The 57,671-nt window shown below is 36.5% G+C and carries 51 protein-coding genes and 1 tRNA gene (2 of these 52 cut by a window edge); 37 read left to right on the top strand and 15 right to left on the bottom strand.

The features are described from left to right. Positions 1-504 carry the 5' portion of an MFS transporter gene (locus ACK4HO_RS01400; RefSeq protein WP_409661506.1) on the bottom strand. The gene continues 702 nt to the left of window position 1, outside the view, so only the first 504 of its 1,206 coding nucleotides appear in the window; it begins with the start codon at positions 502-504; the stop codon falls past the left edge of the window. 108 nt (positions 505-612) lie between these two features. Between ACK4HO_RS01400 and ACK4HO_RS01395 the strand changes: the two genes are divergently transcribed. The 5 genes from ACK4HO_RS01395 to ACK4HO_RS01375 all read left to right on the top strand — a co-directional run bounded on the left by ACK4HO_RS01395 (position 613) and on the right by ACK4HO_RS01375 (position 9,852). Next, on the top strand, positions 613-1,131 hold the full coding sequence (locus ACK4HO_RS01395; RefSeq protein WP_409661503.1) for a GNAT family N-acetyltransferase: 519 nt from the start codon (positions 613-615) through the stop codon (positions 1,129-1,131). Continuing rightward, complete coding sequence (locus tag ACK4HO_RS01390; protein WP_409661500.1) at positions 1,131-4,283, top strand: UvrD-helicase domain-containing protein; 3,153 nt, start codon at positions 1,131-1,133, stop codon at positions 4,281-4,283. The genes ACK4HO_RS01395 and ACK4HO_RS01390 overlap by 1 nt, the downstream gene beginning before the upstream one ends. Before the next feature lie 29 nt (positions 4,284-4,312). Beyond that, on the top strand, positions 4,313-5,503 hold the full coding sequence (gene kbl, locus ACK4HO_RS01385) for a glycine C-acetyltransferase (protein ID WP_409661497.1): 1,191 nt from the start codon (positions 4,313-4,315) through the stop codon (positions 5,501-5,503). Positions 5,504-5,634: 131 nt separating this feature from the next. Further along, positions 5,635-7,029 carry an OmpA family protein gene (locus ACK4HO_RS01380; RefSeq protein WP_409661494.1) on the top strand — a complete coding sequence of 465 codons (1,395 nt, stop codon included), beginning with the start codon at positions 5,635-5,637 and terminating at the stop codon, positions 7,027-7,029. Between the two features lie 63 nt (positions 7,030-7,092). Continuing rightward, positions 7,093-9,852 carry a PD-(D/E)XK nuclease family protein gene (locus ACK4HO_RS01375; RefSeq protein ID WP_409661491.1) on the top strand — a complete coding sequence of 920 codons (2,760 nt, stop codon included), beginning with the start codon at positions 7,093-7,095 and terminating at the stop codon, positions 9,850-9,852. On the opposite strand, the gene ACK4HO_RS01370 is transcribed toward ACK4HO_RS01375, so the two are convergent. From ACK4HO_RS01370 to ACK4HO_RS01360, 3 genes are all read right to left on the bottom strand, one after another. After that, entirely contained in the window at positions 9,849-10,640 is a 792-nt protein-coding gene (locus tag ACK4HO_RS01370) for an alpha/beta fold hydrolase (protein WP_409661488.1), read from the bottom strand. The genes ACK4HO_RS01375 and ACK4HO_RS01370 overlap by 4 nt on opposite strands. 315 nt (positions 10,641-10,955) lie before the next feature. Next, positions 10,956-12,248: an aminopeptidase P family protein gene (locus tag ACK4HO_RS01365; protein WP_409661485.1), complete on the bottom strand. Its 1,293-nt coding sequence runs from the start codon at positions 12,246-12,248 to the stop codon at positions 10,956-10,958. A gap of 116 nt (positions 12,249-12,364) precedes the next feature. Continuing rightward, entirely contained in the window at positions 12,365-12,961 is a 597-nt protein-coding gene (locus ACK4HO_RS01360; RefSeq protein ID WP_409661482.1) for a Crp/Fnr family transcriptional regulator, read from the bottom strand. 87 nt (positions 12,962-13,048) lie between these two features. Here ACK4HO_RS01360 and ACK4HO_RS01355 point away from each other — a divergent pair, with 87 nt between their 5' ends. The 8 genes from ACK4HO_RS01355 to ACK4HO_RS01320 all read left to right on the top strand — a co-directional run bounded on the left by ACK4HO_RS01355 (position 13,049) and on the right by ACK4HO_RS01320 (position 23,310). Then, positions 13,049-13,900 carry a ChaN family lipoprotein gene (locus ACK4HO_RS01355; protein ID WP_409661479.1) on the top strand — a complete coding sequence of 284 codons (852 nt, stop codon included), beginning with the start codon at positions 13,049-13,051 and terminating at the stop codon, positions 13,898-13,900. 85 nt (positions 13,901-13,985) lie between these two features. Next, a complete protein-coding gene (locus tag ACK4HO_RS01350; RefSeq protein ID WP_409661476.1) occupies positions 13,986-14,861 on the top strand; it encodes a hypothetical protein in 876 nt (291 codons plus the stop codon). A gap of 161 nt (positions 14,862-15,022) precedes the next feature. After that, a complete protein-coding gene (locus ACK4HO_RS01345; protein WP_409661473.1) occupies positions 15,023-15,862 on the top strand; it encodes a succinate dehydrogenase cytochrome b subunit in 840 nt (279 codons plus the stop codon). 18 nt (positions 15,863-15,880) lie between these two features. After that, positions 15,881-17,890 (top strand): fumarate reductase/succinate dehydrogenase flavoprotein subunit, encoded by a 2,010-nt coding sequence (locus tag ACK4HO_RS01340; RefSeq protein WP_409661470.1) that lies wholly within the window; start codon positions 15,881-15,883, stop codon positions 17,888-17,890. Positions 17,891-17,897: 7 nt separating this feature from the next. After that, positions 17,898-18,659 carry a succinate dehydrogenase/fumarate reductase iron-sulfur subunit gene (locus tag ACK4HO_RS01335; protein ID WP_409661467.1) on the top strand — a complete coding sequence of 254 codons (762 nt, stop codon included), beginning with the start codon at positions 17,898-17,900 and terminating at the stop codon, positions 18,657-18,659. Positions 18,660-18,826: 167 nt separating this feature from the next. Beyond that, entirely contained in the window at positions 18,827-19,666 is an 840-nt protein-coding gene (locus ACK4HO_RS01330; RefSeq protein WP_409661464.1) for an endonuclease/exonuclease/phosphatase family protein, read from the top strand. A 39-nt stretch (positions 19,667-19,705) separates the two neighbouring features. Continuing rightward, positions 19,706-22,540, top strand: a complete 2,835-nt coding sequence (locus tag ACK4HO_RS01325; RefSeq protein ID WP_409661461.1) for a GH92 family glycosyl hydrolase — start codon at positions 19,706-19,708, stop codon at positions 22,538-22,540. Positions 22,541-22,542: 2 nt separating this feature from the next. Next, on the top strand, positions 22,543-23,310 hold the full coding sequence (locus ACK4HO_RS01320) for a nitrilase family protein (RefSeq protein WP_409661458.1): 768 nt from the start codon (positions 22,543-22,545) through the stop codon (positions 23,308-23,310). 3 nt (positions 23,311-23,313) lie between these two features. Here the strand turns inward: ACK4HO_RS01320 and ACK4HO_RS01315 are convergent, their stop codons facing one another. From ACK4HO_RS01315 to ACK4HO_RS01305, 3 genes are all read right to left on the bottom strand, one after another. Further along, on the bottom strand, positions 23,314-24,912 hold the full coding sequence (locus tag ACK4HO_RS01315; RefSeq protein ID WP_409661455.1) for an Ig-like domain-containing protein: 1,599 nt from the start codon (positions 24,910-24,912) through the stop codon (positions 23,314-23,316). Positions 24,913-25,029: 117 nt separating this feature from the next. Beyond that, on the bottom strand, positions 25,030-25,353 hold the full coding sequence (locus tag ACK4HO_RS01310) for a hypothetical protein (protein WP_409661452.1): 324 nt from the start codon (positions 25,351-25,353) through the stop codon (positions 25,030-25,032). Between the two features lie 70 nt (positions 25,354-25,423). Beyond that, a complete protein-coding gene (locus ACK4HO_RS01305) occupies positions 25,424-26,107 on the bottom strand; it encodes a ComF family protein (RefSeq protein ID WP_409661449.1) in 684 nt (227 codons plus the stop codon). Positions 26,108-26,201: 94 nt separating this feature from the next. Here ACK4HO_RS01305 and ACK4HO_RS01300 point away from each other — a divergent pair, with 94 nt between their 5' ends. From ACK4HO_RS01300 to ACK4HO_RS01245, 12 genes are all read left to right on the top strand, one after another. Further along, positions 26,202-26,384 (top strand): hypothetical protein, encoded by a 183-nt coding sequence (locus tag ACK4HO_RS01300; RefSeq protein ID WP_409661446.1) that lies wholly within the window; start codon positions 26,202-26,204, stop codon positions 26,382-26,384. Between the two features lie 131 nt (positions 26,385-26,515). After that, a complete protein-coding gene (locus ACK4HO_RS01295; RefSeq protein WP_409661443.1) occupies positions 26,516-28,084 on the top strand; it encodes a hypothetical protein in 1,569 nt (522 codons plus the stop codon). Beyond that, on the top strand, positions 28,063-28,521 hold the full coding sequence (locus ACK4HO_RS01290) for a hypothetical protein (RefSeq protein WP_409661440.1): 459 nt from the start codon (positions 28,063-28,065) through the stop codon (positions 28,519-28,521). The genes ACK4HO_RS01295 and ACK4HO_RS01290 overlap by 22 nt, the downstream gene beginning before the upstream one ends. 29 nt (positions 28,522-28,550) lie before the next feature. Continuing rightward, positions 28,551-29,138 (top strand): hypothetical protein, encoded by a 588-nt coding sequence (locus ACK4HO_RS01285; RefSeq protein WP_409661437.1) that lies wholly within the window; start codon positions 28,551-28,553, stop codon positions 29,136-29,138. Positions 29,139-29,334: 196 nt separating this feature from the next. Beyond that, positions 29,335-30,876: a glycine--tRNA ligase gene (locus ACK4HO_RS01280; RefSeq protein ID WP_409661434.1), complete on the top strand. Its 1,542-nt coding sequence runs from the start codon at positions 29,335-29,337 to the stop codon at positions 30,874-30,876. A 312-nt stretch (positions 30,877-31,188) separates the two neighbouring features. Next, positions 31,189-32,073, top strand: a complete 885-nt coding sequence (locus ACK4HO_RS01275) for a LytR/AlgR family response regulator transcription factor (protein WP_409661431.1) — start codon at positions 31,189-31,191, stop codon at positions 32,071-32,073. A gap of 32 nt (positions 32,074-32,105) precedes the next feature. Next, positions 32,106-32,762: a response regulator gene (locus ACK4HO_RS01270; RefSeq protein WP_409661428.1), complete on the top strand. Its 657-nt coding sequence runs from the start codon at positions 32,106-32,108 to the stop codon at positions 32,760-32,762. Positions 32,763-33,072: 310 nt separating this feature from the next. Continuing rightward, positions 33,073-33,435 carry a hypothetical protein gene (locus ACK4HO_RS01265; RefSeq protein WP_409661425.1) on the top strand — a complete coding sequence of 121 codons (363 nt, stop codon included), beginning with the start codon at positions 33,073-33,075 and terminating at the stop codon, positions 33,433-33,435. A gap of 54 nt (positions 33,436-33,489) precedes the next feature. Beyond that, on the top strand, positions 33,490-35,523 hold the full coding sequence (locus ACK4HO_RS01260) for a tetratricopeptide repeat protein (RefSeq protein ID WP_409661422.1): 2,034 nt from the start codon (positions 33,490-33,492) through the stop codon (positions 35,521-35,523). A gap of 335 nt (positions 35,524-35,858) precedes the next feature. Further along, positions 35,859-36,101: a hypothetical protein gene (locus tag ACK4HO_RS01255; RefSeq protein ID WP_409661419.1), complete on the top strand. Its 243-nt coding sequence runs from the start codon at positions 35,859-35,861 to the stop codon at positions 36,099-36,101. 127 nt (positions 36,102-36,228) lie between these two features. Next, positions 36,229-38,277 (top strand): tetratricopeptide repeat protein, encoded by a 2,049-nt coding sequence (locus ACK4HO_RS01250; RefSeq protein ID WP_409661417.1) that lies wholly within the window; start codon positions 36,229-36,231, stop codon positions 38,275-38,277. Further along, entirely contained in the window at positions 38,274-38,939 is a 666-nt protein-coding gene (locus ACK4HO_RS01245) for a response regulator (RefSeq protein ID WP_409661414.1), read from the top strand. Before ACK4HO_RS01250 ends, ACK4HO_RS01245 begins: the two co-directional genes overlap by 4 nt. A 186-nt stretch (positions 38,940-39,125) precedes the next feature. Here the strand turns inward: ACK4HO_RS01245 and thiL are convergent, their stop codons facing one another. Next, entirely contained in the window at positions 39,126-40,172 is a 1,047-nt protein-coding gene (gene thiL, locus ACK4HO_RS01240; protein WP_409661411.1) for a thiamine-phosphate kinase, read from the bottom strand. Between the two features lie 100 nt (positions 40,173-40,272). Here thiL and ACK4HO_RS01235 point away from each other — a divergent pair, with 100 nt between their 5' ends. Continuing rightward, positions 40,273-41,199 carry a 1-phosphofructokinase family hexose kinase gene (locus tag ACK4HO_RS01235; protein WP_409661408.1) on the top strand — a complete coding sequence of 309 codons (927 nt, stop codon included), beginning with the start codon at positions 40,273-40,275 and terminating at the stop codon, positions 41,197-41,199. A gap of 88 nt (positions 41,200-41,287) precedes the next feature. Here the strand turns inward: ACK4HO_RS01235 and lepA are convergent, their stop codons facing one another. Continuing rightward, positions 41,288-43,084, bottom strand: a complete 1,797-nt coding sequence (gene lepA, locus ACK4HO_RS01230; RefSeq protein WP_409661405.1) for a translation elongation factor 4 — start codon at positions 43,082-43,084, stop codon at positions 41,288-41,290. 136 nt (positions 43,085-43,220) lie between these two features. Beyond that, the gene (locus tag ACK4HO_RS01225; protein WP_409661402.1) at positions 43,221-44,378 is read right to left on the bottom strand and encodes a hypothetical protein; all 1,158 of its coding nucleotides are present in this window, start codon (positions 44,376-44,378) and stop codon (positions 43,221-43,223) included. A 171-nt stretch (positions 44,379-44,549) separates the two neighbouring features. Between ACK4HO_RS01225 and dusB the strand changes: the two genes are divergently transcribed. Then, positions 44,550-45,542, top strand: a complete 993-nt coding sequence (gene dusB, locus ACK4HO_RS01220; protein ID WP_187659060.1) for a tRNA dihydrouridine synthase DusB — start codon at positions 44,550-44,552, stop codon at positions 45,540-45,542. Here the strand turns inward: dusB and ACK4HO_RS01215 are convergent. Together ACK4HO_RS01215 and rbfA are read right to left on the bottom strand one after the other, a co-directional pair. Next, on the bottom strand, positions 45,539-46,738 hold the full coding sequence (locus ACK4HO_RS01215; protein ID WP_409661399.1) for an ABC transporter permease: 1,200 nt from the start codon (positions 46,736-46,738) through the stop codon (positions 45,539-45,541). The two genes, dusB and ACK4HO_RS01215, sit on opposite strands and share 4 nt — an antisense overlap. Position 46,739: 1 nt before the next feature. Beyond that, positions 46,740-47,132: a 30S ribosome-binding factor RbfA gene (rbfA, locus tag ACK4HO_RS01210; RefSeq protein WP_171221360.1), complete on the bottom strand. Its 393-nt coding sequence runs from the start codon at positions 47,130-47,132 to the stop codon at positions 46,740-46,742. Positions 47,133-47,347: 215 nt separating this feature from the next. Here rbfA and mce point away from each other — a divergent pair, with 215 nt between their 5' ends. Further along, positions 47,348-47,749, top strand: a complete 402-nt coding sequence (mce, locus tag ACK4HO_RS01205) for a methylmalonyl-CoA epimerase (RefSeq protein ID WP_409661395.1) — start codon at positions 47,348-47,350, stop codon at positions 47,747-47,749. A gap of 51 nt (positions 47,750-47,800) precedes the next feature. Continuing rightward, positions 47,801-47,874, top strand: a tRNA-Ile gene (locus ACK4HO_RS01200). A gap of 192 nt (positions 47,875-48,066) precedes the next feature. Here ACK4HO_RS01200 and ACK4HO_RS01195 read toward each other — a convergent pair. After that, positions 48,067-48,249: a hypothetical protein gene (locus ACK4HO_RS01195; RefSeq protein ID WP_409661392.1), complete on the bottom strand. Its 183-nt coding sequence runs from the start codon at positions 48,247-48,249 to the stop codon at positions 48,067-48,069. A gap of 100 nt (positions 48,250-48,349) precedes the next feature. Further along, positions 48,350-48,940: a riboflavin synthase gene (locus ACK4HO_RS01190; RefSeq protein ID WP_409661389.1), complete on the bottom strand. Its 591-nt coding sequence runs from the start codon at positions 48,938-48,940 to the stop codon at positions 48,350-48,352. Positions 48,941-49,000: 60 nt separating this feature from the next. On the opposite strand from ACK4HO_RS01190, the gene pdxA reads away from it, so the two are divergent. The 6 genes from pdxA (at position 49,001) to accC (ending at position 53,980) form a co-directional block, all read left to right on the top strand. Next, entirely contained in the window at positions 49,001-50,047 is a 1,047-nt protein-coding gene (pdxA, locus tag ACK4HO_RS01185) for a 4-hydroxythreonine-4-phosphate dehydrogenase PdxA (RefSeq protein ID WP_409661387.1), read from the top strand. Positions 50,048-50,132: 85 nt separating this feature from the next. Continuing rightward, positions 50,133-50,672, top strand: coding sequence for a YceD family protein (locus ACK4HO_RS01180; protein WP_409661384.1), 540 nt, complete (start codon positions 50,133-50,135; stop codon positions 50,670-50,672). Positions 50,673-50,681: 9 nt separating this feature from the next. Beyond that, complete coding sequence (gene rpmF / locus ACK4HO_RS01175) at positions 50,682-50,876, top strand: 50S ribosomal protein L32 (protein WP_121312109.1); 195 nt, start codon at positions 50,682-50,684, stop codon at positions 50,874-50,876. 158 nt (positions 50,877-51,034) lie between these two features. Then, the gene (locus ACK4HO_RS01170) at positions 51,035-52,036 is read left to right on the top strand and encodes a beta-ketoacyl-ACP synthase III (RefSeq protein ID WP_409661381.1); all 1,002 of its coding nucleotides are present in this window, start codon (positions 51,035-51,037) and stop codon (positions 52,034-52,036) included. A 24-nt stretch (positions 52,037-52,060) separates the two neighbouring features. Continuing rightward, positions 52,061-52,537 carry an acetyl-CoA carboxylase biotin carboxyl carrier protein gene (accB, locus tag ACK4HO_RS01165; protein ID WP_409661378.1) on the top strand — a complete coding sequence of 159 codons (477 nt, stop codon included), beginning with the start codon at positions 52,061-52,063 and terminating at the stop codon, positions 52,535-52,537. A 96-nt stretch (positions 52,538-52,633) separates the two neighbouring features. Continuing rightward, positions 52,634-53,980 carry an acetyl-CoA carboxylase biotin carboxylase subunit gene (gene accC / locus ACK4HO_RS01160; protein WP_409661376.1) on the top strand — a complete coding sequence of 449 codons (1,347 nt, stop codon included), beginning with the start codon at positions 52,634-52,636 and terminating at the stop codon, positions 53,978-53,980. A gap of 123 nt (positions 53,981-54,103) precedes the next feature. Here the strand turns inward: accC and ACK4HO_RS01155 are convergent, their stop codons facing one another. Beyond that, the gene (locus ACK4HO_RS01155; protein ID WP_409661373.1) at positions 54,104-54,460 is read right to left on the bottom strand and encodes a helix-turn-helix domain-containing protein; all 357 of its coding nucleotides are present in this window, start codon (positions 54,458-54,460) and stop codon (positions 54,104-54,106) included. 443 nt (positions 54,461-54,903) lie between these two features. Between ACK4HO_RS01155 and ACK4HO_RS01150 the strand changes: the two genes are divergently transcribed. Next, entirely contained in the window at positions 54,904-56,433 is a 1,530-nt protein-coding gene (locus ACK4HO_RS01150) for a hypothetical protein (protein WP_409661370.1), read from the top strand. 4 nt (positions 56,434-56,437) lie between these two features. Continuing rightward, positions 56,438-57,671: the 5' portion of a T9SS type A sorting domain-containing protein gene (locus tag ACK4HO_RS01145; protein ID WP_409661367.1), read on the top strand. The gene runs 374 nt beyond the window's last position; the window shows 1,234 of its 1,608 coding nt (coding positions 1-1,234); the start codon lies at positions 56,438-56,440; its stop codon lies off the right edge, out of view.

The following is a 57,671-nucleotide window of genomic DNA, read 5'->3' as shown; positions in this document are numbered from 1 at the left end:
AGCAACTACTAAAAACGGATAATACCAATCATATTTATTGGCCAAAAACAATCCAAAAGGAACACCAATTACCGAAGCCAAAGCAAATCCGCCCATCAACATGCCCATCGCTCTGCCACGTCTTTCATACGGAATAACATCAGCAATAATACTTAATATTTGTGCGCTGATTAATCCGCCGAACAATCCGGTGAAAGTCCTGGCTAAAATCATCGAATAAGTTCCAAACGCAAAGGCACAAGCAAAAGTTCCGATTAAAAATCCGGAATAGCCAAAGAGTAATAATTTCTTGCGGTCGAATTTATCGGCAAAGAAAATGGCAAAAAAGCTACTCACAAATGCCGCCAAAGAGTAACTCGACACAATAATGGAAAACTCAGAAGTGGTCAAATTCCATTTGGGCATCAAAATATTCCCCAAAGGCATCATGATCATAAAATCGAGTATGTGGGTGAAATTGAGCAACGCCATCAGTGCTACCAAAATAACTTCGTTTCTTTTCAAAGCAGTAAAATTTAATTGTGTCGCAAAATTACGCATTGCTAAATTCCTTTTTCTTAATAAAGAATTAATTAATTACATTAGTAGCATAAATAAAAACTATAGTTCTCTATGTTTAATTGGCAACCCAATACCTTAAAAAATGAGCTTATTAAACTGATTCCGTTGCAAGAAACAGATTTTGAGGAATTGTATGCCGTAGCTTCAGATCCGTTGGTTTGGGAACAACATCCGAACAAATTAAGATACCAAAGAGAAGTTTTTCAAAATTATTTTGAAGGCGCAATGCTTTCCAAAGGCGCTTTTTTAATTCGCGATACGAAGACCAATGAAGTTGTTGGCTGTAGTCGGTTTTATGATTATGATGAAAACGAGAATTCGGTATTAATCGGCTATACTTTTATCGGACGGAAATTTTGGGGCAATGGTTACAACAAAGCCTTGAAAAAAATCATGCTCTATTATGCGTTTCAGCATGTAAATAAAGTGTATTTTCATATTGGTGCGTTTAATCTTCGCTCTCAAAAGGCTATTGAAAAAATCGGCGCCATGAAAGTGGATGAATTTGAAGTCGAATATTATGGCGAAGAGTCTAAGTTGAATTTTGTTTATTTAATCCGAAAAAACTAATGCAAAAAACCGCTTTCTCTATATACGACGCATCCGCCGGCTCGGGCAAAACTTATACTTTGGTTAGAGAGTATTTGAAAATTATTCTATTATCAAAAAAACCCGATGCGTATCGCAATATTTTAGCGATTACGTTTACTAACAAAGCCGTACACGAAATGAAAAGCCGCGTCGTGGAAAGTTTATCGGAGTTTGCCAAAGAAAAACCATCCGACAAAGCCTTGCAATTGATGCAAGATATTCAAACGGAAACCGGATTATCCTTGGCCACGATTACCGAAAAAGCCAAAAGCATCATCAAAAACCTGATTCACAATTATGCTTCATTCGATATTTCAACAATTGACAAATTTACCCACAAAGTCATTCGAGCATTTGCCCACGATTTGAATTTGCCGATTACGTTTGAAGTTTCGCTTGATACCGAAAATTTGCTGACCGAAGCCGTTGATGCGATTATAGCCGAGGCAGGAAACGATGAAATCTTAACCAACTTGTTGGTCGATTTTACGATGGAAAAAACCGATGACGACAAATCTTGGGACATTTCACGGGAAATCATGGACACCGGAAAATTGATTCTCAACGAAAACAACCGAGAAGAAATCACCCATTTCCAAAACAAAACCATTGCGGAGTTTATCGAAATCAAAAACAAACTGACCGAACTTTGTGCTCAAATAGAAACCGAAACGATTGAATTAGCAACCGAAGCTTTATTGCTGATAGAAAAAAACGGAATTGATGTTAAATCATTTTCAAGAGAAACTTTTCCAAACCACATAAAAAGTATTGTCGAAAAAAGATTCAATCCTGTGAATAAGAGATATTATCAATTTGAAGACATTTCTATAAACAAAACCGCTGCAGACCGAGCAATCATCGAAAGCATCATTCCCGATTTACTCGAAATATTGGCTTCGATTTATAAAAAATTCGAAAAGGAAAATTTCTACGAAGCGTTTTTGAAAAATATCACACCACTGTCATTGCTAAATACCGTGAGTAATGAATTGGGCAAAATACAAAAAGAGCAAAATATCCTTTCGATTGCGGAATTTAACAAGTTAATCAACGAACAAATTCAAAACCAACCGGCGCCTTTTATTTACGAGCGTTTGGGAGAAAAATACAGGAATTTCTTCATCGATGAGTTTCAAGATACGTCGGAAATGCAATGGCAAAATTTAATTCCGCTGATTGACAACGCATTGTCGAGCGAAGATTTGAACGGAGAACAAGGTTCATTGATGATTGTAGGCGATCCGAAACAGTCGATTTACCGTTGGCGCGGCGGAAAAGCCGAACAGTTTATCGAACTCAGCAAAGACAAAAATCCGTTCGTCAATCCTGACAAGCAATTGTTTTCATTGGGAATCAATTGGAGAAGTTATTCCGAAATCATTGACTTCAACAACAAACTCTTTGGCTTTCTATCGAATGAATTTGCCCATGAAGATTACAAAGATTTGTACCAAAACCACAGCCATCAGCAATTCAATACCAAAACGGGTGGATATGTCAATATTTCTTTTGTGCCAAAAGTCGAAAAAGCAGACTTGGATGAAGAAGAAAATTTAGCCAAAAATGAACTCTATTTACAAGCCACTTTAGCCACGATAGAAAAAGTAAAACAAAACGGTTTCCGCTACAAAGACATCGTAATTTTAACTCGAAAAAAATCACACGGAACCGAAGTTGCTAATTATTTAACCGAAAACGGGATTCCGATTTTGTCTTCGGAAAGTTTGTTGCTCGGCGCTTCGTCGGAGGTGCAAGGCGTAATTCACATTTTACGTTATTTGAAAAACAGCAACGATTTACAAGCGAAAGCGAATTTCCTCTATTATTTGGCATTGCAACAAGATAAATTAGCCATACACGATTTCATTGCGCAAGGCATGGAACAAAAGTCGGAAACTGAATTCCAACAATGGTTGACTACTTTTCAAATTGATTTTTCTTTCCAAAATATCCGTAAAAAATCGCTTTACGAAGCCACGGAAATCATCATTGCCAAAGTCATCCCGATGGATAAACGCATTGCTTATATTCAGTTTTTCTTAGATTTGATTTTGGAACACGATTTAAAAAAGCAAGCCGGCATTTCGGATTTTCTTTCTTATTGGGACAACAATTCCGAGAAATTAAGTATTCCGTCGCCCGAAGGAAACGATGCGGTTCGCATTATGACCATTCACAAATCGAAAGGCTTGGAGTTTCCGGTGGTGATATTTCCTTTTGCCGAAGAAGATTACAGCAAAGGACCACGAGAAAAAATGTGGCTCAACGCCGATGAAGAAATTACAGGTTTGCCGAAAGCATTAGTGGATAAAAGCAGCAAAGTAGAAGGCTATGGCGAAGAAGCCAATGTGATTTACCAACAAAAAAAACAGGAAGAATTGCTCGACAATATTAATGTGTTGTATGTCGCATTAACGCGTGCCGAAGAACAGTTATATATCATTTCGGGCATGCAAAGCCGAAGTAAAACTTCGGGTGAATACCCAAATAATATGGCGACGTTTTTTATCAAATTCTTAGAAGATAAAGGGTTTGACGAAAGTAAATTCGACTATTCATTCGGCGAATCCAAAAAACTATCCGAAACCAAAGATACTTTAGACGAAACCGAAACCATTCCGCAATTGGCAGCGACTTTGAACCCAAAAAACATCAAAATTGCCCAAAAAGAAAGTCTGATGTGGAACACGCAACAACAAAAGGCAATCGAGTTTGGGAACATTTTACACGAAATTTTATCCTTCGTCAAAACCAAAGACGACATTGATTTGGCCCTAACCAAAGCCATCGAAAACGGATTGATTGTTGCTTCACAAAAAGATGATGTCGAGCAAACGATTCAGCAAGTCGTTAACCATTCTGATTTGCAATCCTATTTCGCCATCGGCAACAAAATACTAAACGAAAAAACCATCATTCAAAAAGAAGGCAATCTCGTAAAGCCGGACAGAATGGTCCTCAACACCAACCAAGAAATTTATTTACTCGACTACAAAACCGGCGCACACCAAGCCAAATACTCCACGCAATTGGAAAACTATCAGAACGCCATTGAAAAAATGGGTTTTAAAGTGACTAAAAAAGCGCTGGTTTATATTGGGGAAAGGTTGGAAATAGTAAATTTGTAACCACAAACGATAAACTACAAACTAAACACATGTACGGGAAAATTCAACAACACTTACAAAACGAACTAAATACCATTGAACAAAACGGTATTTTCAAAAGAGAACGCATCATTACTTCACCTCAAGGCGCGGAAATTACTGTAAATGGCAAAACGGTTTTGAACTTTTGTGCGAATAACTATTTGGGGTTGTCATCGCATCCGGAAGTAATTCAGGCGGCAAAAGACGCTTTAGATTCTCATGGTTTCGGAATGTCATCCGTGCGATTCATTTGCGGAACTCAGGACATTCATAAAACTTTAGAGAAAAAGATAGCCGATTTCTATGGCACAGAAGATACTATTCTATATGCGGCCGCTTTTGATGCTAATGGTGGCGTTTTTGAACCATTATTAGGAGAAGAAGATTGTATTATTTCCGATAGTTTGAATCACGCTTCTATCATTGACGGAGTGCGTTTGTGCAAAGCAGCTCGCTACCGTTATGAAAATTCCAATATGGAAGATTTAGAAAACCAATTGAAAAAAGCGGTAGAAGCCGGACATCGTTTCAAGTTAATCGTAACTGATGGTGTTTTCTCTATGGACGGTTTAGTAGCGCCATTAGATAAAATCTGTGACTTGGCTGATAAATATGATGCTCTGGTTATGGTTGACGAATGTCACGCCGCCGGTTTTATCGGTGTGACCGGAAAAGGAACGATGGAAGCCAAAGGCGTAATGGGCAGAGTGGATATCATCACCGGCACTTTAGGAAAAGCTCTTGGTGGTGCAATGGGCGGTTATACTACAGCCAAAAAAGAAGTGATTGAAATTTTACGCCAGCGTTCGCGTCCGTATTTGTTCTCCAATTCATTGGCACCCGCTATTGTTGGTGCTTCTATCAAAGTTTTTGAATTATTAGAAAAAGATACTACGCTTCGAGATAAATTAGAATGGAATACCAACTATTTCAAAGAAGGCATGAAAAAAGCGGGCTTGGATATCATCGACGGTGATTCGGCTATCGTTCCCGTTATGTTATACGATGCAAAACTTTCTCAAGTCATGGCCGACGAATTGCTAAAGAAAGGAATTTATGTAATTGGCTTCTTTTTCCCCGTTGTTCCTCGAGACAAAGCAAGAATTAGAGTTCAGTTGTCGGCAGCACATACCAAAGAGCATCTAGATCAAGCCATCAAAGCCTTTGAGGAAGTAGGAAAGATGTTAAATGTTATTTAATTTACGTCTCGATTCCAAAATTTTTCCAAATCCTTACATAATTTCCACATTTTAACAATAAGATTTTGATATTATGTTAATAGGTATTACTTTTGTTTTATTATAATCTTTATAATCTAATCAAATTAAGTATGAAACATCTTAACAAATTATTCGTTGCTATGCTAATGTTAGCTGGCTTAAGCTCTCAAGCTCAAGACGGCAACAATCCTTGGGCAGTATCGTTTGGGGTTAACGCAGTAGATACCAGAGTAAGTGCTGCATCAAAATTAGAAGATCAATTTTCTCAGTATTTCAATGCTACAGACAACTGGAATATTCTTCCTACTGTATCATTTGTAAACGTATCAAAACACATTGGCGGTAATTTCACATTTGGAGTTACAGGTTCGATGAACAAAATTACTAAGTTCGTATTACCAAGAGTTAATAACGGACCTTACGAAGTAATCAATCCTGGTGATTTAAATTATTATGCTGTTGATGGTGTTATTACCTACAGTTTAATGAATTTAATTAATTCTAAAAAACTTGACCCATCTATCAATTTTGGTGGAGGTTACACTTGGCTAGGTGACGAATCTAGTGCAGGTACTTTAAACGGTGGTTTAGGGTTAACTTATTGGTTTACTGAAAATGTTGGTTTATCGTACCGTACAACATACAAACACTCTTTTGAAGATTCACGTGCAGATATGCCTTCTCACTCGCAACACTTTGCAGGTCTTACTTTCAAATTTGGAGGTTCTGATAAAGACGGCGACGGTATCTATGACAAAGATGATGCTTGTCCGGATGAAGCAGGTTTAAAACAATTTAACGGTTGTCCTGATACTGATAGTGACGGAATCGAAAACAGTAAAGATGCTTGTCCGGAAATTGCTGGTCCTGCTGAATATAACGGATGTCCTGATACAGACGGTGATAAAATCGCTGACAATGTTGATGCTTGTCCTGAAGTTGCCGGTTTAGCTGCTTTCGGTGGTTGTCCTGATACTGACGGTGACGGAGTTCAAGACAAAGAAGACAAATGTAAAGACGTTAAAGGTCCTAAAGAAAATGGCGGATGTCCTTGGCCAGATAGAGATGGTGACAATGTATTAGACAAAGATGACAGATGTCCAGATGTTAAAGGTACTGTGGCTAACAATGGTTGTCCTGAGGTTACTGAGGAAGCTATCAAAAGATTGAACGACTATGCTAAAACTATCTTATTCGATAGCGGTAAAGCTTCATTCCAACAACAAACTTACCCAGTATTACAAGCCATTGTAGCTATCTTGAAAGAGTATCCAAACTCTAACTTCTCAATCGAAGGTCACACTGATAGCGATGGTAAAGATGCTGCTAACCAAACATTATCTGAAAACAGAGCTGCTGCCGTGAAAAACTACTTAGTAGAAAACGGTATTGCAACTTCAAGATTGTCTTCAGCTGGTTTCGGTGAGTCTAATCCAATTGATACCAACAAAACTAAAGCTGGTAAAGCTAATAACAGAAGAGTTGAAGTGAAATTAGTAAAATAATTTCTTCTCAAAATATTTCTAAAAAACGCTCCGAAATTCGGGGCGTTTTTTTATTTTTATAGAATGTCAAAACCCACATTTCTTTACCAACTCGCTCAGGAAATTCTAAAAACCCATTCCGATTCTCTGTTGGATTTGGTAGTGATTTTGCCCAACAAAAGAGCCAAAGTTTTTTTATTGGAGGAATTAAAGAAATCCGTTCCCAATAATGTCTTTGCACCCGAAATCATCAGCATAGAAGATTTTATACAAGATGTGGCCGGGATTCGGTCAATCGATAGTGTTGAATTGCTTTTTGAATTCTATGATGTCTATCTTTCGGTTACCGACAAAGACAAACAAGAATCTTTCGAAACCTTTGCCAATTGGGCCAAAACACTACTGCAGGATTTCAACGAAATCGACCGCTATTTGCTCGAACCGAACAAAGTTTTAAAATATCTTGAAAATATAAAAGAAATAGAACATTGGGCTGTCGATATTGAAAAGCGAACCGAACTCATAGAAAACTATCTAATCTTTTGGAAAAAACTTCCTGAATATTACCAATCACTTTATGATTATTTGCTCAACAAAGGCATCGGCTACCAAGGGTTGATTTATCGCGAAGCGGTGAGAAATCTGGATCATTTTTCTGAAAACAATACTAACCAATTTATATTCGCAGGTTTCAACGCATTAAACCAAGCCGAAGAAAAAATCATCCAACATTTATTGGCCCTAGACAAAGCCAAAATCTATTGGGACATTGATGAAACCTTGCTTCACGACACTTTTCACGATGCGGGTTTGTTCCAAAGAAAATTCAAATCAGAATGGATTTACTATAAAACACATCCATACGAATGGATTGTTAACGACTTTACTGAAGCCAAAAACATCCACGTCATTGCGACATCCAAATCCATCGGTCAAGCCAAAATCACCGGAAGTATTATTGAAAAACACATCGCTGAAAACGACTCCAATCTGCAAAATGTGGCTGTTGTTTTAGGAGAAGAGAATCTGTTATTACCTATTTTACATTCGTTACCCAATAGCGTAAATGCTTTAAATGTCACGATGGGATTCTCGAGTAAAAACAATCCTGCGCAATTGCTGATTGCCAAATTGTTCAAATTGCATTCCAACGCGTTATCCAGAAATCCGAGCAGTTATGTGATGTATTATAAAGATGTTCTCGACATTTTAACGCATCCGTTGATTGAACCTTATGTTTATGCAAGTGAATTGGTCAACCGAATCAACAAAAATAATTACACTTTCATCACGCATAAAAAACTTGAAGAATTATATACTCAGGAAAATGATCTGTTCCAAATGTTATTCCGAAAATGGGATACGACTTCTGTTTCAGTCTTAGAAAACCTATCTCAGATTTTACTCCAAATCAAAGCCAACCTGAGTTACGACAACGAAGAAGAAAAAATAACGAATGCCTTTGTCTATTCGGTATTTAAAGTGATTAACAAAATGACTTCTTATTTTGGCGAACACCAAAACATAGACGACATCAAAACGCTGCACGCCATTTACAAACAAGTTATTGATGTAGCCGAAGTTTCCTTTGAAGGCGAACCTTTAGACGGTTTGCAGATTATGGGTGTTTTAGAAAGTCGTGTCCTCGATTTTGAAACCGTAATCATAACTTCGGTTAATGAAGGTAAATTTCCTGCGGGAAAAAGCACCAATTCCTTTATTCCGTATGATGTGAAGCGAGAATTAGAGTTGCCCACTTACAAAGAAAAAGATGCTATTTATACGTATCACTTCTATCATTTATTGCAACGTGCCAAAAACATTTACCTCATCTACAATGCCGACAGCGATGGTTTTGATGCCGGAGAAAAAAGCCGTTTCATCACGCAATTGGAAGTCGAAAAACAACCCAATCACAACTTAACGTTTCAATATTACAATCCCGATGTGCCGAATATTGCACACCAACCGATAGTGGTTCCAAAAACAGAAAGTGTTTTAACACGCTTGCGCGAAATTGCCGAAAAAGGTTTTTCACCTTCGTCATTAACGACTTATATTCGGAATCCGATTCAATTTTATTTTCAACGTGTTTTAAGAATTTCGGAAACCGATGAAGTAGAAGAAAATATAGCTGTCAATACTTTGGGAACGATTATTCACGGCGCTTTGGAAGCGTTATACAAACCTTTTGTCGGAAGAATTTTGACCCAAGCAGATATCGAAAGTTGCTTCCAAAAAATAGATGATGAAGTATTGACCCAATTCAAAGAAGTGTACAAAGAAGGCGAAATCAAGAAAGGCCGAAACCTATTGGCTTTTGAAGTCGCGAAACGGAATGTGTTCAACTTCCTTAAACTCGAATTGGAAGCTTTGGAAAACGGTGATGAAGTGCAAATCATCGCTTTGGAACAAACCTTTGAAAGGACTTTAGAAAATGTGCGTTTGCCTTTTCCTGTACTGATTAAAGGAAATGTGGACCGAATTGAAATCCGCAACGGCAAAGTCAGAATCATCGATTACAAAACAGGTAAAGTGGAGCAAAAAAGTGTCACTTTAAAAGATTGGAACGGTTTAACCGAAGACATCAAGAACGATAAAATCATTCAGATTTTGGCGTATGCGTTTATGTTTGAAGAACAAGCAAAAGGCCGTGAAATAGAAGCCGGAATCATTTCGTTTAAGAATTTAAAGTCAGGGTTTTTACCGTTTAATTTTAAGCAAGACAAAGAAGTAACCGAAGTAATTTCAACTGAAATTATGGAAGCTTATCTGGAACAGATTGTGGTTTTACTTCAGGAAATTTTTGATATGGAAATGCCTTTTGAGGAGAAAACTAATTAAACCTTCTTCAAGAAGTTGGTTAACACTTTTAGCAACTCCTTTTCGTTTTCAATGTGGCTCATGTGACCATCGGGGAAAGTGGTGAGTTCGACTTTGGTGCCTTCTATTTGTTCTAAACTGTCTTCGTAAATGAGTACGCCGTCTTTTTGGCCTAGAACCAACTGCATCGGATAAGGCGCAAAATGCAAAATAACTTCGCGGTCTTTTCTGATTTTCATGCCTTCTAAAGCGGCTACGATTCCTTGTAAAGGTGTTTTTAGTGCTTGCTCTTTTACTTTTTCAATCACGCCAGCTAAGCGTTCACGGTTGTCTTCGGCAAATAAATTGGCTATCGACATGCTGACAAAAGCGCCATAATTCTGTTTGACACAAACTACTGCTCTATCTCGATTGGTTTTGCGTTCGTCACTATCGGCACGCGAAGTTGAATTCATTAAGAACAAACCTTTCATGTGATCGGGATACAATTCGGCGAAAGCCAAAGCCACATAACCGCCCATCGAATGCCCAACGAGAACTACTTTCCGGATTTTTAAATGCAATAGCAAAGCGAATAACATATCGGCTTGGTCTTCCATGGCGTGAACGTAACCGAGACATTCGGTTTCGCCATGACCTAATAAATCAATGGTAATGATGCGATGCTTCTTAGCCAATACGGGTACAAAGGCGTTCCACATGGTTTTGTTTTCGAGAAAACCGTGCAGTAATACTATAGCTGTGCCTTTACCTTCGTCGGTAAAAGAGATTTTGGTGTTTTTGTAAGTAATGTGTTTAGTCGCAGTCACAATCGAAGTTTACAGTTCAAAAATAGTGTTTAGCCACCAATACACGAATGTTTGTTGATAAATTATGGGGTAAAGTACCTGTTGGTATGGGACTAGGTCAAGTTATAGTAGACGTATATACGCTATAAACACGCTATAAACACGCTATATATACGCTATATATACGCTATATATAGGTCGTATCTATGACGAAAGTATTGTGTAAAGATGAAGAGAAGAACGGTCATCTCACATAATGATTCAAAGAAAAACGACCCACTTTCGTGAGCCGTCTTTATAATATTGATGAGATTCCTCCTTTGTCGGAATGACAAATTAGTTGCTCATCAAACTCTCAATCTCGTCAACTTCAATCGGGATATTTCTCATCAAGTTAAACGGTTCTCCTGTTGACTGAATCACTACATCGTCTTCCAAACGGATGCCGAATCCTTCTGCCGGAATGTAGATTCCCGGTTCTACGGTGAATACCATATTGGCTTGCATTGGTTCGTGTAATAGTCCGTAATCGTGGGTGTCTAATCCCATGTGGTGTGAAGTTCCATGCATGAAATATTTTTTATACGCCGGCCAATCGGGGTTTTCGTTTTGGACATCGGCTTTGTCAATCAGGCCTAAACCAAGCAATTCTGAAGTCATGATTTTCCCAACTTCAACGTGGTATTGTTTCCAATAATTGCCGGTTACTAACATTTTGGTTGCTTCGTTTTTGACTCTTAAAACGGCGTTATATACTTCTTTTTGTCTGTCGGTAAAACGGCCTGAAACCGGCACCATTCGGGTCATGTCGCTGGAATAGTTAGCGTATTCGGCGCCGACATCCAGTAAAATCAAATCACCGGCTTTGCATTGTTGGTTGTTTTCGATATAGTGCAACACATTCGCATTATTTCCTGAGGCGATGATTGGCGTATAGGCGAACCCTTTGGAACGGTTGATTAGGAATTCGTGGGCGAATTCGGCTTCGATTTCGTATTCCATTACGTTCGGTTTGGTAAAGTTCAGCACTCTGCGGAATCCTTTTTCAGTAATGTCACACGCTTTTTGGATTAAATCCAATTCTTCACTTTCTTTTACCGAACGCAATCTTTGTAGAATTGGGTTTGATTTTTCGACTTTATGCGCCGGATAATTTTCTTTCCACCATTTGACAAAACGCGCTTCACGGGTTTCAGTTTCGATGGTCGCACGGTAATGCTCATTGGTGTTGATGTACATCGTTTCGGCATACGTCATCACTTCTTTCAATGTCTTGTGGAAATCCTGTAACCAAATTACCGATTTGATGCCTGATACTTCGAATGCTCTGTCTTTAGTAAGCTTCTCGCCTTCCCAAATGGCGATGTGTTCGTTGGTTTCTTTTAAGAATAAAATTTGTTTCAAATGCTCATAAGGCGCATCCGGAAAAAGCAATAAAATGCTTTCTTCCTGGTCAACACCCGATAAGTAAAAAATATCTCGGTGCTGCGCAAACGGCAAAGTACTGTCGGCAGAAACCGGATAAATATCATTAGAATTGAAAACCGCTACACTGTTTGGTTTCATTTGTGCGGTGAACTTGGCTCTGTTTTTTACGAATAAATCGCGGTCTATAGGATGGTATTTCATCTTCTTGAGTGATTAGTGAATAGTAATTAGTGATTAGCGAAAAGGAATTCCTTGATGCTGATACAAAGCTAAGGAAAGTGGAAAATCAAACACATGCCAAATGGCGTTATTTTTTATTAACCAATGCTTTTTCGGATGCGGCTCATGTGTCGATTGGAGATGCCGAGGAAGGACGCCAAGTAATGAAGCGGAACTTCTTGTAAAAGTTTGGGTTCGGTGGCTAATAGTTTTTTATAGCGCTCTTCGGGAGTTAGTGTTAGTAAATCAATGCGATAATCGTCGATTAGCATGATTTGCCTTTCGATTAAATTGTGGTAAAACTGTTGGAACGCTTCATTATTTGATTGTAAATCCTTGAAAGTTTCTAAATCGGCTACCCAAAGTTGGCAATCGACTAAGGCTTTGATGCTTTTTCGGGACGGAATTTTATTCAGGAAACTGTTTAGCGACGACGTAACCGAATTGCGCAAGGCTAAATAAGTGGTTTTTTCTTCGGCCTCGACTAAAATGGCATGTTGCAAAATGCCGCTTTCGACATAACAGAAATAGGGACAGACTTGGTTTTCATCGACTAAAAGTTGGTTCCTTTTTAAAGTCAACACCATGAAACGATTGGCGATTTCGGAAAGTTGTGTTTCCAAATGTATATCTGAATCATTGATAAAATGACGTAAATAATTTAAAAAGGCCGTATTGTCGTTTGGTGTTTTCATGGGTAAAGTGAAGCACAAAAATATTCTTTTTTGGGACATGTTTTTTTATTCGGTCATTAATGAATAATTTTAAGCAAAATTCAGCACATGAAAAAGGTTTCATTATTCCTCGCATTATTGGTTTGTTTTGGTGTTTCGGCTCAAGACAAAAAAGCTTACCAACTTTTTGATAAAAAAGGCAAAAAAGTAACCTACGGTAAACTGCTCAAAGCCGCTGAAAAAGCGCAAGTCGTTTTGTTTGGTGAATACCATAACAATCCGGTAGTGCATTGGTTACAATTGGAACTAACGAAAGATTTAGCTGCGAAAAAACCATTAGTTCTTGGCGCCGAAATGCTTGAAGCGGATAATCAAAAACAACTAGACCAATACCTGAAAGGCGAAATCAATCAGAAGCAATTGGACACGACAGCGCGCCTTTGGCCCAATTACAAAACCGATTACAAACCTTTGGTTGATTTTGCTAAAGAAAATAAGTTGCCGTTTATTGCTACGAATATTCCCAGAAGATATGCTTCTATGGTTTCCAAAAAAGGATTTGAAGCTTTAGAAACTTTGACATCAGAAGAAAAATCATGGATTGCTCCATTGCCTATTGCTTATGACGAAAATTTGCCGGGTTATGTCAATATGATCAAAATGATGGGGGATCATGCGAGTCCGAATATGCCTAAAGCGCAGGCGAGTAAAGACGCTACGATGGCTTATTTTATTCAAAAAAATTTAAAAGACAATTCGATTTTCATTCATTACAACGGCACTTATCATTCTGACCACTTTGAAGGGATTAATTGGTATTTGAAAAGAAATACACCAAATCTGCAAATAATCACCATTGCAACAATTGAGCAAAAAGATTTGGAAAAAATAATGCCTGAAGAATACAATAAAGCAGACTATATTCTCGTTATAGATGAAGATGTAACAAAAACGCATTAACAACGTCTTAACATTATCAATCAAAATCAATCACCCAATACGTTACCGAAATTTTTGGAACGCATTGGAAAAATCAAATAATCCAATGAAAAAAGTTTATATTCTTCTACTCTTCCTTATCGCTGCGATACCGTTTTTTTCGTGTAGTAGCGATGGTTCACCGGAAGAACCAATGTTGATCATCAAGTTTCAGTTTGATGAAAATCAAGTGCGTTTGAATAACTTAGGACAACCTACTGCCGTTGCGCCAGGCAATGCTGCACAATCACCTGTTTTCAATACGATTTCCTCACATTATATTGAATTGGCGCCTAATGCCAATACGCTATTGGGTAACGGAACAGTTATTTATCACGCTCCGGAAACCAATCTTGGCGGAGCAACTGCCATCGATTTTAGCCAATCCAAAATTGTAGCCGAAGGAGAAACTTTTCTAAAAATTCCTTTAAGTGAAGTAACTGCCGGAAGTTATGAATGGATGCGGGTTTCCTTGTCTTATCAGAATTACCAAATCAATATTCGCCATCAAAATGTGGATTACAGTGGAACTTTAGCCAGTTTTGTGGGCTTCAATACTTATATATCGGAGTTTAATATTGGCAATAATATTTTTCAAGTGAATGAGAACAGAGCTCAGGGATATTGGGCCTTTGGGCTGAACAACCAACCTTATTCTTCCTCCGGACAAGCGCCGGCCGGAACGACCACTGTGCCTAATCCTATTGAGGCGACATCTCCCATTCCTAGAAATTTAAACACTTGTGTTGTGACCGGAAGATTTGCTTCCAATTTGGTTGTTAATGGTAACGAAACCGATGATATTGTGATTACCCTTTCGCTTTCCATCAACAACAGCTTTGAGTGGCAAGAAGTTACTGCTGACGGCAAATTTGAACCTTCTGTTGGAGAAAATGTAGTTGATATGGGATTAAGAGGTTTAATTCCGAGCTACGTTAGGTAATTTTGTTTAATATTTTTGGCCAAAAAAAGCCATTTAAACAGTTGAAAATCAACAACTGTTAATCTCACTTTAAATTCATTATAAATTACAGCGAAAAGGTTGTAGTTAATGCCAAATAGGTGTATTTTTGTCTGATTTTTTTAAACAAATTATACACAATTATGGCAAAATCTGCACTTTTAAAGTCATCCTTAGCGAAAAAGTATTGGATGGCTCTTACAGGTTTATTTTTATGCTTGTTTTTAGCGGGTCACTTAGCAGGAAATCTTCAATTAATTTTTAGCGATGCATCAGCGTTCAATAAGTATGCGTTGTTCATGACCTCTAATCCGGCAGTAAAACTTCTTTCTTATCTAACTTACATCTCAATTCTTTTCCACGCAGTCGATGGATTTTTGTTGACGTATCAAAACGTAAAAGCAAGGCCAATTGGTTATGCTAAAAACAATCCTTCCAAAAACAGTAGTTTTTCTTCGAGAAACATGGCGGTTTTGGGGACTTTGATTTTGGTATTTATTGTAACCCATATGGTTAACTTTTGGGCCGTAATGCATTTTGATGAAAAAATGCCATTGCAAACCATAACGGTGGATCAATTGGGTCAAAAGATGGAGTATTACATCACCACCGATAACGGAAAATTTTTCCCGGTTGATAATGCTCAGTTACAACAAATGGGATTAGAAATTAGAAACAGAACCGAGTTTTATAACAAAGTGGCCAATGTAAAAATGGGCGACGGTTATAAAGACTTGCACAAAATCACGGTGGCCTTTTTTAAAGACCCTAAAACCGGTTTGATTGCCACCATTGCCTATGTAATTGCTATGTTTGTCTTGGCTTTCCACTTACTTCACGGTTTCCAAAGTGCTTTCCAGTCACTTGGTTTAAACAACACTAAGTATACGCCGGCCATCAAAGGCTTCGGAAAAGCATTTGCTATTGTAGTGCCACTATTATTTGCGGCAATTCCGGTTTACATTCACTTTTTTCTAAAATAATCAACATCAGTATACATCATGAAGTTAGATTCTAAAATACCAGAAGGTTCTATTTCAGAGAAATGGACTAATCATAAAAATCATTTAAAATTAGTTGCCCCAAATAACCGTCCGAAAATCGATGTAATCGTTGTTGGAACAGGTTTAGCCGGTGCTTCAGCTGCTGCTTCTTTAGGAGAAATGGGATACAATGTAAAAGCATTTTGTTTCCAAGATTCGCCAAGAAGAGCGCACTCAATTGCTGCGCAAGGTGGAATTAACGCTGCCAAAAATTACCAAAACGACGGCGACAGTACTTACCGATTGTTTTACGACACCATTAAAGGTGGTGATTATAGAGCACGCGAAGCTAACGTTCACCGTTTGGCAGAAGTTTCTTCGAATATCATTGACCAATGTGTGGCGCAAGGCGTTCCTTTTGCCCGTGATTACGGCGGAATGCTAGACAACCGTTCTTTTGGTGGAACACAAGTGCAACGTACCTTTTACGCTGCCGGACAAACCGGACAACAATTGTTATTAGGTGCTTATTCGGCATTATCCAGACAAATTGGGGTTGGAAACGTTCAAATGTTCAACCGTCACGAAATGCTGGATTTAGTAAAAGTAGATGGAAAAGCACGTGGAATTATCGCCCGTAACTTAGTTACCGGAGAATTAGAAAGACATTCGGCTCATGCCGTAATTATAGCTTCAGGTGGTTATGGAAATGTATATTTCTTGTCAACCAATGCCATGGGAAGTAACGTTACTGCCGGTTGGAAAGTTCACAAAAGAGGCGCATTATTCGCGAATCCTTGTTTTGTGCAAATTCACCCAACTTGTATTCCGGTTCATGGGACCAATCAAGCCAAATTGACACTGATGTCAGAGTCTTTAAGAAATTCCGGTCGTATTTGGGTGCCGAAAAAGAAAGAAGATGCTGAAGCCATTCGCGCCGGAAAATTAAACCCAACACAATTAAAAGAAGAAGACAGAGATTATTTCTTAGAAAGACGTTATCCTGCTTTTGGAAACTTAGTGCCAAGAGACGTAGCCTCAAGAGCCGCTAAAGAAATGTGCGACCAAGGTCACGGAATCGAAGCCAATGATACTAACGAAGGCGTTTATTTAGATTTCTCTACCGAAATTCAAACCAAAGGTCGCCAAACGGCTTATTCTCAAGGAAACCACAATCCGTCAGCGGAAGAAGTGACTAAATTGGGTAAAAAATGGTTGGAAGAAAAATACGGAAACCTTTTCGCGATGTATGAAAAAATCACCGACGAGAATCCATACGAAACGCCGATGAAAATTTATCCTGCGGTTCACTACACTATGGGTGGCGTTTGGGTAGATTATAATTTACAATCCACAATCCCTGGTTGTTTCGTTGCCGGAGAAGCGAATTTCTCTGACCACGGAGCTAACAGATTGGGAGCTTCAGCTTTGATGCAAGGTTTGGCCGATGGTTATTTTGTATTGCCATACACAGTTTCTAACTATTTGGCAGACGAAATCAGAACCGGAAAAATTTCAACCGATTCTCCTGAATTCGCCGAAGCGGAAAATAGTGTAAAAGAAGCCATCGATAAATTCTTAAGCAATAACGGAACGAAATCGGTTGACCACTTCCACAAACGTTTAGGTTTGATTATGTGGAATAAGGTTGGTATGGCTCGTAACGAAAAAGGGTTAAAAGAAGCCATCGAAGAAATCGCGGCTTTAAAAGAAGAATTCTACAAAGACGTTTACGTTCCGGGAAGTTCTGACGAGTTGAATCCAGAATTAGAGAAAGCACTACGCGTAGCCGACTTTATCGATTTAGGACAGTTAATGGCGATGGATGCACTTCAAAGAAAAGAATCTTGTGGTGGTCACTTCCGTGAAGAATACCAAGATTCAGAAGGAGAAACGCTTCGTGATGATGAAAACTTTGCCTTCGTTGGCGCCTGGGAATACATGGGCTACGACATCAGCAAAGAAGTGCTGAACAAAGAAGAATTGAAATACGAGTTTATCAAAATAGCCGCTAGAAACTATAAATAATTAAATTATGTCTGCAGCAAAAAACATCAATATAACCCTTAAAATTTGGCGTCAAAAAAATGCCAAAGCCAAAGGTCAAATAGAAACTTATAAATTAGATAACGTTTCTACTGCGAGTTCATTTTTGGAAATGTTAGACCAATTGAACGAGCAATTAATCAACAGCAAGAACGAACCGGTAGCTTTTGACCACGATTGTCGCGAAGGAATTTGTGGTATGTGTTCGCTATACATTAATGGTAGAGCACACGGACCGGATACCGGAACAACGACTTGTCAGTTGCACATGCGTAAATTCAACGACGGAGATACTATTTACATCGAACCTTGGAGAAGCAAAGCTTTCCCGGTGGTAAAAGATTTAGTGGTGGATAGAAGTGCTTTTGACAGAATCCAACAAGCCGGTGGTTTTGTATCGGTAAATACTTCCGGAAGAACGATTGATGCAAATGCCACTCCGGTGCCAAAACACGACGCTGACAGAGCTTTTGAAGCGGCTGCTTGTATCGGTTGCGGAGCTTGTGTAGCGACTTGTAAAAACGGTTCGGCTATGTTGTTTGTAGGTGCTAAAGTATCTCAATATGCTTTATTACCACAAGGAAAAGTAGAAGCAACCCAACGTGTCCTAAACATGGTCCGCCAAATGGACGAAGAAGGATTCGGAAACTGTACCAATACCGGCGCTTGCGAAGTTGAATGTCCGAAAGGTATCTCTTTAGAAAACATCGCTCGTATGAACAGAGAATATCTAAAAGCAAGTATAATCTAGGCATTAGCCAAAAGGCATTAAGCATAAAAACGCATTCATTCATTTGGATGCGTTTTTTTTATGGCGTTTCCCTTCGGGTCAGGCTGTCCGCAGTACAAGGTACTTGCTCCCATCCTTAACGCAAACTCTGCTGAAAATATGTATATTTGATACAAACAACATCCACCATGAAAACTTATTTCACCGGCTTGCTTTTGCTGATTGTTTTTACCAACACAATTTCAGCACAAAAACTCAGGCTAATGACTTATAACATCCGATTAGACATCGCTTCTGATGGAGAAAACGCTTGGCCAAATCGCAAAAACTATTGGGCTTCACAAGTAACTTTTCACGAACCGGATATTTTCGGAATCCAAGAAGCTTTACCGAATCAAGTAACAGATATTGCGACAATGTTTCCGGATTATAGTTATGTTGGAATCGGCAGAGACGGCATAGGAAAAGGCGAATCCTCCAATATATTTTATAAAAAAGACCGATTTAAACAATTGCTGGAAAACACCTTTTGGCTTTCTGAAACACCTGATATAATCTCCAAAGGTTGGGATGCCGCGCTCAATCGCGTTTGCACTTATGCTTTGTTCAAAGATCGTAAAACCAAACAAATATTCTGGGTTTTCAATACGCATTTAGATCACATGGGCGAATTGGCACGAACGAATTCCATTCTTTTAATTCTGTCCAAAATCAAAGCACTCAATACCAAAAACTATCCGGTTTTTTTCATGGGTGATTTCAATTCGGAACCAACTCAAGAGCGGATTATCAATCTGAAAAAAGAAATGTACGACAGCCAAGATATTTCAGCAGAAAAACCTTTTGGTCCAAGCGGTACTTTTAATGGATTCAAACACAACGAACCCGTTACAAAACGCATCGATTATATCTTTTTATCCAAACACAATCCGTTTAAAGTCATGAAATACGGAATTTTGAGCGATTCCAAAGACTTAAAATATCCTTCGGATCATTTACCTGTTTTTATCGAACTCCAATTTAATTAAAAGCATTTTTTATCTTTAGCATTGCAAAACAACAACAACATGAAACTTCAATTCTCCAACTTACTTCTACTGATTTCGTTTTCCATTTTTGGTCAAAATCTACACCAACACGTCAATCCAATGATTGGAACCGGTGGTCACGGACACACTTATCCTGGTGCCACTGTGCCATTCGGAATGGTACAATTATCTCCCGATACCCGAATTGACGGCAGTTGGGACGGTTGTTCAGGTTATCATTATGACGACACTACCATTTATGGCTTTTCACACACACACTTAAACGGAACCGGTTGCACCGATTATGGCGATATTATGTTGATGCCGACTATGGGCAATCCAATGTTAAGTCCAAAAGATTACAGCTCTACCTTTTCACATGCTAATGAAAAAGCAACCGCCGGATTTTACAGTGTAAAACTCGACAAACACAATATTGATGTGGCTTTAACTTCTTCAACTCGTGTTGGTTTTCACCAATATACTTTCAATAGTTCAGGTCAAGCCAATATTATTTTGGATTTAAACCACCGCGATAAATTATTGCAAGGCGAAGTGCGAATCATTAATAGCAAAACCATTGAAATCCTCAGAAGAAGCGAAGCCTGGGCGAAAGACCAATACGTTTTTGCGCGAATTGAGTTCAGCCAACCGATGCAAATCAATAAAATCAGAAATAATTCGGCTAAAGCTTCTCTAACCAACAAGGTGTTTTCAGGAACGGAATTGGCTTTAAGTTTTTCTAAAAAAGTGGCTAAAGGCGATAGAATTTGGGTGAAAGTAGCTTTGTCACCAACGGGTTACGAAGGCGCGAAACTAAACATGAGCGAAATTCCGGGTTGGGATTTTAGTAAAGTTCAAAAAGCAGCCGAGCAACTTTGGGACCAACAATTAGCCAAAATAGAAATCACCGAAACCAATAAAGACAAGCTGTCTATTTTCTACACCGCTTTATATCACACGATGGCGCAACCTAATATCGCCCAAGATATCGACGGTAAGTATCGCGGTCGTGACAACAAAATCCACAAAGCCGAAGGTTTTGATTATTATTCAGTGTTCTCGCTTTGGGATACGTTCCGAGGCGCACATCCTTTGTATACTTTAATCGAAAAGAAACGCACGGTCGATTTTATCAATACTTTTTTAAAACAATACGAACAAGGCGGAAGATTACCCGTTTGGGAATTAGCATCGAATGAAACTGATTGTATGATTGGTTACCACTCGGTTTCGGTGATGGCTGATGCGATGGCGAAAGGCTTGACCGGTTTTGACTACGAACTGGCTTTTAAGGCGGCAAAACATTCTGCTATGTTGGATCATTTAGGGTTGGAATCCTATAAAAGACAAGGATTTATATCGATGGATGACGAGCACGAAAGCGTTTCCAAAACCTTGGAATATGCTTATGACGATTGGTGTATTGCGCAAATGGCCATGATTTTAAACAAAAAAGACGAATACGATTACTTCATGAAACGTTCCCAAAGTTGGAAAAATGTCTTCGATTGGAATACCGGTTTTATGCGACCAAAGAAAAACGGCGGTTGGGACAAACCTTTTGACCCACGCGAAATCAACAATAATTTTACCGAAGGCAACAGTTGGCAATATTCGTTCTTTGTACCACAAGATATTCCGGGAATGATTGAAGCTTACGGCGGCAATGAAGAATTTGAAGCTAAACTGGACGAAATGTTCAACAGTGAAAGCAAAACTACCGGTCGCGAACAAGCCGATGTTACCGGATTAATTGGGCAATACGCGCACGGGAACGAACCAAGTCATCACATGGCGTATTTGTACAATTACATTGGCAAACCCGAGAAAACAAAAGCCAAAGTACAGTACATTTTAAACGAATTCTACAAAAACACACCCGATGGTTTGATTGGGAATGAAGATTGTGGCCAAATGAGCGCTTGGTATGTATTGAGTTCTATGGGAATTTATGCCGCAACACCAGGAAAATCGGAATGGAGTGTCTCACAATCTTATTTTGAAAATATTAAAGTAAATTTTGAAGACAACACATTCAAAAACATTACAAAAACAATGCTTGTGGACGAAATGAAATATTTCGGAATAAAAAACAACAGCTTAACGGTAGCTGATGGTTTTTCTTTTAAAGATATTGTTCCCGTTCCGGTTATTATTGCTGAGAGCAAATCGTTTAAGGAATCTTTAGTAATTGACTTTGATCATCCGCATCCGGATCATCTTGGTGCTTATTCTTATAGAATTGTTTATAATGATGAAAAAGGCGTGCCTTTTAAACAATACCAAGGAGAAAAAATTATTTTGAAAGAAACTGCAAAAATAGACGTAAGATATGCCGAAATGATTGACAATCAACCTTTTAGAAGCCAAATCATTTCGGGAAATTTCTTCAAAAAACCCAACAATTACACCATCAACATTAAATCAACTTACAATCCACAATACCATGCCGGCGGTCCGGAAGGTTTATTAGATGGCATTAATGGAACAACTAACTGGCGCAAAGGCGATTGGCAAGGTTATCAAAGTCAGGATTTTGAAGCTACAATAGACTTGCAATCGGAAAAAACAATCACAGAATGCAATGGAACATTTTTACAAGATTCGCGTTCCTGGATTTTGATGCCGACTAAAGTCGAGTATTATGTATCAACAGATAATGTGAATTTTACACTTGTCGGCACCATTGACAATACCCTTGACGCCAAAGAAACTGAAAATACGGTGACCAATTTTGGCCTCAAATTAAACTCAGCCACCAAAGCCAAATATGTAAAAGTTAAAGCTTACAATTATGGCAAATTACCTGAATGGCATCAAGGTGCCGGCGGTGATGCTTTTATTTTTGTAGATGAAATAACGGTAAAATAGTCATGAAAGTAGCCTTAATCCAATCGTCATTAACTTGGGAAAACCCAACGGAAAACCGCAGCCATTTGGCCCAAAAAATAACAGGTTTTATGGAAGATGTCGATTTGATTGTGCTTCCTGAAATGTTTTCTTCCGGCTTTACGATGAATCCGAAAGCTGTAGCGGAAACCATGCAAGGCGAAACGATTTCTTGGCTCCAACATTTGGCGAAAGCCAAAAACTGCGCGATTACCGGAAGTTTGGTAATAACAGAAAACGGTAATTTTTACAATCGATTGGTGTTTGTATTTCCGAATGGTAACCTCCAAACTTATGACAAAAGACATTTATTTACTTTGGCCGGAGAAGACAAAGTGTATACTGCCGGAACCGAAAAATTAATTATCGACTATAAAGGATTTAAGATTTGTCCGCTAATATGTTACGATTTGCGTTTCCCTGTTTTTGCCCGCAATGTGGAGAATTATGACTTATTAATTTATGTTGCTAATTGGCCTAAACCGCGCATCAATGCTTGGGATATTTTGCTAAAAGCGCGCGCTGTAGAAAATATGAGTTATGCGATTGGCGTGAATAGAATTGGAACCGATAATAATAATTTAGAATACGTTGGTCACTCGCAAGCCGTTGATTTTCTTGGCAACTACATCTTGGAACCACAAGAAACTGAGGGTGTTTTTATATTGGAACTCGACAAAGAAAAACTATTGGAAACACGAAATAAGCTGGCTTTTTTAAATGATAGGGACGATTTCAGGATAACTTTGTAAATCTTACTTCGTACTTCGTAAATCGAACGGCTGTTCCACATCCCAATTGGCGCGAACATCAATTTCTTTCGGAAAGTAAATGACTTCTTCGGTTTGGCGTTTTTCGAGATAGCTTCCGGTGTCCCAAACTTTGTTTTTGTTATCGTCATAGATGATTCGCAAAGTGTATAAAGCCGGTTCTATGGCATCAAAATTAATGACGGCGGTTTCCGTAAACTCAGAATATTTTACTTTTCCGTCTTTATCGGTGAGTTCAACGATTATCGGAAATTTTTTGGCGTTTTCCAAAATGACTCTCAAGTTACCGTAATCAGAAAGATTTTTGGTGTTTACTTTATACGACAACGTATCATTTTGCATGTCATAGAAATCAATCAAAGCGCTGGGCATGGCTTCAATGGTGTACCTTTCCAAAGGTTCTTTTTTGAAATCTAAGTAGAGTTTTTGGTTGAAATCGTCATATTCGGTAGTGAAATCGACTGCTACAGAATCTTTATTGGTGATGCGTATTTTTGTTTTGTCAAATTTGACTAAAGGGATTGAACTGCTAATCGAAAATCGTTCGCGCATAGGTATACTACCTGCAAAATCGGAACTAATATTCAGCGTATCCGGTTTGGCAGCATTTATTTTAACGATAAAATCTTCTTTAAAACTGTCTTTTTCAACATTAACTTGAAGCGAATCTACTTTTATGGGTTTGAACCAAATTTGAAGTGAATCCTTTTTGGGCATTTGGGTAACCAAAGTCGGAATGATTTCAGATCCGTTTTTAACCGTTACTTTGGCATTTTTCGGTTGACCTTCGTACCCCATTAACAATCTGCTTTTGGCCGCTTGTGAAGGTTTAAGTGCTTTAAACGGTAGGATTTCTTTAAACAATTCGATTTCAAAAATCGTGTCATTCGGAATCGAGATGTATTGTTTTTGAAACCCAATTTTGTCCGATTTCGGATTGTATTTATTATTGCCGTTGTCTTTCATTGCGACCAAAAGATACTTTCCGGCTTTTAAGTTTTCCAATTTAACCACTTCCAAACTGTCAAGAGTGTTGGTGATGTATCTCGGCGTTTCCTTATAAATCGTGGAATCGTTAAATTGCTCGTTGATTTCATACAACATCACCGAAACAAAGTTGTCTGTCTTCTTTTCCAAAGCGTCTTTTATCCTAACATTCAACGCCAAAGAATCGATATAACTTCCGGTAGAAAAAACGTATTTGAACTGTGAATATGGATTGGCCTCGTTGTTGTCTTCTATACTTTGACCAAAATTAAAACTGTAAGTGGTATTGGGTTGTAGCGTATCTTTTATCTTAATTGTAAGTGTTTTACTCGCGGTATAAGGTAAAATTTCCGGCTGGTATTTCATTGGTGGCGAAATAATCAGCTGTTTGTTGGCGTTTTTCAGTTTTACATATTCATCAAAAACCAATTTGATTTCTTTGCCGTTAAAATTGGTCGAGAAATTTTTGGGTAAACTTGACTTTAAAACCGGTGCAATCGTGTCTTTATCACCGCCGGTTATCGAGCCGCGTTTGGCGCAACCAATGATTAAGAGTAGCAACAGTAAAGAAAAATATTTGAAGTGAGTTTTTGGCATAAAGCATTTTTTCAAAGCACAAAATAACAATTATATTTAGTGTGAATGAAATGTTTTAGCCGAAACTTAACAATTTGAATATTATTGTTTCCTAAATATATTTCCTTTTCATTGAGATTAATTAGACAGCACAATAACAAACAATCCTGCAATACTCGCTACTACAGCCAAAGGATAACCCAGCGTTTTGATTAATGAGAATTTTCTTTTTTGGATGTTTGTGATGTCTTTTACGGGAATTTGTTTTTCCTCAAACTTTTCATTTACAAGTATTGTGCTGTCTTTGATACTATAGAAAACCACTTTAGTGTATTTATGGTTTCGTTCAATCTTGTATGTTTTTCCCGCTTCCATCTTTGAAGGGTCGTTGTCCATTGCTTTATAACTGAAACAACTTTGTAACAAAATAAGCATAGCGAGTAATAAAAATATTTTTTTCATATACATTATATTAAAGGTTAATCTGACACGAATATACAAAAATATGTCTATTTCTTACAATTTATACAAATTAACTATGCGCCATCGCCATACAGACGATACTGATTTTGGCATTGGGGATTTTGAGTAATTCTCGGCTGCAAGCTTCAAGGGTTGAACCGGTTGTCATTACATCATCAATGAGCAAAAAATGTTTGTCGTGATGGTTTTCGGAAAAAGTAACTTCAAATATGGTTTTGTTAATGTCGGCTCTACCCAAAAGTGATTTCTTGGTTTGGGTTTTGGTATACAATTTTCGTTGCAAAACGCTTTCCTCATAAGGAATGTTTAAATTTTGTGCCAAGGCTTTGCCGAAAGTCGTCACCTGATTGTAACCGCGTTCGCGAAACCGTCTCTTATGCAACGGCACCGGAATGATGTAGTCGATATTTTTCATGGTTTCCAAATCTTTTAATTCTGCCGAATACCAATCGCCGACGATTGTCCCGATTTCTTGATTGCCTTTGTATTTTAGTTGGTGCATCATTTCCTGAACAATCCCTTTTTTGTGGAAATAAAACAACGCAGCGCCAAACTCCAACGGAATTCTGCCATAGAATTTTTGGAAGATTTCGTTTTCCTCTATTTTATGGTGATTGGTGAGCGGAATTTCATGTCGGCAATGCGTACAAATCACCTTTTCGTCGCTTAACAAAATAGCGTGACAACCGGCGCACGACTTTGGAAAAAATAAATTCAGCAAGTGATTCCACATAAAAAAGTAATTTTCTTACGTAAAATTATTATATTTGAGTTGAATCTAAGCTCTTTTTATTAAAATAATATTAAAAAATTAATTAAAAATGAAGATGAAAACCAAATTAGTATCACTATGTTTAGTTGAATTGTTAACTGTTTTTTTAGGATGTAGTGAAGATATTTATGAAAATAGTGCCTCACATTCAAATGCTCAAAAAGAAAAATACAAAATCTCATTTGCGCAATTTAAAAGAGAAAAGGAATTAAAAACTTTGACTTACTTAAAACTATAAAATCTACAAGTATCAACGCAAGAGAAGAAGGAACAGATGAAGGTTATGTTATAGATACAACAACAATCTACAGGTATACAACCCAAAACAACAAAATTACCTATTCATTTAAGATTTATCCAATCTATGAAGTGCTTGAAGACAAAGAATATTACAATCTTGTATATGAAAAGTATGGTGAAGAATGGAATGAAATTATTTTTAAAAATAAAGAGATTGATAGCGTTAATGTAGATACGTTAAAAACTATATATTCTGAAATGATATATAATAGAGGACTCAATTCATCTATAACATTGTCTGATTTTTGTCAAACTTACACTGTTAGTTTCCACTGCACGCAAGTTGCCCCTTGTAATGCAAACTATTGTGATGGTTTAGCTTGTCCAACCGGCGAGTGTTATACGGAAAGTATTTCCTATGCATCTTGTGAAGTTCCTACAAGTATTTATCAAACAATAGGCACCTCAGGTGGAGGTTCAAGTGGAGGAGATGGAGTAGGCGGAAACTCTTTGGAGGGTATATATATCCCAAATCCCTATAACGGAGATGCCGATATTAATAATGCCGAGTTCATGTTAGCTGCCCAAGTAGCAGCCTATACCAATACATTATCTCAAAACTTTCCAAACATTCAAGCAACATTGACAAACAATTCTTGGATGTTTCCCAATATCATAAATTTTGTTAGAAACAATGGTAACCAATTAAACCCAAGAAATCAAAATGCGATTTTCTTTACTCTTAACAATATTACACCAATACTAAACTTCAATCCATCAAATTTTACTTTTGTAGAAATTAATCAATTGCATTACAATTCATTTATTTATCTACTTAATAATCCTACAGCAGAAACGGTAAGTTTTAATCAACAGTTTATAACTCAATCTGAATTAAACCCTGATTTAAATTTAGATTATTTGGCGTCATTAAAATCTCCATCCAATATTGACAGAAGTGCAATAGATACTTTAACCCCAGAAGGACAAAAGTTTAATTTAGTTTATGAGGAATTGTTGAAATCACCTAAATTCAAAGAACTATTCGTAGATTTATTTGAAAATAATGATAGATTTAATGTTAAATTCCAAATAGGTGCGGTAGCCAATGGTGCTAATGGAAATACAGATACAAATCTCAATAATCCTGTAACTAATACAATAACCATTTCTCCTCAATTTTTATTGACTAGAAATAAAATGGAAATAGCCAAAACAATAATTCACGAATGTATTCATGCTTATTTGAATGTGAAACTATGTGACTCTGGTTTAGGAATGAGTATTCCGACTCTCAATAATCTGGATTTTTTTAATGTTGTAAATCAAGAGTATAATGGTTTTAGTCCTGGACAAAACCAACATGACTTTATTTATAATTATATGGTGCCTACTATGGTAACCATACTTTCAGAAGTAAAAGATTTTTTGGTTTCACCTACTGATAATGCTGAAATAATAACAACTGTTTTGCATCCAAATTATCCTAATTCAAACGAAAGTGTTCCTTTTAATTGGGATGAGTGTTTACTGTATTTATCTTTACATGGATTAGAATTATCAAATACTTTTCAAAATGAGATTGCTTCGCCAATATATAATTCAAATGGTCAGATAATCTCTGTAACAGTAATTAATAATGTAAAATGGCAACTTTTTAATCAATACTATTCTATATGTTCAAGTACACTGCATTAATTTTATTCTGTTTTTATATAAATCATACTAATTCGCAATCAAATACAAATGTGTATGTAAAAGACACCATTTTTATAATGTTTAAAAATGATAAAAAATTTCAATTGTATGATTCAGATATAAATAGCCTTAATAATATTAAAAATAAGAAACCTTCCTTTTACTTTAGTTTTTCTGATAGGTTTGACTATTTTAATGCTATTTTATTTGCCATGACTAAACCAGAAAAATCTATTTGTATAAAAAAAAATGTGTTTAGAAAAAAGAAAGATAAAATTTTAAATTATTTGGATTTTAAAAAAATGGGGTACAAAGAAATTGACAGTATGTTCTATATGAAAAAAGTTTTTTTAGTTGATAAAAGAGATACCGGATTATTTACAATAAAATTACATGAAGTAAATTTAATTGATTTACGAAAACCTTCTGTAGAATAAATTATGGTCAACCGTGTAATTAATTTATCATGAAATATGTTTTTGCCATCTTTTTTTCAATAATGTTAACTTCTTGTAGTAGTCAAAAAGTTACTTCTCAGTTTGATTTAACCAATACTGAAAAAGACATTATTAATAATTTTTTAAAATTTGAGTTAGCTTCAGACGCATATAAATATAGAAGAAATAATAATGTAGTTATCATTAAAAATGCAATTCCAAAAAAACAAGTTCTTGATGATTATTTATCCATTATAAGAAACTTTAAAGAGAGTCTTATTGACACTCTTCAAGCAGTTAAAATGAGAAAGGAGTTTGAAAATGAAACTCAATATTATTGGAAATCGTCAGACTTTAGAATCAAAAATTTACTAACACAAAGTATTGAAAGTTTTGAAAAATCGATAAAAAAAGAAGCGTATTTAAATTTACCCCCAAGGATAATAATTCATTTATCAGTTCCTTTATTAATTAATGATAAAGAAGCTTTAGTAGGTTTTATGTCTGGAGGTGGAGATTTAGGATACACATCAATAAATAGTGGCTTAATATTGATGGTAAGAAATAATGAAAACAAATGGGTGTTTAAACAATTTTTGGGAAGCAAGTACTCTTAATAGAATTATCAAATACAAGCTAAAAAAGATGTTAGGACATGGTATAACACAATAAAATTATCTCAAAGAGAGAATGTAAAGTGTATTGAGACCGTAATGTTAAATTCCAAATAAGTTCAGTGGCTAATTAATAAACCTTTCAAAAATCCATTTCAAAACATTATTTTACCACCGCTTTTTATATTTTTGCAGCATTATGGCAAAACAAGAAGATTTATTTAAGAATGTAGTTTCGCACGCTAAGGAATATGGATTCATTTTCCCTTCAAGCGAAATATACGATGGTTTGAGCGCAGTGTATGATTACGCCCAAAACGGAGTCGAATTAAAAAAGAACATTAGAGAATATTGGTGGAAAGCCATGGTGCAAATGCATGAAAATATTGTTGGTCTCGACGCCGCAATCTTGATGCATCCGACCACTTGGAAAGCTTCGGGTCACGTTGATGCATTCAACGATCCGTTGATTGACAACAAGGATTCTAAAAAAAGATACAGAGCCGACGTTTTAATTGAGGATTATGCCGAAAAATTAAACCTGAAAGCCAAAAAAGAAATTGAAAAAGCCCGTGAGCGTTTTGGCGCTTCTTTTGACGAAGAGCAATACAAAACCACCAATCCGCGAGTGATGGAATACTTGGCCAAAGAGCGTGAAATTCTCGAAAGAATGGGTCGTTCGCTTGGTGCCGGAGATTTAGAAGATGTAAAAGCGTTAATCGAAGAGTTGGAAATCGCCGATCCAGAAACCGGTTCAAGAAATTGGACGGATGTGAAGCAATTCAACTTGATGTTTGGCACAAAACTTGGCGCTTCTGCCGAAAATGCTATGGATTTATACTTGCGTCCGGAAACCGCTCAAGGAATTTTTGTGAATTTCTTAAACGTACAAAAAACCGGTAGAATGAAGATTCCTTTTGGTATCGCTCAGACCGGAAAAGCTTTCCGTAACGAGATTGTAGCGCGTCAGTTTATTTTCCGTATGCGTGAATTTGAACAAATGGAAATGCAGTTTTTCGTAAAACCGGGTGAAGAAATGAAATGGTACGAGTATTGGAAAGAAACCCGTTTGAAATGGCATTTGTCTTTAGGTTTAGGCAAAGAGAATTACCGTTTCCACGACCATGAAAAGTTGGCTCATTATGCCAATGCGGCTGCCGATATTGAATTTAATTTCCCTTTTGGCTTCAAAGAATTAGAAGGCATTCACTCGAGAACCGATTTCGATTTGAAAGCACACGAACAATTTTCGGGTAAAAAACTGCAGTATTTTGACAACGATACTAATTCTAACTATGTTCCTTATGTAGTGGAAACTTCGGTTGGTTTGGACAGAATGTTCTTGTCGGTATTTGCTACTTCTTTAAAAGAAGAAACTTTGGAAGACGGTTCGACACGAACTGTTTTGCGTTTGCCATCGGTTTTGGCGCCAACCAAAGCTGCGGTTTTACCCTTAGTTAAGAAAGACGGGTTACCTGAAGTCGCTCAAAAAATCATCGAAGATTTGAAATGGGATTTCAACGTAGCTTATGATGAAAAAGATGCTGTCGGTCGTCGTTACAGAAGACAAGATGCGTTAGGAACACCATTCTGTATTACGGTTGATCACCAAACATTAGAAGATGAAACGGTTACTATTCGACACAGAGATTCGATGGCACAAGACCGCGTTAAGATATCCGAATTGAGAGACATCATTGGTAACGAAGTTTCTATGAGAAACTGGTTGATGAAAATGTAAATCAATATATTATAATTTCCGCTAAAGCGGCATAAGCCCCAAATTCCGGTTAGAATTTGGGGTTTTGTGTTTTTTGTAAGTATTTATCCTGAATAAAATTCACATATTAACAGATTAGGCTATTCTGTCAACAATTTGAAAAACAAAAAATTTGATAGTATAATTTCGTTACAACGAAAATCGATTCGTTTTGTCGTTTTTATTTTTGTTTTTAATTTTTAATACTAATATTTAGTTTAACATAAAGTTTCCCCAAAACTACCTGTTAATTTAATCAGAAAATGCTGTCCCTAAATCAACGGATAAGCGTTAATGAGCCACACTTACATAATTATTGATGACAATCAAGACGATGTCACGAAAACTCAGGCTATAGCTGAGCGCTTTCGTAACTTGTCTTTCGTCGCTTCTGCCAATAGTTATGACGAAGGCGTGAATCTAATCTTGGAACACCAACCTCATCTTGTTTTTCTCGAAATTGACCCTTCGGATAAAAAGAGCAATCTTGCTTTGTCATTGATTAACGAATTGTATCGTTATTTGAGTGTTGTTCCCAAAATCATTATCATCACAGCCAAAAAGGATTTGGCTTATGAAGCCTTGAAATATGAAGTCGTTGATTACTTGCTAAAACCATTAGACATTAATGATTTCAGAAAAGCGATACTAAAATTCGACCGTGCTATTAAATCTGATTTGCCACACATGGAAGTCAAAAATCCGGCGGCTACTTTTGAAGTATTGGATGAAACCATAACGGAAGAATTGGAAACTGCCGAACATGATGTGGAAGTAAAAACCATTCCGGCAACAGTTGAAAATCAGGTTGTACTTCAGAAACAACAATCGCTTATAATTTGTGTCAAATCTTATGGTGATTACCGCTATATCGATTCGAATGACATTCTTTATTTTGAAGCCGATAACAACTCTACCGATATTCACTTGAACAATGGCGAAATGATTACGGCATTTAAGACTTTGAAACATTTTGAAACGGTTTTACCGCAAATACAATTCTTGCGAATTCACAACAGTTACATTATTAATGTCGACCAAGTTTCAAGGATTCATACCGGAAATACGGTTTGTTACATTAAAAACTCTACTACCAAATTGCCGTTCTCCAAATCGTATAAAGACAATGTTGATTTGATTATTACTCGCATCGCCGGCGGAAATTATTTGGAGATATAGAAGAAAAATAATACATTTACTAAAATTTAAGTATGGAAGTAACTGTATTAATGATTGATGATCATCCGCCTATTATTGAAGGGTATAAATCGATATTGTCTTACAATCCGTTTGGTTATATGCCAAACATTACTACTGTTTTTAGCTGTGAATCGGCTTATCACTTGCTTTCTACTACAAAAATTCCCTTTGATTTGGTGATGATTGATTACACCATGCCGCCATATCCTGAGAGAAATATTCAAAATGGCGGAGATTTGGTCCCTATAATCAGACAATATTTGCCGGAAGCTAAAATCATGATGCTGACTTCGCACTCAGAAACCCTTTTATTATTGAGATTAATGAATGAGTGTAATCCTGAAGGATTGCTGGTGAAAAGTGATTTTATGGCTGATGACTTTTTAGAGGCTTTTGATACTATTGTAAAAGGAGAAAACTACTTCAGCAGTACCATTCAAAGTTTGAGGAAAGAATCAAATGAAAAGATCAATGTTTTAGACAGTTACAACCAACAAATCATCACACTTTTATCCCAAGGTATAAAAACTAAAAACCTTCCCGATTATCTTCATCTCTCCAAAAGTGCTATAGACAAACGCAAAGTCTTTATAAAAGAGTTTTTTAATGTAGAAAAAGGCACTGATGAAGACATTATCAGAGAAGCCCGAAAACAGGGTTTGATTTAAAATTTTCACTTTTTTTCAAATATTAGAAAATGTACACTTTTAGTGTAACAAAAAGTTATTCCAAGCCTTTAATTTTACCTCAATAAAAATTCAAGTTGTTTAATTGGTAAAGAAACAAGACTTACCATCTTGAGTATGAAGCCGGACGAAAGTGGTATTTTGTTTGGTGGAAAATTAATTGAAATTTTGTTCTGTTTATTTTGGGTTAGGTATTAAACAGGAGTATGCAAAACCAACCACAAACAGCCCTTGCTTTGATGTTTTGGACGACTTAAAGCGGGGCTGTTTTATTTAAATTAGTGATAATTGGATGAAGAAATTATTAAGTTTCATAATTATATCTATACTTCCCTACTTTGCCATCTCACAAGTCAAAGAAAAAGTAGAGTCTACCTATTTAAAAGTCAAATCAGGTGATGACATCACTACCTATGAATTTCATTCTATTCAGTATTTTGAAGAGAATTCCGAGAAAATATTAGATGAAATTGCCGCTGCAAATCTTCCCAACAAAAAAGACAAAGACCAAAACTTAACCATTGAGGTTTCTATCACAATTACTTCTACTGATGATTCAAGAACTCTTACCGGCTCAGTCACTGCATCTCCGCAAACAATCATAACAGCCATAAAAAAACTGCGAAATCAATTGGTAATTATTGCAACAGAATAGTCTAAACTTAATTTTAAACTATAGAACTATAAGATTTTTACTTAAATTGGCTATATGAATAACGGATTTAGATTTTTATTACTATTACTCATAGTACTCTATGGTTGTAACCCAAAAGCAACAGACAAAAATACTTCGCCCACCAACGACTCAATTCAAAAATACCTTGCCCTGGCAGGTAATGATACTTTGCCTTTTGATAAAAGAACAAAGTATAATGATAAGGCGTTAAGTTTTGTGGATTTGGAGAGGAATGATAGTTTGACTAGGGAGTATTTGAGTGGAATTTCTAAAATTAACTTAAATACTAATCAAACCACTAAATTCGAAATCATATCAAAAATACATTTTAGGAAAAGTGAAATAGCTAAAGATACTCTTCGAATAGCTAAATATTATGAAAATAAAGGTTACTATTTTAAAAAATTATATGTTTATGATTCTGCAATATATTATTACTTAAAAGCTGAGCAACTATATTTAAAAATTAAAGATAAAAACAACCTGGCAATTGTTTATAATAAAAAGGCATTGGTTCAATTGTATTTAGATGATTATTTGGGGGCTGAATTGTCAGCAAAAAAATCATATAACTATTTAAAAAAAACAAAATATCATTACAAAATTGTAATCTGTTTATTAACCTTAGGGAATTCTTATCATAACATGAAAGAGTATAAAAAAGCAATTTTAACATTTCAAGAAGCTCTTTACATAATTAAAAAACACAATATTTATAATCGTAAAAATAATTTTTCTGCCGGCACATGCTTAAACAATATTGGCAATGCTTTAAGGGAACAGAAAAAGTTTGATGAAGCTATTTATTACTTCAAAAAAGCTTTGAAAGAAAAGAATATAAAAGATGATGATTCCGAATTATATGGATATCTACTAAACAATCTTGGCTATTGTTATTTAAAAACAAACAAAAACTTAAATTTGTCTTTTCAATTTAAAGAAGCAAAAAAAATATTTGATGCCTTAGGACTAAAGAATGAAAGTGCTGTAAGTGATATTTACTTATCAGAATATTTTATAAAAAAAGGTGATACAGCAAAAGCTAATGCTCATGCCGAATCTGCTTTGAAGTTGTCAAAAGAAGCTGACGCTCCATATTATTACTTAACAGCATTAACCCATGCAGGTAGTATAAACCCAAAAAAAGCTCCGGTTTACATTAAAGAATACCATCGAATAAATGACAGTCTACTTTTTGCTGAAAGAACTGCCAGAAATCAATATTATAAAATTCAATTGGAAACCGATGAAATAAGCGAACAAAAACAAGAAGCTTTAAAGCAAAGGTCAATAGTTATGGCGTTAGCCTTTACTCTCTTTTTAATCTCTATCCTGATTTTCATCATTGCCCGTCAGCGTTTAAAACAAAAGGAGTTTCGATTACAACAAACCGAACAAAGAGCCAATGAAGAAATATACCAGCTCATGCTTAGCCATGAAACCAAGGAAGAAAAAGCCCGTCAAAAAGAAAAAAAACGCATTGGGCTTGAGCTGCATGACGGTATCATGAATAAATTGGTTAGTACCCGACTTAATCTTTCTATATTGTCTATTAGTCGTGATGAAGCTACTGTTAAAAAATGTTTAGGCTACATAAAAGATATTCAAAATATTGAAAAAGAAATTCGGAACGTGGCTCATGATTTAAATCAAGAAGTTTTATTAGATTCTAATAGCTTTAGTAAACTATTACAAGGTTTAATTAAAGACCATAACAAAACAAGTCGCACCATCTTCAAAATGGAAGTTGAAGCTGATATTGATTGGAATATTATTTCTAACAATAAGAAAATGAATTTGTATCGCATTATTCAAGAAGCCACTCATAATATCAACAAACACGCAAAGGCAAAAAAAGCAACCATAAAAATCACATTAGAAGCCACTAACATTTCTCTTTCGATTACTGATGACGGAATAGGATTTGCTGCTTCATCTTCTGAAAATGGAATTGGATTGAAGAACATGAAGTACCGAGTAAAACTCTTGAAAGGTAAGTTTAAGATTCATTCTAAATCCGATTCCGGCACTTCAATCAATATTACCATTCCACTAAAAGAGCATTAAATAATTATCGGCCAAATTAAAATTGCTTCCTTCTCGGAAGAATATAGCTATGGCGTCTACTTAGATTTATCAAAACACAGTTATTGTGAAATAGGTTATCAACAATTCCTTTTAATTATCCACAATTTTAGCAAAAAGGCCAAAATCATCCACCCAGATTTGACTATCATTCACTCACAAACGAGGTCATTCCACCATAAACACCAATATATATAGGGATTGACAGAGACATCCTTTTTAGTTTTACATCGTTAAAGTGTGAAAGCCCCCAAATCATTTAAAGCCCACACTAATTAAAACGAAACAAAAACATTAACAATAAAAAGTCTCAAATTATGAAAAAATTAGCAACAACATTCGGACTATTAGCTTTGATGCTTGTAGTAACATCTTTTACTACGCCAACGGAAATTGGTGGTAAAAGTACTCCAGGAGGTTTAGAAATTGGTGGTAAAAGTACTCCGGGAGGTTTAGAAATTGGTGGTAAAAGTACTCCGGGAGGTTTAGAAATTGGTGGTAAAAGTACTCCGGGAGGTTTAGAAATCGGTGGTAAAAGTACACCAGGGGGTTTAGAATAATTCAAAGATAAACTCTGTAAGTAAAAATATTTACACTTATATTAAAATATAATAAAGACCACTAATTTTCATTAGTGGTTTTTTTATTGAGATAGTTTACTATTTTTGTGAAAACCAATGAGTACTATTGAAAATAAAAAACATTATATTATTCTTGTCACTTTTGCTTTTTGGTTGTTCAAAAAGCAAAAAAGATGCTCCCAACTCTAAGGCTACTTCTGATAGTGTTTCCTATTATTTTAATCAATCCAAAAAAGAAAACCTGAATAAGAATCAGAAAATTAAAAACCTCAACAAGGCACTTAACCATGTTGAGAGACTTAATAACGATTCCAAAAACAGAGATAAATTAGCTGAAATAACTTTTGAATATTATAACTTAAATAGTCCGAAAGAATTCTACAAGTCAGCAAATTTTTTACTTAAAAAATCATTACTTACCAAGGATTCTGTTAACCTAGGAAAAGCATATAGATGTAAAGCTACTTATTTCATGAGTACGCAAGAACTTGACAGTTCTTTTATATACTACATTAAAGCTGAAAAAATATATTCAAAACCAAGTGACGAATTAGTCCTAGGGAACATATTACTGAACAAGGGAGTTATTCAATATTTAAAAAGTGATTTTCTTGGTGCTGAATTATCTTTAACAAGAGCTTATTCTTTTTTTAAAAATTCTGATAAAAAAGACAAATTATATGCAACACTAAATCAATTAGGATTAGTTTACAATGAATTAAAAGAGTATGATAAGGCTGTTTTCTTCCATACCAAAGCCTTAGAGACCGTAAATGAGTTTAACCTCCAAAACGAGGAACATCAGAAAGCTGTTTGTTACAACAACTTAGGATATCTATACGTAAAACAAAAAAACTATCCAAAAGCAATCAGTAATTTTGAAGCAGCGCTTAAAGACACGTCTATTCTCCAAGATGACCCTGATTTATATGCCCTATTAATCGATAATCTTGCTTATTCTAGATTACAATCATCAAACTTTAAAGATCTTCCACGGCTTTTTTATGAAGCACTTGATATTAGAGAGAAATTAAATGATCAAACCGTTATAGTCGGAAGTAATATTCATCTATCTGAGTACTATTATAAAATAAAAGATTTAAAAAAGGCTATAAACTATTCAGAAATTGCACTCCAAAAAGCTAGAAATTCGAAAATTCCAAATAACGAGGTTTTAGCCCTAAAACAAGCATCTATTGTAGATTCTAAAAAATCTGCTGCTTACTCTAATGAATACATCAGAATAAGCGATAGTCTTCAAATAGCTGAAAGAAACTCCAAAGACCGCTTCGCAAGAATTCAACTCGAAACCGACGAAATCATTCAAGAAAAAGAAGGCCTTGCCGAGACAAACAGAACCCTTCTCTACGTTTTTGTAGTATCATTCATTGTGGTGGTGTTGTTATTTGTCGTGAGAGCGCAAAGAGCCAGAACTCGGGAATTATTGTACAAACAAGCCCAACAAAAAGCCAACGAAGACATTTACAACCTGATGATGTCCCAACAGGCTATTATTGACGAAAGCCGTAGCAAAGAAAAGAAACGATTGGCGCAAGACTTACATGATGGGGTTTTGGGTAGGATGTTTGGTTTGCGTTTGAATCTTGATAGCTTAAATTCAAGCACGGATGGCGAGGCGGTTCAAAAGCGTTTTGAATTATTAAACGAACTGAAAACCATCGAACAAGACATTCGTGAAATATCCCACGACTTAAATAGAGAAAAACAAGTTTTAATTAATAACTTTGTTTCCATCGTTCATAATTTATTAGAAGAACAAAAAACATCCTTTGAAGCCAATGTAACTTACACCATCGATGAAAATGTGGTTTGGGACAAAATAGGAAACGCCATTAAGATCAATATGTACCGTATTCTGCAGGAAGGTTTGCAAAACATTAATAAATATGCTAATGCTTCCAACATTTTTGTTGAAATCAAAGGCGATGGTGAAAATGTATATTTGAAAATCCAAGATGACGGAATTGGTTTTGATGTCAACAGAAAAAGCAAAGGAATTGGAATGCAAAATATGATCTCCAGAACGCACGATTGCAAAGGAATCATCGACATCAATTCTAAAAAAGACAACGGAACTAAAATAGTAATAACCATACCAATAGAAACCAAACCAATAATTGTAGAACAAGAATGAAAAGCCCTATCCAAATTTTAATCGTTGACGACCATCCGTTCATTATTGAAGCCTACAAAAATGCCATTAACAAATACAGTCAAAATGGCTTCGAGTTTGTGGTAACACAAGCCAATAATTGCAAAACCGGCTACGAAAATATAGTTAATCAATCGAGACATTTTGATATCGCCTTTTTTGATATCAGTATGCCCGAATATGCCGAAAAAGGAATTTATTCCGGAGAAGATTTGGCCATGCTTATCAAATCCGAAATGCCGGAATGCAAAATCATCCTTTTGACTATGCATACTGAGCTTTTGAAAATCAATAACATCATCAAAAACATCAACCCAAGCGGTTTGATTATCAAAAACGATTTAACCTTTGACGAATTGCTTTTTGCCTTTGATAAAATCATCAATGACGAAAGTTACTACAGCCAAACCGTAATAAAATTAGTGGGTCAAGCCCAATACAACAATATCGAATTGGACGTATTCGACAAACAAATCTTATTTCACTTGTCAAAAGGCGTAAAAACCAAAGATTTACCAACCTATATTCCGCTTTCGTTAAGCGCTATCGAAAAAAGAAAATTAAACATCAGAGAAATCCTTGAAGTAAAAGGTGGTACTGATGTCGATTTAATCAGAGAAGCCAAGACTAAAGGTGTCATTTAACGATTATACGGGAAACCGTAACAAATATGCGGGAAACCGTAATAACTCACACAACAACAATACCTAACTTAGCTGAATGATTTCAGGGTTAGTATTTGTAGAATTAATTAAGTAGTAAAAAACTTCAAACTGCTTTTTAATTTTTCAAGACTTAGGGGGAAGCGATACTTTCGAGTATCGCTTTTTTTATGCGTCCATGGCATCCCAACCTCGAGCTTTCAAAGGAATTTTGGTATTCGCTCTCGTAATTAAATGTATGCCTTCGCTTTCCTGCGTTAAATGACCAATGACTGTAAAATTCGGATTGGCTTTTATTTTATCGAAATCTTCTAAAGCAATTGTAAAAAGCAATTCATAATCTTCGCCACCATTAATCGCAACGGTCGTGGAATCAATATTAAATTCCTCACAAACATTGATAAACTGAGGGTCAACCGGGATTTTTTCTTCGTATAAATTACAGCCAACTTTACTTTGCTTGCAAATATGAATAATCTCCGAAGACAAACCGTCCGATATATCTATCATCGAAGTCGGTTTTACTTCCAGTTTTTGCAATAAATCTCTAATATCGTGACGTGCTTCAGGTCTTAATTGGCGCTCAATTAAATACGTATACGCATCTAAATCGGGTTGGTTGTTTGGATTCACTTGAAACACTTGTTTTTCGCGTTCCAAAACCTGTAATCCCATATAAGCCGAACCTAAATCTCCGGTTACGACTAACAAATCGCCATCATTCGCGCCATTTCTGTAGATAATTTCATTTTCATTGGCTTCACCAATAGCGGTTATCGAAATAATTAATCCTTTTTGAGAAGAAGTAGTATCGCCACCAATTACATCTACATTATAAAATTTAGCTGCCAAAGCAATTCCGTCAAACAGTTCTTCCATGGCTTCCAAAGGGAAACGATTAGAAACAGCCACTGAAACGGTTATCTGAGTAGGCTTTGCATTCATGGCGCAGATGTCGGAAACATTCACTACAACGGCTTTATAGCCCAAATGGCGCAACGGCATATAAGACAAATCGAAATGCACTCCTTCAATCAACAAATCGGTAGAAACAACAGCTTTTTTATCCTTAAAATCTAAAACGGCAGCATCATCGCCTATGCTTTTTAAGGTCGATGGCTGTTTGACATCAAAGTTTTTGGTCAAATGGTCTATCAAACCAAATTCACCCAATTGTGATAACGATGTGCGTTGCGGGGTTTTATCTTCTAACATAGTTGCTGAATTTTAGTCTGCAAAGTTACAAAGTTTTTTAGCCATAGTTTGCACAGATTCTCGTTGATTATTTGCAACTTTATAGGAATAAATTTTTACGATGAAATCATATCCAATTATAACACTAACGCTAAATCCGTCATTAGACAAAAGCACTCATTTTACCGGATTGGTAGCCGAACAAAAAATCCGTTGTGACAAACCAAGATACGATGCCGGTGGTGGCGGAATAAATGTCTCAAAAGCCATTGCCAAACTAGGCGGCAATTCTCTTTGCATCCATACTTCGGGCGGTTCTGCGGGGAAAATGTTGGAGGAGTTAGTCAATAAAGAAGGTATAGAAAGCCGAGTTATTCCAACCCAAAATTGGACTCGAGAAAATTTCATCGCTTTTGAAAACAACTCTAAAGCACAATACCGATTCGGGTTTCCTGGAAATGAACTGACAGAAGCTGAAAAAGAAACCGTAATCGAAACCATCAAAGGAATAAAAGCCACTTATTTAGTCCTCAGCGGAAGTTTAAATGAAGGTTTGCCAACCGATTTCTATCAAATAATCGCAGAAACTGCAAAAGCATCCGGAATAAAAGTAATTGTAGATACTTCGGGCGATGCATTGCAAAAAGTGCTGGATAAAGGCGTTTATCTAATTAAACCCAACATTGGTGAATTGGCCAAATTAATCGGAGTAGAAAGATTAGCATTCCCCGAAGTAGAAAAAGCAGCCAAAACTTTAATCGAAAATGGAAGTGCCGAAATTGTAGTGGTGTCACTTGGAGCAGAAGGCGCCATTTTAGTTTCAAAAAACCAAACTGAATTTGTGCCTGCGCCAAAAGTTATAAAGAAAAGTACTGTCGGTGCCGGCGATAGCATGGTAGGCGGAATAGTTTGGGCTTTGTCACAAAACAAAACTTTAAAAGAAGTTATCCAATGGGGCGTTTCCTGTGGAACAGCAGCTACTATGAACGAAGGTACTCAACTTTTCAAAAAAGAAGATGCAATGAAATTGTTTGAAGGAATGCAGTAATAGTTTAATCAAAAAACCCAACAACTTTCGCCATTGGGTTTCTCTATGTTTTTATACTTTGTACTTCGTGTTTTGTACCTCGTATTTTCTAATCGTTCAATTTCAAAACTGCCATAAAAGCTTCTTGCGGAATTTCAACATTCCCTACCAAACGCATTCTTTTCTTTCCTTTTTTCTGTTTTTCCAACAGTTTACGTTTACGCGAAATATCACCACCATAACATTTGGCAGTAACGTCTTTACGCAACGCTTTGATTGTTTCACGAGCAATGATTTTAGCTCCTATTGCAGCCTGAATCGGAATATCAAATTGTTGTCTTGGAATCAATTCACGCAACTTCTCGCACATTTTTTTACCAATGTTGTAAGCATTACTTTCGTGAATCAAAGCCGAAAGTGCATCTACAGATTGGGCGTTTAATAAAACATCCAATTTTACTAATTTCGACGCTCTCATTCCGATTGGCGAATAATCAAACGACGCATATCCTTTGGAAACTGTCTTTAATCTATCATAAAAATCGAATACAATCTCTGCCAACGGCATGTCGAAACTCAATTCAACACGTTCTGTAGTCAGATACGTCTGATGGGTAATAACACCACGTTTTTCAATACACAAACTCATCACGTTTCCAACAAAATCAGATTTGGTAATAATAGTGGCTTTGATAAACGGCTCTTCAACGCGGTCTAGTTTTGAAGGATCCGGTAAATCGGATGGATTGTTTACTACAAAACCAACTTCCGGTTCTTTTTTGGTGTAAGCCAAATAGGAAACGTTGGGAACCGTAGTAATTACGGTCATATCGTATTCGCGCTCCAAACGTTCTTGAATGATTTCTAAGTGTAGCATTCCTAAGAATCCACAACGGAAACCAAAGCCTAAAGCGGCCGAACTTTCAGGAGTAAAAACTAAACTGGCATCATTCAATTGCAGTTTCTCCATAGAAGCACGTAAATCTTCGTAATCTTCGGTGTCAACAGGATAAATTCCGGCGAAAACCATTGGTTTTACATCTTCAAATCCTGTAATCATATTGGTGGTTGGCGTTTTGGCATCGGTTAAGGTATCACCCACTTTTACTTCTTTCGCTTCTTTAATTCCTGAAATCAAATAACCAACATCACCGGTTGAAATCACATTCTTCGGAACTTGATTTAATTTCAAAGTTCCCACTTCATCTGCAAAATATTCATTGCCGGTAGCCATGAATTTTATTTTTTGCCCTTTTTTTATTTCTCCATTTTTGACACGGAAAATAACTTCGATTCCTCGGAAAGGATTGTAATGGGAATCAAAAATCAAGGCTTGTAATGGTTCGTCTTTGTTTCCTTTTGGTGCCGGAATTTTTTCAATAATGGCAGCCAAAATGTTTTCCACCCCAAAACCGGTTTTACCCGAAGCGTGAATAATGTCTTCCAATTTACAACCTAACAAATCAATAATATCGTCGCTAACTTCTTCCGGATTAGCACTTGGCAAATCCACTTTATTCAAAACCGGAATAATTTCCAAGTCGTTTTCTAAAGCCAAGTACAAGTTAGAAATGGTTTGTGCCTGAATACTTTGCGCAGCATCAACAATCAAAAGCGCACCTTCACAAGCGGCAATCGAACGAGAAACTTCATACGAAAAATCAACGTGTCCGGGAGTATCAATAAGGTTTAGAATGTAATCTTCGCCTTTGTACTTATATTCCATCTGAATGGCGTGACTCTTAATGGTAATCCCACGTTCACGCTCCAAGTCCATATTGTCAAGCAATTGGGCTTTCTCTTCACGAGCTGTAACGGTTTGTGTAGCACCAAGCAATCGGTCCGCAAGCGTACTTTTTCCATGGTCAATGTGTGCAATAATGCAAAAATTTCTAATATGCTTCATCTTCGTAAATCTGTCAATTTTTGGGCAAAACGTGCGTGCGTTTAATCGGCAAATATAAGGCAAAGTTTTGGATTGAATAAATACTTATTTTGCAAAGGGTTTAAATAAAAAATGCTCCTTAAAGGAGCACTTTTGTTTAAAGATTTAAAATCACATGTTCGAGAATGAATTGGGCGTTTCCAATATTCTCATTCGCATGATTGTGAAAAGTGGTGTAATAAATTGTGCCACCGGTACCCGTGCTTGTACAAGAACCCAATGTATCACCATGGGCTTCATGTGCCGGCCAACTCGAGGCTTCAATGGTTATGGTTATTGGATTTGATGAATTGTCATCGGGTTGATGACAAATAGTTATCCAATCAGAGTTTTCTGGACTTCCCACCGGATTTCCTGCTAAACTTGAATCATAAAAATTATTGGTTTTGATCATCAAAGCTTCATTCGTTGTGGTATCTCTAACTAAAACTTCCCAAAAAGTTTCGTCTACCGAAACTATTTTTTGCCAAGAACCTAAATCATATTCGATGTCCAGCGTTGAAAGTCCGATAGCGTTCGCTAAAGCCGTGTTGGTAATAGAAGCGGTAAGTGTTTCTGAATTGCCATTATCAACGGAGCAAAGGGTTGTATCTGGAATAAATCCTCCCGCGGCATTACAAGCAGTTGTATTTGAACCGCCGCCAATTAAGTAAGCCACTGACCAATCGGAGGCATACAAACTTCCACCATTGGTTACAAAATTTGCCAAATTATTAGTGACCGTTGGATTACTCGAAATGGCTCCTGAAATTGAACCACAATTCAAAAAGATAATATCGTACTGTGAAACTATACTGTAATCTGATAATTGGCTAAAAGTTATAGACTCTGCAACATATCCTAAGGAAGTAATGATGTCTTCTATGCTGTCATAATTTCCGCTTACATAAGCAATTCTGGCCACTTGATCCAATCTGAGTAATGACTCTTCTAATTGTTGGGTTTGATTTTCTTGAACAACCACATCAATTTTAGTTCTGAAATTAGAACCATCTCCGGTTTGGATGTAAATTTCTCGGTCACCAACTGGCGCATCCAATTCAAAATCACCGGTAACATTGGTGTAAGTGTGATAAATATTATTATCATTGTCAAAAGTAAATACCAATGCACCACCAACAGCTTTGTGCGTATTGATCGTAGTTACTTTGCCTTTTAATATTCCTGTTTTTTCTCCTGAGGAATTGTTGTTATCATCACTACAGCTAACCAAAGTCAGTACTGATAACAACATAATAAGTAGATGTTTTTTCATTATAATAATTTTTAATTGATTGGTTTAAAGTTGACTAGAACTCAAATTTAATGTTTTTTCTTATATAACATTCACTTTGTTTGTAAATCTTTTCATCAACTCGAAGATTAATAATCATTCAAGGGTTATTCGCAATAGATTTTTACCTTTGCAAAAAATTACATTCAAATTATGCCCAAAATCGGCAACATCCTATTACCTGATTTCCCTTTGCTTCTTGCGCCTATGGAAGACGTGAGCGATCCGCCATTCCGCAGACTTTGTAAGTTGCATGGTGCCGATTTGATGTACTCAGAATTTATCTCTTCCGAAGGACTGATTCGCGATGCGATGAAAAGCCGAATGAAGTTGGATATTTTCGATTATGAGCGTCCGGTTGGCATTCAGATTTTTGGCGGTGATGAAGAAGCGATGGAAATGTCTTCAAGAATTGTTGATGCTGTCCAACCGGATTTAGTGGATATTAATTTTGGTTGTCCGGTGAAAAAAGTAGTTTGCAAAGGCGCCGGTGCCGGTGTTTTAAAAGATGTCGATTTGATGGTGCGCTTGACCAAAGCCGTTATCAAAGGAACTTCGCTTCCCGTAACGGTAAAAACACGTTTGGGTTGGGATGAAAATTCCATCAATATTGATGAAGTTGCTGAAAGATTACAAGATATTGGCGTACAAGCTTTGACCGTTCATGCGCGAACCCGTGCGCAGATGTACAAAGGGCATTCGGATTGGTCACACATTCAAAGAATTAAAGAAAACCCAAGAATTACCATGCCTATTTTCGGAAACGGCGATATTGATTCGCCCGAAAAAGCCTTGGAATACAAAAATAAATACGGTTTAGATGGCATGATGATTGGTCGCGCTGCGATTGGTTATCCGTGGATTTTTAACGAAATCAAACACTATTTCAAAACCGGAGAACATTTGGCACAACCCACAATGACCGATAGAGTCGAAGCCGCCAGAAATCATTTAACTTGGTCAATGGATTGGAAAGGAGAACGCGTTGGAATTGTAGAAATGCGCCGTCATTATACCAATTATTTTAAAGGAATTCCCAACTTCAAGGAACATCGTTTAAAATTGGTTACCCTCGAATCCGCTGAAGCGTTGTTCAAAGCTTTGGATGAAATTCAGGACGTATATTCGGGTTTTCAGTTTGTTTAATCCAACAACTTTTTACTCACTCTACTGCTCGCAATCCAACTGGAAATAAAGCCTAGCGAAATAATCGTAAAGAATACAATTACTACATTTTGAAAACTAAAAACCACCGGATAAGCCAAGGTTTCAGTGATCATAACCAAACTAAACTGTTGCTGAATTACGACCACTATTATGCCCAGTAGCAATCCGATAATACCTCCAAAAACACTAAGCAAACTACCTTGTAACAAAAATATTTTCTTCAAATCTTTGATTTCGGAACCCAAATTGTAAAGTGTTTTCAAATTGGATTTCTTATCCAAAACCATCATAATCAGAGCGCCGATTAAGTTGAAAAGGGCAATGATAATGACCAAAGTAAAAATCAAATACACCGCAATATTCTCGGTATTCAACATTTTGTATAAAGTCGCGTTTTGCTGTGTTCGGTTTTTGATGTCCACTTTATTTTGAAACAGGATATTCAGTTTTTCAATGACATTCGCTTCAGATGCCTCGGGCTTTAGCTTAATTTCGAGTCCCGAAATCTGATTCGGTTTTAATTCTAATAAATATCGCGCCAAATTCAAGTCGCAAAAAACATATTTACTATCTAAATCTTCACTTATGGCATAAATCCCTATCGGAATCAACTTGGCTTTGTTGAACGCTTCGGCTTCACTTTCGATTACGCCTTTGCCTTTTCGCGGCACATACACCTCAAACGGATTGTTGAAATCAAAAAGACCTAAAGACAATTTTTCGGAAATTCCGTAGCCAATTACCACTTGAATTGTATTGGGTTCCAACCATTTTCCGTTAATCAAATTTTGATCGACTACATTGGTTTTGGTAAAATTGGCATCGACACCTTTTAAATACGTCACTTGTTCTTTACCGTCAAAGAAAAAAAGAACCCTTTCCTCAACAACTTTACTATAAGAAGCAACGCCTTCCATGTTTTTGAGATGGGATTCTCGTTCGGGTGAAATAACAAAAGATTTTCCTGAAATGGGATTGACTTTTAAATCGGGATCAAAGTCATTGGAAAAAGACAAACTAAAAACCCGCAATCCGCTAAAAACAGAAAGCACCACAAACAAAGCCATGGCGCCAACAATAATTCCTACCGAAGCAATACCCGTAATAATATTAATAGCATTGTTTTTACTTTTGCTAAAAAGGTATCGTTTGGCTATGTAAAGCGAAAAGTTCAAATTAGAATTTCTTGCGTTTGTCTAAAAGGTCGCGGTTTTCAATCGGATTTTCTTTTCCGGCTAAGGCATTGTCAATTTTTTCAATGTAATCCAACGAATCGTCGATATAAAAAGCCAAATTCGGCACTTTGCGCAATTGCAATTTTACGCGTTGTGACAAATCGTGTTTGATTAATGGCGCATTGGTTTTTATGGCTTCCAATAAATCTTTAGCCTTGTCTTGTGGAAAAACGCTCAAATATACTTTGGCAATCGACAAATCGGTAGTTACGCTCACTTTTGAAACTGAAATCACCAAGTTAGAAATGCCGTTTTTACGCACTTCTCCTTGAAGAATATCCACCAAATCCTTTTGCAATACACTGCCAATTTTTTTCTGTCTGTTCGTTTCCATGGGGCAAAAATACAACTTTTAAGTTAGAAAGTTGCTGAGTTGCTGAGTAACTGAGTTTTTTTGAGGAGCTCTTCCTGCTGTCCGTTATATCTTTTTCCGGCTAAAAAGCCGTAAAAAGGATGCCACTTCCATCAGGGCTAATTTGTGAAATCCTTATCTTTGAATTTTTAATCTGCTCAGCGACTCAGTTACTCAGCAACTCAGCAACTCCAAAAATGAGAAAAATTGAACATATAGGCATAGCCGTAAAAAGTTTAGAAACTTCCAACCTGCTTTTTGAAAAACTCTTCGGAAATCCACCCTACAAAGAAGAAGAAGTCGCCAGTGAAGGTGTAAAAACGTCTTTCTTTATGAATGGCCCAAATAAAATAGAACTTCTCGAAGCCACAAATCCCGATAGCCCAATCGCTAAATTCTTGGAAAAGAAAGGTGAAGGCATTCACCACATCGCTTTTGATGTAGAAGACATCCTTTCAGAAATGGAACGCTTAAAAAATGAAGGCTTCACCATCTTAAATGAAACGCCTAAAAAAGGTGCTGATAACAAGCTGGTTGCATTCTTACATCCGAAAGGCACCAACGGCGTTTTGATTGAACTTTGTCAAGAAATCCGCTAAAAATAGTTGCAACGAAACAAAAATAGTAGTAATATTGCAACCTCAACAACCGGTCCTATAGCTCAGTTGGTTAGAGCACCTGACTCATAATCAGGTGGTCCTTGGTTCGAGCCCAAGTGGGACCACAAATAAAAAAGACCTCAAAATAGAGGTCTTTTTTATTCATTAAAAAACCAAATTTTCGAAAATATCGTTAATAGATATAGATTTTTGATATAATTTTCGCAATAGTAATTTTAATTTGCACTATTATCTATACTTTTGCACATTAAATTTCTATTAACTTGATTGATTTAATAATTAATTTATTTTGGTGATTAGATTTTTTTTATACTTTTACGCACTATGAAATTTGTCCCGAATAGAATTATTACCATTCTGGCCGTGTTTTTGTTGCCGCTGACAACTGTCTTAGCAGCGCCAGGACCACCACCACCATCTACGCCGCCACCGCCACCAGGTCTACCTTTGGACGGAGGTGTATTATTATTGATGGTCATCTCATTACTCTTTGGTTGTTACAAAATTTATAAATCAAACATAAAAAAAGCATCCCTTTAAAAGGATGCTTTTTCTTTATAAATTCACGAATTTTTAAAGTTATTGTCTTACCGCATACAATCTTGCCACGTATTTTCCCACAACATCAAACTCTAAATTTATTTTTTTTCCAATTTGGAACGTTTTAAAATTAGTGTGTTCAAAGGTATAGGGAATAATGGCTACGCTAAATTCATTGTCTTTAGAATTGACTACTGTCAAACTAACGCCATTTACCGTTATTGAGCCTTTTTCAATAGTAATATTATTCAACTTACTATCGTACGCAAAAGTAAAGTACCAACTTCCATTAGCTTCTTCTATTGATTTACAAATTCCTGTTTGGTCCACATGACCCTGAACAATATGACCGTCTAATCGGTCTCCCAATTTCATGGCGCGTTCTAAATTGAGTAAATCTCCCGCTTGCCAATCGCCTAAATTTGTTTTTTCAATGGTTTCTCTTATGGCTGTTACTGTGTATTCATTATTATCAATCGCTACAACCGTAAGACAAACGCCGTTGTGGGAAACACTTTGGTCAACTTTTAACTCATGGGTGATTGAAGAGGAAACGGTTACATGAATATTATCATGGTCTTTTTTAATTTCTTTGATTATTCCAAGGGTTTCGATTATTCCTGTAAACATTATGGTTTTATTTTACTAAATTTGCACTTCAAAATTAGCAATAAATAACCAGTACTTCTTATGAAAAAAGCAGAAAATATAATCGTTGGAATATCCATTGGAGATTTAAACGGTATTGGAAGCGAAGTAATCCTTAAGACTTTTGAAGACTCCAGAATGTTGGAGCTCTGCACTCCGGTTATTTTTGCCAATGTCAAAGTGCTTTCCTTTATCAAAAAAACTTTGGAATTAACCGCGCCATTACACGGTATTGACAAAATAGAGCAACTGGTTATCGGAAAAATCAATGTGCTAAACATCTGGCGTGAAGGTGTTGATTTGAATTTTGGAGCCAATGAGGAAAACATAGGGAAATATGCTATAAAATCATTTGTAGCCGCAACCAAAGCCTTGAAAGAAAATCAAATTGATGTATTAGTTACTGCGCCAATCAATAAATACAATATCCAATCGGAAGAATTTAAATTTCCGGGACATACCGATTATTTAGACCAAGAATTAGAAGGAAACGCCTTGATGTTAATGGTTCAGGATAACTTGAAAGTTGGTTTATTAACCGACCATATTCCGGTGAATGAAGTGGCCAAACATTTAACAGAAAAATTGATTGCCCAAAAAGTAGAAACCATAAAACACTCTTTGATTCAAGATTTTGGCATAAACAAACCTAAAATTGCGGTACTGGCTTTAAATCCTCATGCAGGAGACAACGGCGTTATAGGCAAAGAAGATGACGAAATTATAAAACCTGCCATAAAAAAATTATTCGATAAAGGCACTATGGTTTTTGGTCCGTTTGCCGCAGATGGTTTTTTTGGCAGTAACCAATATGAAAAATATGATGCTGTAATCGCCACTTATCATGACCAAGGATTAATTCCGTTTAAAACTTTGTCTTTTGGGAATGGCGTAAATTACACTGCCGGTTTAAATAAAATAAGAACTTCTCCCGATCACGGAACGGCTTACGAAATAGCCGGAAAAGGAGTTGCCGACTATAATTCATTCAAGGAAGCAGTTTATACAGCGATTGATATCTATAATTCGAGATTTCAGCACCTGGAAATCAGCAAGAATCCCTTGAAAACAAAAGAAAAACAGTTATAAACAAAAAAATGTTCATAAGGTTATTGGAATTCCAATAATTTTATATCTTTGCACTCCCGAAATGTCGGGTCAAATTGTTGTTTAGATGAAAAGTACAAATGAATATTTAATTCCTTTTGTAGGGTTAAAATTAGGAAAGCATCAGTTTGAGTTTAAAATAAACAAAAAGTTCTTTGACGAATTTAGTTTTGATGAATTCGAAAGTTGTGATGTAACAGTGAATGTTGCCTTTGAAAAAAAGTCAACCATGTTGGAAATCAACTTTAAACACAGTGGAACCGTTAACGTTCCATGTGACTTAACCGGAGAACCATTTGATTTACCTATCAAAGGAAAAATTAAATTGGTAGTACAGTTTGGTGACGAATTCAACAATGATAATGATGAATTATTGATATTGCCTCACGGAGAACATCAAATAGATTTATCGCAATACATTTATGAAATGATTGTATTGTCTGTGCCGCTCAAAAGGGTTCATCCCGGAGTAAAAGACGGCACATTACAAACAGAAGCATTAAAAAAACTAAACGAATTACAAGTAAAAGAAGCAAAAGAAGTAAAAAAAGAAGATGATATTGACCCGCGTTGGGACAAATTAAAACAACTATTAACGGATAAATAATATAGTACAATGGCACATCCTAAGAGAAAAATCTCCAAAACAAGAAGAGACAAAAGAAGAACTCATTATAAAGCAACTGTTGCTCAAATCGCTACTTGCCCGGTAACCGGTGAAGCGCATTTATACCACAGAGCTTACTGGCACGAAGGAAAAATGTATTACAGAGGACAAGTAGTTATTGATAAATCAGTAGCTGTTGCTTAATTAAGTTTTTTTTACAAAACAAACTCCCACTTTATGGGAGTTTTTTGTTTTAATTAATTTTAGCAAATATCCAATCCTAATCATCTTAGGTATAATTTTTTTTTGTAATTTCCACAACTTTTCGATTTCAAAAAATCGACTGGAAAAATACCATTTTTATGACTACAATTACAGCCGCTATTACCGCAGTTGGAGCTTATGTTCCGGAATTTGTACTCTCAAATCAAGTACTGGAAACCATGGTTGATACCAATGACGAATGGATTACCACTCGTACCGGAATCAAAGAAAGAAGACTTTTAAAAGAAAAAGGTAAAGGCACTTCTTATATGGCTATTAAAGCCGCTCAAGATTTAATTTCTAAAGCCAATATCAATCCTGAAGAAATCGATTTAGTCATTATGGCGACTGCTACTCCGGATATGCCCGTAGCTGCCACAGGTGTTTATGTGGCCAGTCAAATTGGCGCGGTAAATGCTTTTGCCTATGATTTACAAGCCGCTTGTTCGAGTTTCTTATTCGGAATGTCGAATGCGGCAGCTTACATTGAATCAGGAAGATACAAAAAAGTGCTTTTAATTGGTGCCGATAAAATGTCTTCTATAATTGATTATACTGATAGGGCTACTTGTATCATCTTTGGTGATGGTGCAGGTGCAGTTTTATTTGAACCCAATTACGAAGGATTGGGTCTTCAAGACGAGTTTTTAAGAAGCGACGGCATCGGTAGAGAATACCTAAAAATTGACGCCGGTGGTTCCATTCTTCCGCCTTCTGCTGAAACAGTTGCCAATGGTCAACACTTTGTTTTTCAAGACGGAAAAACGGTTTTCAAATACGCAGTTTCCGGAATGGCAGACGTTAGTGAAAAAATCATGGAGCGCAATAACTTAACCAAAGACGATGTTAATTGGTTAATTGCCCACCAAGCCAATAAAAGAATCATTGATGCTACCGCTAACCGAATGGGTGTTGACGAAGAGAAAGTATTGGTAAACATTCAAAAATATGGAAATACTACCTCAGCAACCTTACCTTTGTTGTTGAGCGATTTCGAAGATAAATTCAAAAAAGGCGATAATTTAATTTTTGCAGCATTTGGTGGTGGATTCACTTGGGGTTCTATCTATCTAAAATGGGCATACAACAAACAACAATAAAACTAATTCTAAAACTAACTAATTATGGATTTAAAAGAAATTCAAAACCTAATCAAATTTGTATCCAATTCCGGAGTTGCTGAAGTAAAGTTAGAGACGGGTGACATTAAAATTACAATCCGAACTACCTTAGAAGGAAATTCACCTGATATTACTTATGTGCAACAAGCGCCAATGCAGCAAGCTATGGCTGCACCAGTTGCTGCTCCTGTAGCTGCTGCACCGGTTGCCGCTGCTCCTGCTGCTGATGACAATTCAAAATACGTAACTATAAAATCTCCAATGATTGGAACTTTCTACCGCAAACCTTCTCCGGACAAACCGGTATTTGTTGAAGTGGGAAGTACTATTCAAAAAGGTGACGTACTTTGTGTGGTAGAAGCGATGAAGTTATTCAACGAAATCGAAGCAGAAATCACCGGTAAAATCGTTAAGATTTTAGTTGATGATATGTCTCCGGTAGAATTTGACCAACCTTTATTCTTGGTAGACCCATCTTAAAAAGTTAGAAGTTAGAAGTTGGAAGTTGGAAGTTATTTTCTAACAACTGATTTTTAATTGATGCATGAAATTGTCTAATTATCTAATTAAAATAAGATGTTTAAAAAAATATTAATTGCCAATAGAGGGGAAATTGCGCTTCGCGTGATTAGAACCTGTAAAGAAATGGGCATCAAGACCGTGGCGGTTTACTCAACAGCCGATGCGGAAAGTTTACACGTAAAATTTGCAGACGAAGCAGTTTGTATTGGGCCACCGCCAAGTAATTTATCTTACTTGAAAATGTCGAATATCATCGCGGCTGCCGAAATCACTAATGCCGATGCGATTCATCCGGGTTATGGTTTCTTATCTGAAAATGCGAAATTCTCTAAAATTTGTCAGGAACACGGTATCAAGTTTATTGGTGCTTCGCCTGAAATGATTGACCGTATGGGTGACAAAGCTTCGGCTAAAGCCACGATGAAAGCGGCCGGAGTTCCTTGTGTTCCTGGTTCTGAAGGTCTTTTAGAGTCATACGAACAAGCTTTAGAATTGTCTAAAGGCATGGGTTTCCCGGTAATGTTGAAAGCTACTGCCGGTGGTGGTGGAAAAGGAATGCGTGCCGTTTGGAAAGAAGATGAATTATTGAAAGCGTGGGAAAGCGCTCGTCAGGAATCAGCGGCAGCGTTTGGTAATGACGGGATGTATTTGGAGAAATTAATCGAAGAACCACGCCATATTGAAATACAAGTGGTAGGTGATTCTTATGGAAAAGCTTGTCACTTATCAGAAAGAGATTGTTCGGTGCAACGTCGTCACCAAAAATTGACAGAGGAAACTCCGTCTCCGTTCATGACAGACGAGTTGAGAACTAAAATGGGTGAAGCCGCAGTAAAAGCAGCCGAATTTATCAAATACGAAGGTGCCGGAACCGTAGAATTCTTAGTAGACAAACACAGAAACTTCTACTTCATGGAAATGAATACGCGTATCCAAGTAGAGCACCCCATTACAGAACAAGTTATTGATTACGATTTGATTCGTGAGCAGATATTAGTAGCAGCCGGTGTGCCAATTTCTGGTAAAAACTATTTACCGCAATTGCACTCTATTGAATGTCGTATCAACGCTGAAGATCCTTATAATGACTTCCGTCCTTCACCGGGTAAGATTACGGTTTTACATGCGCCGGGTGGACACGGAGTGCGTTTAGATACTCACGTTTACGCAGGTTATACGATTCCGCCGAATTATGACTCGATGATTGCTAAGTTGATTACGACTGCGCAAACCAGAGAAGAAGCCATCAACAAAATGAAACGCGCTTTGGATGAGTTTTACATTGAAGGGATTAAAACAACCATTCCGTTCCACAGACAGTTGATGGAAGAACCGGATTATGTAGCCGGAAATTACACTACGAAGTTTATGGAGAGTTTTAAAATGAACGATCCGGAATAAATAAAGAAACCCAGCTTGAGAGAGTTGGGTTTTTTGTTTGAATTTGTTTTAGCACGGATTGCAAATCCGCGCTATCTGGGATAAATAGAAAGCCCTGCTGAAAAGCGGGGCTTTTTTATTTGTTTACTCTTTGTTTTCTTTGGATTGGTTGATGAGCTTGGCGACTTCTTTGAGTTGTTCTAATGGAAGTGTCTTTAAGGTTTGTTGCCAATCGAACTCTTCGTTTTTGGGGACTAGTTTGTTTAGCGGATGGTCATTGGCTAGTTTTTGGGTGCTGTTGGGTTTGTAGGCCAAGAGGTCGTTAGGTTCACAATAAAGGAGTTCACAAATCTTTTCGATGTGGTCTAAACGGAAGGTTCGGATGTGGCCATTGAGCAAGTCGTTAGCGGAATGTGGTGAGATGCCGGCCTTTACTAAAAAGGTATAAGGTCTTTCGATTTGGCGGGTCTTCATAATGGCTCTGAGGTTGAATACTAACATATTTATATTGGTTTAAAGCATTACTATGGTTTCATTATCTGCAAATAATGTTCCAAAATAGGGATAGCTGTTGTTAAAATACGGAAAGCTGTTGCATGCTTAGGGAGAAATGATGCAAGTTCCGGGAATGATGGTGCGAGTTTTGGGAATGATGATGGAAGTATTGGGAAAAATGATGAAATCACTAGAAATGATAATTACTTAACTAGTAAAGTTGGTGCAATAAGCGGGAAAATTGATGCAATAACTAGAAATGATAATTGATAAAGTGGGAATAATGATTGTATAATGTGAAATGATGGTGTAAGTATTGGAAGCTTTTATGGGAAAAATAAAATTGTTGTGTGCTTTAGAGTTGGGTTTGAACCTTAATCATCAATAAATGAATATAGTAAATATTTTTTCTTATTTTTACTACATCTAACCCTTAAAATGAATAACTTATGAAAAAAATGTCACTCACCTTTTCGTTTTTGGTTATTAGCATTAATTGCTTCAGTCAAATGTTATTACATAACGATAACGATATTTCACATCCTTTAGTGGTTTACAGTACAATGAGCAATAATCCAACACCAGCTGTTAATTCTCCTAAAGTATATAACATTTATTTTCACATTTTAACAGAAGAAGGGGGTAGTAGTAATGTAGGAGAAGCACAAGTTATGGATGCGGTGAAAAATTTAAATGTTGCTTATAATCAATTTTACATTTTTTTTAAGTATAGAGGGTTTGATAACATATATTCAAATGAACATATTAATATTAGAACCCCTGGAAATACGATATCTCCATTATTGCCAACACAAGATGATTTGCATAGTTTTAGTCTTCAGAACAATCATCAAGTTGATAATGCTATTAATATCTTTGTGGTTCATAATTTTTTGCAAATAGATAATGGAATAGAAACTGTTTTACCTGGTTATGTTTCTTATATTTTAAATCCTAATGTTGGGCATAATATGCCAAACATTTTTATTCCAGAAGCATTTTTTACGACAGGAGTTTTAGTTCATGAAATGGGGCACATATTCGGTGCAAGACACACCAATGAGAATGGCGTTGGGTTAACACCAATCAATTCATCAGTTTGTGAACGGGTTACTAGAGATCCAGATAACATAAACTCTTATTCGGGTTTTAACGCTGATTCTGCTGGTGATGGAAATGTAGATACTTATGCATCGCCATTTGAATATGAAGATGCAGATGTTGATGAAAATGGAGTTTATATAGGTCATCAAAGGGATTGCTCAGGATTCAATGGATATGATAGTAATGGTAACAACTTACCTTATTTACCTGGTGTCTTATATGTTACTTATCCTGTACCAATTAAAAACTTTATGAATGTGAATCGCATTGAAGACATTCAATTTCAAGGAGAGTTTACATTTAATCAAGGTGAGAGATTCCGTAATTATGTAGAAGACCCTATAAATTCTCAATTAGCATTATTTGCAACTACAGTTGAAAGTTTATACGAACCTTTTGAAACTACCAATATAGGTGGAAATGCCATAATAAGCGTAGAGGATTTAGGCAATGGCTATGCTACCGTGTGTAGAAACCTTTTAGAAAAACACCGCTTTCAAAAAGGGTTTGATTATATATTTCCGGAAAATGATGGTGATCCAGATTTAATTAATGTAAATATAAACAATATTCCTGTTGATATAAATCATTCTCTAGATTATCCAATTATTATTAATCAAATAGACCCTACTCAAATTGGAACAGTTACAGTTGTTTGTACAAGAGGAGTCATTTGTACCGAAGAAGAATTTGTTTCAGGTACTGATTTGATTACTGATTTTATAGGAAGTTATAATTTTACTATTGAACAATGGGATAAATTGAAGGTAAACGATCCTAACTTGTACGATTATTTGCAAGCACATAAATATCATATTATCAAAAAAGTGACTGAAACAGGTGTATTATATGAGGTAGTTGTTTATAAAGAATAAAGCGATGAAAATTTCAATTTCCATATTTTTGTGCTTGTATTCTTTACAATCTTTTTCACAATCGCCTGACATAGCCTGGCAGAAATTGATAGGAGGAAACTTAGGTGAATTTGGCACTTTTGTTTTTACTATTCAAGACAATAATGTGTTAATAGGATGTCGTTCAAACTCAAATGCATCAGGGGATAAAACTCAAAACGCAAGAGGTGGTGTTGATTATTGGTTAGTAAAAACAAACGATGCAGGTACTGTACTTTGGGATAAAACTATGGGTGCCGGACCTTTACAGTTTGGCACTGACAATAATGATATTTTGGGTTCTGTTTATGAAACTACCGATGGGAAAATTTTGGTGGGAGGGTACTCAAATGCTTCTATATCCGGTGAAAAGACCGAGGTTAGCAGAGGAAATTATGATTATTGGATTTTAAAATTGGATGCTTCTGGTTCCATATTATGGGATAAAACGATTGGAGGTAATAGTCTTGATGGTCTTACTGATTTTTTTGAAACCAATGATGGCAATTATATGGTTGCTGGGGCATCGGAATCCTCAAATACAGGTGAAAAGACGGATCCCTCGAGAGGAGGTTCTGATATTTGGATTTTAAAACTAGATACCATGGGTAATATTATTTGGCAAAAAACGATAGGAGGGTCTAGTGGAGATGTATTAGATAAAATTATTCAAACGATAGATGGTGGTTTTATGATAGCAGGGACTTCAAGTTCTAATATATCAGGTGAAAAAACGGAAAACAGCTATGGGCTAAGGGATTATTGGGTAATCAAACTTGATGCTAATGGGGTTATACTATGGCAAAAAACTATTGGAGGTAGTGGTGACGATTTTTGTGAAACAATAATTGAAACGAGTGATGGAGGTTATTTGGTTGGCGGGCATACTGATTCAAATATATCAGGGTTAAAAACAGAAAATTCAAGAGGAGGTAAAGATTTTTGGACAATAAAATTGGATATGGCCGGAACTATACAATGGCAGAAAACGTTAGGTGGTAGTAGTGATGATTCTTTGTATGGGATGACTCAGTGTCTGGATAATGGTTATATACTAACCGGATCTACGTTATCGGGGATTTCGGGAGATAAGACAGAAGCTACAAAAGGAGATTATGACGCTTGGGTTGTTAAGGTTGATGAAAACGGCAACATACAATGGCAAAAAGATATAGGAGGAACTAATATTGATGGGTTGCGTTGTGTCACACAATTTGCTG

The sequence above is a fragment of the Flavobacterium sp. genome (assembly GCF_046296355.1).
Lineage (GTDB): Bacteria > Bacteroidota > Bacteroidia > Flavobacteriales > Flavobacteriaceae > Flavobacterium.
Note: the sequence above shows the minus strand (reverse complement) of the source record. Positions and strands in the feature narration are given on the sequence as shown.

Bases quoted from the DNA above. Each gene is read 5' to 3' on its own strand.
- ACK4HO_RS01330 (WP_409661464.1), top strand. From the start codon at position 18,827: ATGAAAACTTATTTCACCGGCTTGCTTTTGCTGATTGTTTTTACCAAC.
- ACK4HO_RS01345 (WP_409661473.1), top strand. From the start codon at position 15,023: ATGGCAAAATCTGCACTTTTAAAGTCATCCTTAGCGAAAAAGTATTGG.
- rpmF (WP_121312109.1), top strand. From the start codon at position 50,682: ATGGCACATCCTAAGAGAAAAATCTCCAAAACAAGAAGAGACAAAAGA.
- ACK4HO_RS01245 (WP_409661414.1), top strand. From the start codon at position 38,274: ATGAAAAGCCCTATCCAAATTTTAATCGTTGACGACCATCCGTTCATT.
- ACK4HO_RS01390 (WP_409661500.1), top strand. From the start codon at position 1,131: ATGCAAAAAACCGCTTTCTCTATATACGACGCATCCGCCGGCTCGGGC.
- accB (WP_409661378.1), top strand. From the start codon at position 52,061: ATGGATTTAAAAGAAATTCAAAACCTAATCAAATTTGTATCCAATTCC.
- ACK4HO_RS01320 (WP_409661458.1), top strand. From the start codon at position 22,543: ATGAAAGTAGCCTTAATCCAATCGTCATTAACTTGGGAAAACCCAACG.
- ACK4HO_RS01260 (WP_409661422.1), top strand. From the start codon at position 33,490: ATGAATAACGGATTTAGATTTTTATTACTATTACTCATAGTACTCTAT.
- ACK4HO_RS01375 (WP_409661491.1), top strand. From the start codon at position 7,093: ATGTCAAAACCCACATTTCTTTACCAACTCGCTCAGGAAATTCTAAAA.
- ACK4HO_RS01255 (WP_409661419.1), top strand. From the start codon at position 35,859: ATGAAAAAATTAGCAACAACATTCGGACTATTAGCTTTGATGCTTGTA.
- ACK4HO_RS01225 (WP_409661402.1), bottom strand. From the start codon at position 44,378: ATGAAAAAACATCTACTTATTATGTTGTTATCAGTACTGACTTTGGTT.
- rbfA (WP_171221360.1), bottom strand. From the start codon at position 47,132: ATGGAAACGAACAGACAGAAAAAAATTGGCAGTGTATTGCAAAAGGAT.
- ACK4HO_RS01350 (WP_409661476.1), top strand. From the start codon at position 13,986: ATGAAAAAAGTTTATATTCTTCTACTCTTCCTTATCGCTGCGATACCG.
- pdxA (WP_409661387.1), top strand. From the start codon at position 49,001: ATGAAAAAAGCAGAAAATATAATCGTTGGAATATCCATTGGAGATTTA.
- ACK4HO_RS01305 (WP_409661449.1), bottom strand. From the start codon at position 26,107: ATGTGGAATCACTTGCTGAATTTATTTTTTCCAAAGTCGTGCGCCGGT.
- ACK4HO_RS01150 (WP_409661370.1), top strand. From the start codon at position 54,904: ATGAAAAAAATGTCACTCACCTTTTCGTTTTTGGTTATTAGCATTAAT.
- ACK4HO_RS01365 (WP_409661485.1), bottom strand. From the start codon at position 12,248: ATGAAATACCATCCTATAGACCGCGATTTATTCGTAAAAAACAGAGCC.
- ACK4HO_RS01290 (WP_409661440.1), top strand. From the start codon at position 28,063: ATGTTCAAGTACACTGCATTAATTTTATTCTGTTTTTATATAAATCAT.
- lepA (WP_409661405.1), bottom strand. From the start codon at position 43,084: ATGAAGCATATTAGAAATTTTTGCATTATTGCACACATTGACCATGGA.
- kbl (WP_409661497.1), top strand. From the start codon at position 4,313: ATGTACGGGAAAATTCAACAACACTTACAAAACGAACTAAATACCATT.
- ACK4HO_RS01180 (WP_409661384.1), top strand. From the start codon at position 50,133: ATGAAAAGTACAAATGAATATTTAATTCCTTTTGTAGGGTTAAAATTA.
- ACK4HO_RS01380 (WP_409661494.1), top strand. From the start codon at position 5,635: ATGAAACATCTTAACAAATTATTCGTTGCTATGCTAATGTTAGCTGGC.
- accC (WP_409661376.1), top strand. From the start codon at position 52,634: ATGTTTAAAAAAATATTAATTGCCAATAGAGGGGAAATTGCGCTTCGC.
- ACK4HO_RS01300 (WP_409661446.1), top strand. From the start codon at position 26,202: ATGAAAACCAAATTAGTATCACTATGTTTAGTTGAATTGTTAACTGTT.
- ACK4HO_RS01235 (WP_409661408.1), top strand. From the start codon at position 40,273: ATGAAATCATATCCAATTATAACACTAACGCTAAATCCGTCATTAGAC.
- ACK4HO_RS01280 (WP_409661434.1), top strand. From the start codon at position 29,335: ATGGCAAAACAAGAAGATTTATTTAAGAATGTAGTTTCGCACGCTAAG.
- dusB (WP_187659060.1), top strand. From the start codon at position 44,550: ATGCCCAAAATCGGCAACATCCTATTACCTGATTTCCCTTTGCTTCTT.
- ACK4HO_RS01155 (WP_409661373.1), bottom strand. From the start codon at position 54,460: ATGTTAGTATTCAACCTCAGAGCCATTATGAAGACCCGCCAAATCGAA.
- thiL (WP_409661411.1), bottom strand. From the start codon at position 40,172: ATGTTAGAAGATAAAACCCCGCAACGCACATCGTTATCACAATTGGGT.
- ACK4HO_RS01340 (WP_409661470.1), top strand. From the start codon at position 15,881: ATGAAGTTAGATTCTAAAATACCAGAAGGTTCTATTTCAGAGAAATGG.
- ACK4HO_RS01195 (WP_409661392.1), bottom strand. From the start codon at position 48,249: ATGACCATCAATAATAATACACCTCCGTCCAAAGGTAGACCTGGTGGC.
- ACK4HO_RS01170 (WP_409661381.1), top strand. From the start codon at position 51,035: ATGACTACAATTACAGCCGCTATTACCGCAGTTGGAGCTTATGTTCCG.
- ACK4HO_RS01310 (WP_409661452.1), bottom strand. From the start codon at position 25,353: ATGAAAAAAATATTTTTATTACTCGCTATGCTTATTTTGTTACAAAGT.
- ACK4HO_RS01315 (WP_409661455.1), bottom strand. From the start codon at position 24,912: ATGCCAAAAACTCACTTCAAATATTTTTCTTTACTGTTGCTACTCTTA.
- ACK4HO_RS01395 (WP_409661503.1), top strand. From the start codon at position 613: ATGTTTAATTGGCAACCCAATACCTTAAAAAATGAGCTTATTAAACTG.
- ACK4HO_RS01265 (WP_409661425.1), top strand. From the start codon at position 33,073: ATGAAGAAATTATTAAGTTTCATAATTATATCTATACTTCCCTACTTT.
- ACK4HO_RS01360 (WP_409661482.1), bottom strand. From the start codon at position 12,961: ATGAAAACACCAAACGACAATACGGCCTTTTTAAATTATTTACGTCAT.
- ACK4HO_RS01325 (WP_409661461.1), top strand. From the start codon at position 19,706: ATGAAACTTCAATTCTCCAACTTACTTCTACTGATTTCGTTTTCCATT.
- ACK4HO_RS01275 (WP_409661431.1), top strand. From the start codon at position 31,189: ATGAGCCACACTTACATAATTATTGATGACAATCAAGACGATGTCACG.
- ACK4HO_RS01285 (WP_409661437.1), top strand. From the start codon at position 28,551: ATGAAATATGTTTTTGCCATCTTTTTTTCAATAATGTTAACTTCTTGT.
- ACK4HO_RS01270 (WP_409661428.1), top strand. From the start codon at position 32,106: ATGGAAGTAACTGTATTAATGATTGATGATCATCCGCCTATTATTGAA.
- ACK4HO_RS01335 (WP_409661467.1), top strand. From the start codon at position 17,898: ATGTCTGCAGCAAAAAACATCAATATAACCCTTAAAATTTGGCGTCAA.
- ACK4HO_RS01355 (WP_409661479.1), top strand. From the start codon at position 13,049: ATGAAAAAGGTTTCATTATTCCTCGCATTATTGGTTTGTTTTGGTGTT.
- ACK4HO_RS01190 (WP_409661389.1), bottom strand. From the start codon at position 48,940: ATGTTTACAGGAATAATCGAAACCCTTGGAATAATCAAAGAAATTAAA.
- mce (WP_409661395.1), top strand. From the start codon at position 47,348: ATGAGAAAAATTGAACATATAGGCATAGCCGTAAAAAGTTTAGAAACT.